At 70.0% G+C, this 57,000-nt stretch carries 48 protein-coding genes and 1 other RNA gene (1 of these 49 only partly in view); 17 read left to right on the plus strand and 32 right to left on the minus strand.

The window, feature by feature from the left end:
• Positions 1–115 precede the first annotated feature (115 nt).
• The 16 genes from murC to V6M57_RS17205 all read right to left on the minus strand — a co-directional run bounded on the left by murC (position 116) and on the right by V6M57_RS17205 (position 19,370).
• Positions 116–1,528, minus strand: coding sequence for a UDP-N-acetylmuramate--L-alanine ligase (murC, locus tag V6M57_RS17130; RefSeq protein WP_332816212.1), 1,413 nt, complete (start codon positions 1,526–1,528; stop codon positions 116–118).
• On the minus strand, positions 1,525–2,682 hold the full coding sequence (gene murG / locus V6M57_RS17135) for an undecaprenyldiphospho-muramoylpentapeptide beta-N-acetylglucosaminyltransferase (protein WP_442968842.1): 1,158 nt from the start codon (positions 2,680–2,682) through the stop codon (positions 1,525–1,527). Before murG ends, murC begins: the two co-directional genes overlap by 4 nt.
• On the minus strand, positions 2,679–3,902 hold the full coding sequence (ftsW, locus tag V6M57_RS17140) for a putative lipid II flippase FtsW (protein ID WP_332816214.1): 1,224 nt from the start codon (positions 3,900–3,902) through the stop codon (positions 2,679–2,681). Before ftsW ends, murG begins: the two co-directional genes overlap by 4 nt.
• Positions 3,899–5,422: a UDP-N-acetylmuramoyl-L-alanine--D-glutamate ligase gene (murD, locus tag V6M57_RS17145; protein WP_332816215.1), complete on the minus strand. Its 1,524-nt coding sequence runs from the start codon at positions 5,420–5,422 to the stop codon at positions 3,899–3,901. The genes ftsW and murD overlap by 4 nt, the downstream gene beginning before the upstream one ends.
• Positions 5,419–6,597, minus strand: coding sequence for a phospho-N-acetylmuramoyl-pentapeptide-transferase (gene mraY, locus V6M57_RS17150; RefSeq protein WP_332816263.1), 1,179 nt, complete (start codon positions 6,595–6,597; stop codon positions 5,419–5,421). The genes murD and mraY overlap by 4 nt, the downstream gene beginning before the upstream one ends.
• The gene (locus tag V6M57_RS17155; protein ID WP_332816264.1) at positions 6,587–7,957 is read right to left on the minus strand and encodes a UDP-N-acetylmuramoyl-tripeptide--D-alanyl-D-alanine ligase; all 1,371 of its coding nucleotides are present in this window, start codon (positions 7,955–7,957) and stop codon (positions 6,587–6,589) included. Before V6M57_RS17155 ends, mraY begins: the two co-directional genes overlap by 11 nt.
• A 5-nt stretch (positions 7,958–7,962) precedes the next feature.
• The gene (locus V6M57_RS17160; RefSeq protein ID WP_332816216.1) at positions 7,963–9,456 is read right to left on the minus strand and encodes a UDP-N-acetylmuramoyl-L-alanyl-D-glutamate--2,6-diaminopimelate ligase; all 1,494 of its coding nucleotides are present in this window, start codon (positions 9,454–9,456) and stop codon (positions 7,963–7,965) included.
• Positions 9,456–11,189 (minus strand): peptidoglycan D,D-transpeptidase FtsI family protein, encoded by a 1,734-nt coding sequence (locus V6M57_RS17165; protein ID WP_332816217.1) that lies wholly within the window; start codon positions 11,187–11,189, stop codon positions 9,456–9,458. The genes V6M57_RS17160 and V6M57_RS17165 overlap by 1 nt, the downstream gene beginning before the upstream one ends.
• On the minus strand, positions 11,186–11,467 hold the full coding sequence (gene ftsL, locus V6M57_RS17170; RefSeq protein WP_332816218.1) for a cell division protein FtsL: 282 nt from the start codon (positions 11,465–11,467) through the stop codon (positions 11,186–11,188). Before ftsL ends, V6M57_RS17165 begins: the two co-directional genes overlap by 4 nt.
• Positions 11,464–12,375: a 16S rRNA (cytosine(1402)-N(4))-methyltransferase RsmH gene (rsmH, locus tag V6M57_RS17175; RefSeq protein ID WP_332816219.1), complete on the minus strand. Its 912-nt coding sequence runs from the start codon at positions 12,373–12,375 to the stop codon at positions 11,464–11,466. The genes ftsL and rsmH overlap by 4 nt, the downstream gene beginning before the upstream one ends.
• A 10-nt stretch (positions 12,376–12,385) precedes the next feature.
• A complete protein-coding gene (gene mraZ, locus V6M57_RS17180) occupies positions 12,386–12,814 on the minus strand; it encodes a division/cell wall cluster transcriptional repressor MraZ (protein ID WP_332816220.1) in 429 nt (142 codons plus the stop codon).
• Positions 12,815–13,050: 236 nt separating this feature from the next.
• A complete protein-coding gene (gene hslU, locus V6M57_RS17185; RefSeq protein WP_332816221.1) occupies positions 13,051–14,352 on the minus strand; it encodes an ATP-dependent protease ATPase subunit HslU in 1,302 nt (433 codons plus the stop codon).
• Positions 14,352–14,903, minus strand: a complete 552-nt coding sequence (gene hslV / locus V6M57_RS17190) for an ATP-dependent protease subunit HslV (RefSeq protein ID WP_332816222.1) — start codon at positions 14,901–14,903, stop codon at positions 14,352–14,354. Before hslV ends, hslU begins: the two co-directional genes overlap by 1 nt.
• 184 nt (positions 14,904–15,087) lie before the next feature.
• Positions 15,088–16,974 (minus strand): STAS domain-containing protein, encoded by a 1,887-nt coding sequence (locus V6M57_RS17195; protein WP_332816223.1) that lies wholly within the window; start codon positions 16,972–16,974, stop codon positions 15,088–15,090.
• Positions 16,975–17,011: 37 nt separating this feature from the next.
• Positions 17,012–18,064, minus strand: coding sequence for an RNA polymerase-binding protein DksA (gene dksA / locus V6M57_RS17200; protein ID WP_442968843.1), 1,053 nt, complete (start codon positions 18,062–18,064; stop codon positions 17,012–17,014).
• A 250-nt stretch (positions 18,065–18,314) separates the two neighbouring features.
• Positions 18,315–19,370: a CobW family GTP-binding protein gene (locus V6M57_RS17205; protein WP_332816224.1), complete on the minus strand. Its 1,056-nt coding sequence runs from the start codon at positions 19,368–19,370 to the stop codon at positions 18,315–18,317.
• Between the two features lie 123 nt (positions 19,371–19,493).
• Between V6M57_RS17205 and V6M57_RS17210 the strand changes: the two genes are divergently transcribed.
• Positions 19,494–21,206, plus strand: a complete 1,713-nt coding sequence (locus V6M57_RS17210) for a sensor domain-containing diguanylate cyclase (RefSeq protein WP_332816225.1) — start codon at positions 19,494–19,496, stop codon at positions 21,204–21,206.
• Between the two features lie 7 nt (positions 21,207–21,213).
• Here the strand turns inward: V6M57_RS17210 and V6M57_RS17215 are convergent, their stop codons facing one another.
• Positions 21,214–22,353 (minus strand): hypothetical protein, encoded by a 1,140-nt coding sequence (locus V6M57_RS17215; protein ID WP_332816226.1) that lies wholly within the window; start codon positions 22,351–22,353, stop codon positions 21,214–21,216.
• A 438-nt stretch (positions 22,354–22,791) separates the two neighbouring features.
• On the opposite strand from V6M57_RS17215, the gene V6M57_RS17220 reads away from it, so the two are divergent.
• The 11 genes from V6M57_RS17220 to gmd all read left to right on the plus strand — a co-directional run bounded on the left by V6M57_RS17220 (position 22,792) and on the right by gmd (position 36,890).
• The gene (locus V6M57_RS17220) at positions 22,792–24,111 is read left to right on the plus strand and encodes an undecaprenyl-phosphate glucose phosphotransferase (RefSeq protein ID WP_332816227.1); all 1,320 of its coding nucleotides are present in this window, start codon (positions 22,792–22,794) and stop codon (positions 24,109–24,111) included.
• A gap of 58 nt (positions 24,112–24,169) precedes the next feature.
• Positions 24,170–26,296, plus strand: coding sequence for a polysaccharide biosynthesis tyrosine autokinase (locus V6M57_RS17225; RefSeq protein ID WP_332816228.1), 2,127 nt, complete (start codon positions 24,170–24,172; stop codon positions 26,294–26,296).
• Positions 26,286–27,521 (plus strand): hypothetical protein, encoded by a 1,236-nt coding sequence (locus V6M57_RS17230; protein ID WP_332816229.1) that lies wholly within the window; start codon positions 26,286–26,288, stop codon positions 27,519–27,521. Before V6M57_RS17225 ends, V6M57_RS17230 begins: the two co-directional genes overlap by 11 nt.
• Positions 27,522–27,524: 3 nt before the next feature.
• Positions 27,525–28,340, plus strand: coding sequence for a family 16 glycosylhydrolase (locus V6M57_RS17235; RefSeq protein WP_332816230.1), 816 nt, complete (start codon positions 27,525–27,527; stop codon positions 28,338–28,340).
• On the plus strand, positions 28,337–29,584 hold the full coding sequence (locus V6M57_RS17240) for an O-antigen ligase family protein (protein WP_332816231.1): 1,248 nt from the start codon (positions 28,337–28,339) through the stop codon (positions 29,582–29,584). The genes V6M57_RS17235 and V6M57_RS17240 overlap by 4 nt, the downstream gene beginning before the upstream one ends.
• Positions 29,581–31,026, plus strand: a complete 1,446-nt coding sequence (locus tag V6M57_RS17245) for a mannose-1-phosphate guanylyltransferase/mannose-6-phosphate isomerase (RefSeq protein ID WP_332816232.1) — start codon at positions 29,581–29,583, stop codon at positions 31,024–31,026. Before V6M57_RS17240 ends, V6M57_RS17245 begins: the two co-directional genes overlap by 4 nt.
• 76 nt (positions 31,027–31,102) lie before the next feature.
• Positions 31,103–32,374: a glycosyltransferase gene (locus V6M57_RS17250; RefSeq protein ID WP_332816233.1), complete on the plus strand. Its 1,272-nt coding sequence runs from the start codon at positions 31,103–31,105 to the stop codon at positions 32,372–32,374.
• Entirely contained in the window at positions 32,371–33,132 is a 762-nt protein-coding gene (locus V6M57_RS17255; protein WP_332816234.1) for an FkbM family methyltransferase, read from the plus strand. The genes V6M57_RS17250 and V6M57_RS17255 overlap by 4 nt, the downstream gene beginning before the upstream one ends.
• A gap of 59 nt (positions 33,133–33,191) precedes the next feature.
• Positions 33,192–34,823, plus strand: a complete 1,632-nt coding sequence (locus tag V6M57_RS17260; protein ID WP_332816235.1) for a hypothetical protein — start codon at positions 33,192–33,194, stop codon at positions 34,821–34,823.
• Positions 34,810–35,769 carry a GDP-L-fucose synthase family protein gene (locus V6M57_RS17265; RefSeq protein ID WP_332816236.1) on the plus strand — a complete coding sequence of 320 codons (960 nt, stop codon included), beginning with the start codon at positions 34,810–34,812 and terminating at the stop codon, positions 35,767–35,769. Before V6M57_RS17260 ends, V6M57_RS17265 begins: the two co-directional genes overlap by 14 nt.
• Positions 35,766–36,890 (plus strand): GDP-mannose 4,6-dehydratase, encoded by a 1,125-nt coding sequence (gene gmd, locus V6M57_RS17270; RefSeq protein ID WP_332816237.1) that lies wholly within the window; start codon positions 35,766–35,768, stop codon positions 36,888–36,890. Before V6M57_RS17265 ends, gmd begins: the two co-directional genes overlap by 4 nt.
• 86 nt (positions 36,891–36,976) lie before the next feature.
• Here the strand turns inward: gmd and V6M57_RS17275 are convergent, their stop codons facing one another.
• From V6M57_RS17275 to dapF, 6 genes are all read right to left on the minus strand, one after another.
• Positions 36,977–38,152, minus strand: coding sequence for a glycosyltransferase family 4 protein (locus V6M57_RS17275; protein WP_332816238.1), 1,176 nt, complete (start codon positions 38,150–38,152; stop codon positions 36,977–36,979).
• Between the two features lie 235 nt (positions 38,153–38,387).
• Positions 38,388–39,425: a glycoside hydrolase family 16 protein gene (locus tag V6M57_RS17280; protein WP_332816239.1), complete on the minus strand. Its 1,038-nt coding sequence runs from the start codon at positions 39,423–39,425 to the stop codon at positions 38,388–38,390.
• Positions 39,426–39,872: 447 nt separating this feature from the next.
• Entirely contained in the window at positions 39,873–40,532 is a 660-nt protein-coding gene (locus V6M57_RS17285) for a helix-turn-helix transcriptional regulator (RefSeq protein WP_332816240.1), read from the minus strand.
• Positions 40,533–40,744: 212 nt separating this feature from the next.
• Entirely contained in the window at positions 40,745–41,680 is a 936-nt protein-coding gene (locus V6M57_RS17290) for a tyrosine recombinase XerC (RefSeq protein ID WP_332816241.1), read from the minus strand.
• A gap of 2 nt (positions 41,681–41,682) precedes the next feature.
• The gene (locus tag V6M57_RS17295) at positions 41,683–42,381 is read right to left on the minus strand and encodes a DUF484 family protein (protein WP_332816242.1); all 699 of its coding nucleotides are present in this window, start codon (positions 42,379–42,381) and stop codon (positions 41,683–41,685) included.
• Positions 42,378–43,247 (minus strand): diaminopimelate epimerase, encoded by an 870-nt coding sequence (dapF, locus tag V6M57_RS17300; RefSeq protein ID WP_332816243.1) that lies wholly within the window; start codon positions 43,245–43,247, stop codon positions 42,378–42,380. The genes V6M57_RS17295 and dapF overlap by 4 nt, the downstream gene beginning before the upstream one ends.
• A gap of 59 nt (positions 43,248–43,306) precedes the next feature.
• On the opposite strand from dapF, the gene V6M57_RS17305 reads away from it, so the two are divergent.
• The gene (locus tag V6M57_RS17305; RefSeq protein ID WP_332816244.1) at positions 43,307–44,941 is read left to right on the plus strand and encodes an MBL fold metallo-hydrolase; all 1,635 of its coding nucleotides are present in this window, start codon (positions 43,307–43,309) and stop codon (positions 44,939–44,941) included.
• Between the two features lie 179 nt (positions 44,942–45,120).
• Here V6M57_RS17305 and rnpB read toward each other — a convergent pair.
• Positions 45,121–45,453, minus strand: an RNA gene (gene rnpB / locus V6M57_RS17310) — RNase P RNA component class A.
• Positions 45,454–45,516: 63 nt separating this feature from the next.
• Here rnpB and V6M57_RS17315 point away from each other — a divergent pair.
• The 4 genes from V6M57_RS17315 (at position 45,517) to V6M57_RS17330 (ending at position 49,370) form a co-directional block, all read left to right on the plus strand.
• On the plus strand, positions 45,517–47,172 hold the full coding sequence (locus tag V6M57_RS17315) for an NAD(P)/FAD-dependent oxidoreductase (RefSeq protein ID WP_332816245.1): 1,656 nt from the start codon (positions 45,517–45,519) through the stop codon (positions 47,170–47,172).
• Positions 47,169–47,858 (plus strand): ProQ/FINO family protein, encoded by a 690-nt coding sequence (locus tag V6M57_RS17320; RefSeq protein WP_332816246.1) that lies wholly within the window; start codon positions 47,169–47,171, stop codon positions 47,856–47,858. The genes V6M57_RS17315 and V6M57_RS17320 overlap by 4 nt, the downstream gene beginning before the upstream one ends.
• Before the next feature lie 349 nt (positions 47,859–48,207).
• A complete protein-coding gene (locus V6M57_RS17325) occupies positions 48,208–49,032 on the plus strand; it encodes an IS4 family transposase (RefSeq protein ID WP_332816247.1) in 825 nt (274 codons plus the stop codon).
• Positions 48,996–49,370, plus strand: a complete 375-nt coding sequence (locus V6M57_RS17330) for a transposase (RefSeq protein WP_332816248.1) — start codon at positions 48,996–48,998, stop codon at positions 49,368–49,370. The genes V6M57_RS17325 and V6M57_RS17330 overlap by 37 nt, the downstream gene beginning before the upstream one ends.
• Positions 49,371–49,441: 71 nt before the next feature.
• Here the strand turns inward: V6M57_RS17330 and htpX are convergent, their stop codons facing one another.
• The 8 genes from htpX to V6M57_RS17370 all read right to left on the minus strand — a co-directional run.
• On the minus strand, positions 49,442–50,314 hold the full coding sequence (htpX, locus tag V6M57_RS17335; protein WP_332816249.1) for a protease HtpX: 873 nt from the start codon (positions 50,312–50,314) through the stop codon (positions 49,442–49,444).
• Between the two features lie 99 nt (positions 50,315–50,413).
• Positions 50,414–51,154, minus strand: a complete 741-nt coding sequence (locus tag V6M57_RS17340) for a DUF3025 domain-containing protein (protein WP_332816250.1) — start codon at positions 51,152–51,154, stop codon at positions 50,414–50,416.
• Positions 51,139–52,170, minus strand: a complete 1,032-nt coding sequence (gene pyrC / locus V6M57_RS17345) for a dihydroorotase (RefSeq protein WP_332816251.1) — start codon at positions 52,168–52,170, stop codon at positions 51,139–51,141. Before pyrC ends, V6M57_RS17340 begins: the two co-directional genes overlap by 16 nt.
• A 122-nt stretch (positions 52,171–52,292) precedes the next feature.
• Positions 52,293–53,030, minus strand: a complete 738-nt coding sequence (locus V6M57_RS17350) for an amino acid ABC transporter ATP-binding protein (RefSeq protein WP_332816266.1) — start codon at positions 53,028–53,030, stop codon at positions 52,293–52,295.
• A gap of 29 nt (positions 53,031–53,059) precedes the next feature.
• A complete protein-coding gene (locus V6M57_RS17355) occupies positions 53,060–53,731 on the minus strand; it encodes an amino acid ABC transporter permease (RefSeq protein ID WP_332816252.1) in 672 nt (223 codons plus the stop codon).
• The gene (locus tag V6M57_RS17360; RefSeq protein WP_332816253.1) at positions 53,732–54,490 is read right to left on the minus strand and encodes an amino acid ABC transporter permease; all 759 of its coding nucleotides are present in this window, start codon (positions 54,488–54,490) and stop codon (positions 53,732–53,734) included.
• A 112-nt stretch (positions 54,491–54,602) separates the two neighbouring features.
• Positions 54,603–55,514, minus strand: coding sequence for an amino acid ABC transporter substrate-binding protein (locus tag V6M57_RS17365; RefSeq protein WP_332816254.1), 912 nt, complete (start codon positions 55,512–55,514; stop codon positions 54,603–54,605).
• 180 nt (positions 55,515–55,694) lie between these two features.
• Positions 55,695–57,000 carry the 3' portion of an aspartate ammonia-lyase gene (locus tag V6M57_RS17370; protein ID WP_332816255.1) on the minus strand. 125 nt of this gene lie beyond the right edge of the window, so the window shows 1,306 of its 1,431 coding nt (coding positions 126–1,431); the start codon falls outside the window, past its right edge — the gene reads right to left on this strand; its stop codon occupies positions 55,695–55,697.

The following is a 57,000-nucleotide window of genomic DNA, read 5'->3' on the forward strand; positions in this document are numbered from 1 at the left end:
GAGCATGGCTGCGCGTGATCTGGCGCGCCTGGCAGGACCACAAACCCTACGATCCGGCACGCCACGGCGGGGCCAAACTGCTGCTTCAAACAGCGGGGGGTTGACACAGGGTGTCTCATGCCGCACCTCCGGTCTCCACCAGCCTGCCCGGCACGGCGCCGATCGAGCCGGCGCCCATGCACATGACGACGTCGCCGTCGCGGACGATGTCGAGGATGGCCTGCGGCATGGCCGCGATCTCGTCGACGAACACCGGCTCCACCTTGCCGGCCACGCGCAGGGCGCGCGCCAGCGAGCGGCCGTCGGCCGCCACGATGGGCGGCTCGCCGGCGGCATAGACCTCGGACAGCAGCACCGCATCGGCCCGCCCCAGCACCTTGACGAAGTCCTCGAAGCAGTCGCGCGTGCGCGTGTAGCGATGCGGCTGGAAGGCCAGCACCAGCCGCCGGCCCGGGAACGCGCCGCGCGCCGCGCTGAGCGTGGCGGCGATCTCCACCGGGTGGTGGCCGTAGTCCTCGATCACGCTGAAGCGGCCGCCGCCATTGGCCGCCGGCACCCGCACCTCGCCGTAGCGCTGGAAGCGCCGGCCGACGCCGTGGAATTCGGCCAGCGCTTTCTGCACCGCCGCATCCGGCACCCCCAGCTCCGTCGCCACCGCGATGGCCGACAGCGCGTTGAGCACGTTGTGGTGCCCGGCCAGGTTCAGCGTGACGGGCAGGTCGGGCAGCGTGACGCCGTTGCGCCGCTGCGCGGTGAAGTGCATCTGGGCGCCGACGGCGCGGATGTCGATGGCGCGCACCTGCGCGTCCTCGGAGGCGCCGTAGGTGGTGACCGGGCACTGCACCTCGGCCACGACCTGCCGCACCGCGGGGTCGTCCACGCACAGGATGGCCGTGCCGTAGAAGGGCATGCGGTGCAGGAAGTCGACGAACGCGCCCTTGAGCCGGCCGAAGTCGTGGCCGTAGGTCTCCATGTGGTCGGCGTCGATGTTGGTCACCACCGCCATCACCGGCATCAGGTTCAGGAAGGAGGCGTCGGATTCGTCGGCCTCCACCACGATGTAGTCGCCGGCGCCCAGCTTGGCGTTGGCCCCGGCACTGTTCAGGCGGCCGCCGATCACGAAGGTCGGGTCCAGCCCGCCCTCGGCCAGCACGCTGGCCACCAGGCTGGTGGTGGTGGTCTTGCCGTGGGTGCCGGCGATCGCGATGCCCTGCTTCAGGCGCATCAGCTCGGCCAGCATCATGGCGCGCGGCACCACCGGGATCTTGCGCTGGCGCGCAGCCAGCACTTCGGGGTTGTCGGGCTGCACGGCGGTGGAGGTGACCACCGCGTCGGCGCCGGCGATGTGGCTCGCGGCGTGGCCCACGCAGGTGCGGATGCCCAGGTCCTGCAGCCGGCGCAGCGTGGCGCTGTCGGACAGGTCGGAGCCGGAGATCGTGTACCCGAGGTTGAACAGGATCTCGGCGATGCCCGACATGCCGGCGCCGCCCACGCCGACGAAATGGATGTGCTTGATGGCGTGTTTCATGCTTTGGCTAGTTCCTCGCAGGCGGCGACCACCTCGGCGGTGGCTTCGGTCCTGGCCACGGCGTGAGCCGCGGTCGCCTTCTGCATCAGTTCGGTGCGCGTCACCTGCTGCAGCAGCGCCGCCAGCCACTCGGGCGTGAGCGCCGCCTGCGGCTGCAGCCAGCCGCCGCCGGCATCGACGATGAAGCGCGCGTTGGTGGTCTGGTGGTCGTCCACGGCGTGCGGAAAGGGCACGTACACCGCCGCAGCGCCGACGGCGGCGATTTCGGTGACCGTGCTGGCGCCGGCGCGGCAGACCACCAGGTCGGCCTCGGCGAACGCCGTCGCCGTGTCGTCGATGAAAGGGGTGAGCTCGGCCTGCACGCCGGCGGCCTGGTAGTTGGCGCGCAGCTCGTCGATCTGCTTCGCGCCGCTCTGGTGCAGCACCTGCGGGCGGCGCCCGGCCGGGACCAGCGCCAGTGCCCGGGGCACGGCCTCGTTGAGCGCCCGCGCACCCAGGCTGCCGCCGACCACCAGCACCTTCAGTGGTCCGCTGCGGCCCGCGAACCGTTCGGCCGGCGACGCCTGCTGCAGGAAGGGGGCGCGCAGCGGGTTGCCCACCCAGCGGCCCTTTCCCAGCACGCCGGGGAAGGCCGTGAACACCCGGTCGGCCACGCCCGCCAGCACCTTGTTGGCCATGCCGGCGACCGAGTTCTGCTCGTGCAGCACCAGCGGCTTGCCCAGCAGCACGCCCATCATGGCGCCCGGGAAGGTGATGTAGCCGCCCAGCCCGACTACGACGTCGGGCCGCACCCGCCGCACCACGCGCAGGCTTTGCCAGAACGCGCGCAGCAGGCGCAGCGGCAGCAGGGCCAGCGTGAGCGGGCCCTTGCCGCGCACGCCGCCGAAGTCGATGGCTTCGAAGGCGAAGCCGCGCGGGGGCACGAGCCGGCTCTCCATGCTGCCGGGTGCTCCCAGCCAGTGCACGCGCCAGGAACGCTCGCGCAGCGCCTCGGCGACCGCCAGGCCCGGGAAGATGTGGCCGCCGGTGCCGCCCGCCATGACGAGGGCAGTCGCCTTCGGCGCTGCCCTCCGGGCCGAACTGGACTCGCCCCCTCCCCCACCCTCCCCCGTCCGGGGGAGGGCTTCCATGCTGAACATGAGCTGAGCGGTCATGCCCGCCCTCCCTGCATCAGCACGCGGTTCTCGTAGTCGATGCGCAGCACCACCGCGATCGCCACGATGTTCATCAGGACGGCCGAGCCGCCATAGCTCATGAGGGGCAGCGTCAGGCCCTTGGTGGGCAGCGCGCCCAGGTTCACGCCCATGTTGATGAAGGCCTGGAAGCCGATCCACAGGCCCACGCCCTGCGCCACCAGGCCGGCGAACACGCGGTCCAGCGCCACCGCCTGGCGGCCGATGTGCACGATGCGGCGCGTCAGCCACAGGAACGCGCCGATCACCGCCAGCAGGCCGACCAGCCCGAACTCCTCGCCGATCACGGCCAGCAGGAAGTCGGTGTGCGCCTCGGGCAGCCAGTGCAGCTTCTCCACGCTGCCGCCCAGGCCCACGCCGAAGATCTCGCCGCGCCCGATCGCGATCAGCGAGTGCGACAGCTGGTAGCCCTTGCCCAGCGCGTGCTTCTCGCTCCAGGGGTCGAGGTAGGCGAAGATGCGCTCGCGCCGCCAGTCGGAGAACGCGATCATCAGCGCGAAGGCCACCACGATCACGGTGGCGATCAGGAAGAACATGCGCGCGTTCACCCCGCCCAGGAACAGGATGCCCATGGCGATCACGGCGATCACCATGAAGGCGCCCATGTCCGGTTCGGCCAGCAGCAGCGAGCCGACGATGGCGACGGCGGCGGCCATCGGCAGCACGGCGCGGAAGAAGCGCTCCTTCACGCCCATCCGGCGCACCATGTAGTTGGACGCGTACAGCAGCACCGCGAACTTGGCCAGCTCCGACGGCTGGAAGCTCAGCGCCCCCAGTCCGATCCAGCGGCGCGCGCCGTTGACGCCCTTGCCGATCGGCGGGATCAGCACCACCACCAGCAGCACCAGCGAGGCCACGAACAGCCAGGGCGCGGCCTTCTCCCAGCTGGCGACCGGCACCTGGAACGCGAGCAGGGCCATGACGAAGCCCAGCGCCAGCGACAGGAAGTGCCGCAGCAGGAAGTGCGTATGGGCGTAGCGCGCGAACTTGGGGTTGTCGGGCAGCGCGATCGACGCCGAATACACCATCACCAGCCCGAAGGCCAGCAGCGCCACCGCCACCCACAGCAGCGGCTGGTCGAAGCCCTGGATGCGGGCCGGCGCCGCAGCCGCGGAGTAGCCGCGCCGCGCCGGCCGGCCACCGCCGAACCAGCCGCCGATGCGCTCCGCCAGCGCGTTCATGCGCTGCCCTCCAGGCCGGTGCCGGCCTCGTCGGCCAGCCCCTGCACGGCCGCGCGGAACACCTCGGCGCGGTGCGCGTAGTTGCGGAACATGTCGAGGCTGGCACAGGCCGGCGACATCAGCACGGCGTCGCCGGCCTGGGCGTGCTGCGCCGCACTGCGCACCGCTTCCTCCATCGATGCCGCATCCTGCAGCGGCACGCCGGCGCCTTGCAGCGCCGCCCGGATCTGCGGCGCATCGCGGCCGATCAGCACCACGGCGCGCACGTAGCGCGCCACCGGATCGGCCAGCGGCGCGAAATCCTGCCCCTTGCCGTCGCCGCCCAGGATCACGACCAGCTTGCGCTCGGCGCCCAGCCCGGCCAGCGCCGCCACCGTGGCGCCCACGTTGGTGCCCTTGCTGTCGTCGAAGTACTCGACCTCCTCGACGATGCCGACCGGCTCGACCCGGTGCGGCTCGCCGCGGTACTCGCGCAGGCCGTACAGCATCGGGGCCAGCTGCGCGCCGCAGGCGCTGGCCAGTGCCAGCGCCGCCAGCGCGTTGGCGGCGTTGTGGCGGCCGCGGATGCGCAGCGCCTCGGACGGCATCAGGCGCTGGATGTGCAGTTCCTGGTCTTCATCCCTGCGCCTTTTCTGCGTCTCGTCGGCCTCGAACGCGCGCACCAGCCAGGCCATGCCGTTCACCACCTCGATGCCGAAGTCGCCCGGCCGCTGCGGCAGGTCGGTGCCGAAGGTGAGGTGCTCGCGCTGCTCCATGCGGCCGCCGCGCGCCTTCACCGGCGGCGGCAGCATCTTCATCACCAGCGGGTCCTCGCGGTTCAGGACCATCAGCGTGCGCGCGCCGAAGATGCGGGCCTTGGCGGCCCCGTAGGCGTCCATGCTGCCGTGCCAGTCGAGGTGGTCCTGGGTGAGGTTCAGCACCGCTGCCGCCGTCGGCTCGAAGCCGCGGCAGGCATCGAGCTGGAAGCTGGACAGCTCCAGCACCCAGGCTTGCGGCAGGGCTTGCGCTTCGACCCGGGCCGCCAGCGTGTCCAGCAGCGTGGGGCCGATGTTGCCGGCGACCGCCACCGTGCGGCCGCTGCGCTCGACCAGCTGGCCGGTCAGCGCCGTCACCGTGGTCTTGCCGTTGGTGCCGGTGACCGCCAGCAGTGCCGGCGCGTAGCCCTGCTGCTCGCGCAGCCGGGCCAGGCCCTGCATGAACAGGTCCAGTTCGCCGCCTACGGGAATGCCGCGCCCGGCCGCAGCCTGCAGCACGGGCGCGGCCTGCGCGGGCGACAGCCCCGGACTGCGGAAGACCTCGTCCACGCCCTCCAGCAGGCCGACGCCGAATTCACCCGCCACGAAGCGCACCTGCGGCAATTCCTCGCGCAGCGCCGCCAGCCGCGGCGGCTGCTGGCGCGTATCGGCCACCGTCACCGCGTTGCCGGCGCGCGCGCACCAGCGCGCCATCGCCAGCCCGGACTCGCCGAGGCCGAGGATCAGGACGCTGCGCGGGGCCGGGTGGTCGTGCACGGAATTCACCTCAGCTTCAGCGTCGACAGGCCCACCAGGCACAGCAGCATGGTGACGATCCAGAAGCGCACCACGACCTGGGTCTCGGTCCAGCCGCTCTTCTCGTAGTGGTGGTGCAGCGGCGCCATCTTGAGAATGCGGCGGCCCTCGCCGTAGCGCCTGCGCGTGTACTTGAAGTAGGTCACCTGCGCCATCACCGAGATCGCCTCGGCCACGAAGACGCCGCCCATGATGGCCAGCACGATCTCCTGGCGCACGATCACGGCGATGGTGCCGAGCGCGCCGCCCAGCGCCAGCGCGCCCACGTCGCCCATGAACACCTGGGCCGGATGGGTGTTGAACCACAGGAAGGCCAGGCCGGCACCCGCCATCGCGGCGCAGAAGATCAGCAGCTCGCCCGAGCCCGGGATGTGCGGGAAGAACAGGTAGCGCGAATAGACGGCGCTGCCGGTGACGTAGGCGAACACGCCGAGCGCCGAGCCCACCATCACCACCGGCATGATCGCCAGCCCGTCCAGGCCGTCGGTGAGGTTCACCGCATTGCTGGAGCCGACGATCACCACGTAGGTCAGGATCACGAAGCCGAACACGCCCAGCGGGTAGCTCACTTCCTTGAAGAAGGGCACCAGCAGGCCGGCCTTGGGCGGCAGGTCGACGTCGAAGCCGGACTGCACCCAGGCGAAGAACAGCTCCACCACCCGGGCGTTGCTGCTCTCGGAGATGCTGAACACCAGGTACAGCGCCGCGATCAGCCCGATCACCGACTGCCAGAAGTACTTCTCGCGCGAGCGCATGCCTTCCGGGTCCTTGTTCACGACCTTGCGCCAGTCGTCGGCCCAGCCGATCATCCCGAAGCCGAGCGTGACCACCAGCACGATCCAGACGAAGCGGTTGGACAGGTCGAACCACAGCAGCGTGGCCAGCGCGATCGACAGCAGCACCAGCACGCCGCCCATGGTGGGCGTGCCGCGCTTGGACAGGTGCGTCTGCATCGCGTAGTCGCGCACCGGCTGGCCGATCTTCAGCTCGGTGAGGCGGCGGATCACCCAGGGGCCGGCGATCAGGCCGATCAGCAGCGCCGTCAAGGCCGCCATCACGGCGCGGAAGGTGATGTACTGGAACACGCGCAGGAAGCCGAACTCCGGCCCCAGGGTCTGCAGCCACACGGCCAGGCTAAGCAGCATCGCCATCCTTTCGTTCTTGTCCTTGTTCGATGGCCTGGACCACGCGCTCCATCTTCATGAAGCGCGACCCCTTGACCAGGAGGCTGGCGGCGGCGGGCAGCTGCGCCATCACGGCGGCATTGAGCGCGTCGATGCCGGCGAAGTGCTCGCCGCCCATGGCGCGCGCCTGCTCGCCCAGCGTGAACAGGCGCTCGATGCCGCGCTCGCGTGCGTACCGCCCCACCTCCGCATGGAATTGCGGCCCCTGGTCGCCGACCTCGCCCATGTCGCCCAGCACCAGCAGGCGCGGGCCGGGCAGGTCGGCCAGCACGTCGATGGCGGCGCGCACCGAATCCGGGTTGGCGTTGTAGCTGTCGTCGATCAGCGTCAGCTCGCGGCCCGCGATCCGGACCGACAGCGCACGCGAGCGGCCCTTCACCGGCTCGAAGGCCTGCAGCCCCTGCACGATCGCGGCCAGCGGCGCGCCGGCGGCCAGCGCGCAGGCGGCCGCCGCCAGCGCGTTGCGCACGTTGTGGCGACCCGCCACGGCCAGCGTGAAGTCCAGGGCGCCGGCCGGCGTGGCGGCCTGCACGGCCCAGCGGCCCTGCTGCCAGCGGGCGTCGGCCAGCGTGAGGTCGGCGCCGCTGCCGGCGTCGCCGAAGGTCAGGCAGGCCCGGCCCTGCGCCAGTTCCTGCCAGAGCGGCGTGAACGCATCGTCGGCCGGGAACACGGCCACGCCGCTGCGCTCCAGCGCCCCGAACACCGCGCCGTTCTCGCGCGCGACCGCTTCCACCGTGGCCATGAACTCCTGGTGTTCGCGCTGCGCGTTGTTGACCAGCGCCACGGTGGGCCGCGCGATGTCGGCCAGGTAGCCGATCTCGCCCGGGTGGTTCATGCCCAGTTCCACCACGGCCACGCGCTGGCCGGGCCGCAGGCGCAGCAGCGTGAGCGGCAAGCCGATGTCGTTGTTCAGGTTGCCCTGGGTGGCGAGATGGTGGTCCGGCTGCCAGCCGCGCAGGATGGACGCGATCATCTGCGTCACCGTGGTCTTGCCGTTGCTGCCGGTGACCGCGACCAGCGGCAGCTGGTGCTGCAGCCGCCAGCCCCGCGCCAGCCGGCCGAGCGCGAGGCGGGTGTCGTCGACCTCGATGCCCGGCATGCCGGGCGGCAGGCGACCCCGGTGCGCGAGGGCCGCGACGGCGCCGCCCGCCGCCGCGTCGGCCAGGAAGTCGTTGGCATCGAAGCGCTCGCCGCGCAGGGCCACGAACAGGTCGCCAGGCTGCAGGGTGCGCGTGTCCGAATGCACGCGGGCGAAGGCCAGCGCGCCGTCGCCGATCACGCGGCCGCCGCTCCAGCCGGCGGCCTGCTGCAGGGTCGCCATCGGGCTCATGCGGCCACCCCCCGGCCGGCGCGGCGGGCCAGCGCGGCCCGCGCGTGCTCGCGGTCGTCGAACGGATGCCTCACGCCCGCGACTTCCTGGTAGTCCTCGTGGCCCTTGCCGGCCAGCAGGATCACGTCGGCCGGTGCGGCCGCGGCAACGGCCTGCGCGATCGCCAGCGCGCGGTCGGCCTGCACTTCCACGCTGTCGTGGTGCGACAGCCCCAGCAGGATCTGGCTGATGATGGTTTCCGGCTTCTCGCCGCGCGGGTTGTCGCTGGTGACCACCACACGGTCGGCGTTCTTCTCGGCGACCGCGGCCATCAGCGGCCGCTTGCCGGGATCGCGGCCGCCGCCGCAGCCGAACACGCACCAGAGCCGGCCGCCGCGCTGCATCGCCAGCGGTCGCAGGGCCAGCAGCGCCTTGTCCAGCGCGTCGGGCGTGTGCGCATAGTCCACGGCCACCAGCGGCTGGCCGGGCTGCTGCAGGCGCTCCATGCGGCCGGGCACCGGGGCGAGCCCGTCGCACGCGCGCACCGCATCGGCCAGCGGCACCCCGAGGGCGCGCATGGCGGCGATCACGCCCAGCAGGTTGGTCACGTTGTACTGGCCGACCAGCGCAGTCGCGAGACTGTGCCGCTCGCCGGCTTCGAGCACGGCGAACTGCAGGCCCTCGGCGTCATGGCGGATGTCGACCGCCTGCAGCCGCGCGGTGCGCTCGGCGGAAACCGTCCACAGCTCCAGCCGGCTGCCCTGCAGTTCGCCGGCCAGCGCGGCACCCTTGCCGTCGTCGACGTTGATGACCGCCGCGCGCAGGCCGCGCCAGCGGAACAGCTGCTCCTTGGCGGCCCAGTAGGCCTCCATGCTGCCGTGGTAGTCGAGGTGGTCCTGGGTGAAGTTGGTGAACAGCGCCACCGCCACCTGCGTGCCGTCGAGCCGGCGTTCCTGCAGCCCGATCGAGGACGCCTCGATCGCGCAGGCCTTGAGGCCCTGGTCGGCGAAACGGCGGAATTGCGCCTGCAGCAGCACCGCGTCGGGCGTGGTCAGCCCGCTCGATTCCAGCTGCGGCGGCCGGCCGCTGCCCAGCGTGCCGATCACGGCGCAGGGCCAGGGATCGCCGGGCAGCCGCGACAACGCCTGCGCCAGCCACCACGCGCTGGACGTCTTGCCGTTGGTCCCGGTCACCGCCAGCACCTGCAGCTGCGCGCTCGGGTGGTCGTAGTACTCGGCCGCGATCGGGCCGGTGGCCGCCTTCAGCTGCGCGTAGCCGGCGATCGCCTCGTCGCGGAAGGCGAACGGCTCGGCGCCTTCGCGCTCGACCAGGCAAGCGGCCGCGCCCTGCGCCAGCGCCGCCGGCACGTGCTGCCGGCCATCGGCGGCGGCGCCCGGCCAGGCGATGAAGCCGTCGCCCGGCCGCACCCGCCGGCTGTCGCACTGCAGCTGGCCGCGCACGCGGCCGCGCAGCCAGCGCGCCGCTTCGGCGGGGGTGCGCAGCTGCCGCATCAGAACGACTCCTCCACCGCTTCGACCACCACCATCGGCTTGACGCTCATGTCCGGCTGCACCCCCAGCATGCGCAGGGTCTGCTGCACGGTGGCGCTGAACACCGGGGCGGCGACGTCGCCGCCGAAGTACTTGCCGTCGCCGGGCTCGTCGATCATCACGGCGACCACGATGCGCGGCTGCTCGATGGGCGCCATGCCGACGAAGAAGCCGCGGTACTTCCTGTCCGAGTAGCCGCGGCCTTCCTGCTTGTGCGCGGTGCCGGTCTTGCCGCCCACCGAGTAGCCGACGGTCTGCGCCTTGGGCGCCGTGCCGCCCGGGCCGGCCGCCATCTGCATCATGTGGCGCACGGCGCGTGCATGCCGCGCTTCGATCACGCGCACGCCCGGCGCCGGCTCGTCGGCCTTGAGCAGCGTCACGGGGACCAGCTCGCCGTCGCGCGCGAACACCGTGTAGGCGCGGGCCAGCTGGAACAGGCTGGCCGACAGGCCGTAGCCGTAGCTCATGGTGGCCTGCTCGATCGGCCGCCAGGTCTTGGGCGGGCGCAGCCGGCCGCTCACCGCGCCCGGGAACGGCACCTGCGGCTTCTGGCCGAAGCCGGCCTCGGTGTAGATCTCCCACATGTCGCGCGGCGACATCTGCATGGCCAGCTTCACCGTGCCGACGTTGCTGGACTTCTGGATCACCTGCTCCACCGTCAGCGGCCCGTGCGGGTGGGCGTCGCGGATGGTGGAGCCGCCGATGGCCATGCGCCCGGGCGCCGTCTGGATCACGGTGTCGGGCCGCACCAGGCCCTTCTCCAGCGCCAGCGCGGCGATGAAGGGCTTCATCGTCGAACCCGGCTCGAAGGTGTCGGTCAGCGCGCGGTTGCGCAGCTGCGCGCCGCTGAGGTTCTCGCGCCGGGCCGGCGAGTAGCTGGGGTAGTTGGCCAGCGCCAGCACCTCGCCCGTCTGCACGTCCAGCACCACCACGCTGCCGGCCTTGGCCTTGTGCCCGGTCACGGCGTCGCGCAGCTTCTGGTAGGCGAAGAACTGCACCTTGCTGTCGATCGACAGCTGCAGGTCGCGCCCGTCCACCGGAGGCACCTGCTGGCCGACGTCCTCGATGATGCGGCCCAGCCGGTCCTTGATCACGCGGCGCGAGCCGGGCCGCCCGGCCAGCTCCCGGTCGAAGGCCAGCTCGATGCCCTCCTGGCCCTTGTCCTCCACGTTGGTGAAGCCCACCACGTGCGCGGCCGCTTCGCCTTCCGGGTAGCGGCGCTTGTATTCCATGCGCTGGTAGATGCCCTTGAGGCCCAGCTCGGCGATCTTCTGGGCCACCGGCTCGTCGACCTGTCGCTTGAGCCAGACGAAGGTCTTGTCCTCGTCCTGCAGCTTGCGGCCCAGCTCGGCCGGCGTCATCTCGAGCAGGCGCGCCAGTTGCGCCAGCTTGGCCCGGTCGGCGTCCACGTCCTCCGGGATCGCCCAGATGCTGGGCGAAGGCACGCTGGTGGCCAGCAGCAGGCCGTTGCGGTCCAGGATGCGGCCGCGGTTGGCCGGCAGCTCCAGCGTGCGGGCGAAGCGCACCTCGCCCTGGCGCCGGAAGAAGTCGTTGCCGATCACCTGCACCCAGGCGGCGCGGCCGGCCAGCGTGGCGAAGCCCAGCGCCAGGCCGGCGACGATGAGCTTGCTGCGCCAGACCGGCGTCTTGCTGGCCAGCAGCGGGCTGGAGGTGTAGAGCACGCTGCGGCTCATGGCTGGGGCTTCCCGGCCGCGGCCGCGACGTATTGCGTGATCCCGGGGCTGGCCGGGCGCATCTGCAACTGCTCCTTGGCCAGCTTCTCCACCCGCAGCGGCGTGGCCTGGGCGCGCTTGTCGACCTGCAGGCGCTCGTGCTCGACCTCGATCCTGCGCGCCTGCGCCTGCGCCTTCTCGATTTCGGCGTAGAGGCGGCGCGACTCGTACTGCACCTGCACCAGGTGCATCGCGCTGAGCAGCACGGCCAGCAACAAGACGAGGTTGAGGCGCATCATGCGGCCGTCCTCTCCGCCACCCGCATGATGGCGCTGCGGGCGCGGGGGTTGGCGGCGACTTCGGCTTCGCCCGGCCTGACGCGCGCCAGCGCGCGCAGTTTCATGGGCTGCGGCGCGGCGAAGGGCGCGCGGCGGTCGACCACCTCGCGCGAGTGGCGCGCGATGAACTGCTTGGCGATCCGGTCTTCCAGCGAATGGAAGCTGATCACCACGAGCCGGCCACCGGGTTGAAGGACGTCCAAGGCCGCCCCTAGCGCTTCCTGCAGCTCTTCAAGCTCGGCGTTGATGAAAATCCGAAGAGCCTGAAATGTGCGCGTTGCAGGGTCCTGGCCCGGCTCGCGGGTTTTGACCGCGCGAGCCACGAGCTCGGCCAGTTCGGCGGTGGTTGCAACAGGGCCCCGTTCCTGTCGGCGAGCCGCAATCGCCTTTGCAATCGGAACAGCAAACCGTTCTTCGCCGTAGTCACGAATCACCTCCGCGATGCGGCCGGTCTCGGCCGTTGCAAGCCACTGCGCGACGCTCTGGCCGCGCGTGGTGTCCATGCGCATGTCCAGCGGGCCGTCGGCACGAAAGGAAAAACCGCGCCCGGGGTCGTCGATCTGGGGCGAACTCACCCCCAGGTCCAGCAGCACGCCGGCCACGCTGGCCGGGCCCAGTTCGCCGAGCGAGCGGAAGCCCTGGTGGCGGATCGAAAAGCGCGGGTCGGCGATCTGCGCCGCGGCCGCGATCGCCTCCGGGTCCTTGTCGAAGGCGACCAGCCGCCCCCGGGGGTCCAGCCGCTGCAGGATGGCGCGCGAGTGCCCGCCGCGGCCGAAGGTCGCGTCGACATAGGTCGCATCCGGCCTGGTGAGGAGCGCTTGGACCGCTTCGTTCAACAGGACGGTGGTGTGTTGCCATCGGGTGTCCACCGCCGCGCCGCTAGAAAGAGAAGTCCTTGAACACGTCGGGCATCTGGCCGCGCATCGCCTCGGCCTCCTTGGCCTCGTAGGTGGCCCGGTCCCAGAGCTCGAAGTGGTTGCCCATGCCCAGCAGCATGGTTTCACGCGTGATGCCGGCCGCTGCGCGCAGTTCCGGCGAGACGAGGACGCGCCCGGTTCCGTCGAGCTCCACGTCCATCGCGTTGCCCAGGAAGATTCTCTTCCACCACTGCGCCTCCATCGGTAACGCAGCGATACGGTCCCGAAATTTTTCCCATTCGGGGCGGGGAAAGATCATCAGGCAGCCGTGCGGGTGCCGCGTGATCGTGAGAAGGTTGGCAGCGGTCGCGGCCAGCACGTCGCGGTGCCGGGTCGGCACCGAAAGCCGACCCTTGGCATCGAGACTGACGGACGAAGCGCCCTGGAACACCGCTGAGCCTGCCTGCTGGAGTGCCGGAGTGGGGTGCGAAGGCACCTTTCACCACTTAATTGCACATTTTTGCACTGTAGCAGGAAAAGCTCCACCCGCAAGCGCCCAAGGCGCGATTTCGCTTGTAAATCAACAACTTAGCGCCGACTTTGCAAGCTCAACCGGGAGCAAAATCGTTCTAAATGAATGACTTAGCCGAGCCTCTGCAAGTGGAACATGAAGCTCGGCGGGATTTGTCAAAGGATGTACCGCGAAAGATCCTCGTTACGGCTCAGCTCGGCCAGCCGCGCATCGACGTAGGCCGCGTCGATGGTGACGGTCTGCCCGTCCAGGCGTGTCGCCTCGAAGCTGACCTCGTCCAGCAGGCGCTCCATGACCGTCGACAGCCGGCGCGCGCCGATGTTTTCGGTGCGCTCGTTGACGTCGTACGCGATATGCGCCAGCCGGGTGATGCCCTCGGGCGTGAACTCGAGCTTCACGCCTTCGGTGGCCAGCAGGGCCTGGTACTGCTTGACCAGCGAGGCGTGCGTGCTGGTCAGGATGGCCTCGAAGTCCTGCACCGAGAGCGACTGCAGTTCCACCCGGATCGGCAGCCGGCCCTGCAGCTCGGGGATCAGGTCGCTGGGCTTGGCCAGGTGGAAGGCGCCGCTGGCGATGAACAGGACGTGGTCGGTGCGCACCGGCCCGTACTTGGTGGACACGGTGGTGCCCTCCACCAGCGGCAGCAGGTCGCGCTGCACGCCCTGGCGCGAGACGTCGGCGCCGGAAGCGTCGCTGCGCGAGGCGACCTTGTCGATCTCGTCGATGAAGACGATGCCGTTCTGCTCGGCGTTGTGGATGGCCTGGGCCCTGATCTCGTCCTCGTTGACCAGCTTGACGGCCTCTTCCTCGACCAGCAGCTTCATCGCCTCGGCGATCTTCAGCTTGCGCGTCTTGCGCCGCTGCCCGCCGAACTGGCTGAACATGCCGCGCAACTGCTCGGTCATCTCCTCCATGCCGGCCGGACCCATGATCTCCAGTTGCGGCCGCGCCTCGGCGACGTCGATCTCGATGTCCTTGTCGTCCAGCTGCCCTTCGCGCAGCTTCTTGCGGAACGACTGGCGCGCGGCGCTGTCGGCGGCCACGCCGGGCACCAGCACGTCGAGCACGCGCTCCTCGGCGGCGTCCTCGGCGCGCGTGCGCACCTTGCGCGTCTCGGCCACCCGGGTCTGCTTGATGGCGATCTCGGCCAGGTCGCGCACGATCGAATCCACGTCCTTGCCGACGTAGCCGACCTCGGTGAACTTGGTGGCCTCGACCTTGATGAAGGGCGCATCGGCCAGCCGGGCCAGGCGGCGCGCGATCTCGGTCTTGCCCACGCCGGTCGGGCCGATCATCAGGATGTTCTTGGGCGTGATCTCCGGGCGCAGCTTCTCGTCGACCTGCTGGCGGCGCCAGCGGTTGCGCAGCGCGATGGCGACGGCACGCTTGGCGTCGGCCTGCCCGACGATGTGCCGGTCGAGTTCGGAGACGATCTCCTGCGGGGTCATGGAGGACATCAGTCCAGCACCTCGATCGTGTGGTTCATGTTGGTGTAGATGCACAGCTCGCCGGCGATCTCGAGCGACTTCCTGACGATGTCGCGTGCGCCCACCTCGGTGTTCTCCAGCAGGGCGCGGGCCGCGGCCTGCGCATAGGCGCCGCCGGAGCCGATGGCGATGATCCCGTGCTCGGGCTCCAGCACGTCGCCGTTGCCGGTGATGATCAGCGAGGCTTCGCGGTCGGCCACCGCCAGCATCGCTTCCAGCCGGCGCAGCACGCGGTCGGTGCGCCAGTCCTTGGTCAGCTCGATGGCCGAGCGCACCAGGTGGCCCTGGTGCTTCTCCAGCTTGGCTTCGAAGCGCTCGAACAGCGTGAACGCATCGGCCGTGGCGCCGGCAAAGCCGGCCAGTACCCGGTCGTGGTGGATCTTGCGCACCTTGCGCGCCGAACCCTTGACGACCACGTTGCCCAGGGTGACCTGGCCGTCGCCGCCGAGAGCCACTTGCCAGCGGCCGTCGGGCGTCTTGCGGCGCACGCTGACGATGGTGGTGCCGTGAAATGGTTCCATGTTTGTCCAGGGCTAGGGGCTAGGGGCTAGGGGCTAGGGGCTAGGGGCTAGGGGCTAGGGGCGCAAGACCGGGAGCGAACCCTGAAGTTCCGCCCGAAACCCGCTCGCCTGCAGAGCCTCATATGGGGCCGGTTGGCTGTTTCCCCAGACCCCAGCCCCTGGCCTCGGCGAGCCTGTGGCTCGCCTAGTCTTTCCGCGCGCTCACCCGCGCGTGCTCGCCGATGCCGATGACGTTGAAGAACGCCGCCACCAGCCGGTTGACGTCGATGAACTGCACCTGCCGGCCTTCGCCCTGGCGCGCACTCACCCAGTTGAGCAGGGTGCCGGCGGCGGTGAAGTCGATGCGGATCAGCTGGGCGCAGGAGATCACCATGAAGTCGGCGCCCGCCAGCTTGCCGTCGAGCAGGGCGATCGCCTCCTTGGCCTCACCCAGGACCTGGCCGGCCAGCTCGACGGTGGCGACGCTGGCCATCTGCGAACTGGGCGCGCCCAGCGTCTCGCCGAAGCCGGTGAAGCCCGACGTGATCGAATCGCGGAAGGCCTCGCCGACGATGGTGTTGCTCGCCATCGCCGAGCCGTCGGCCTGCAGCGGCGTGTAGTCGCAGCGCGCGCTTTCCCACGACGGCGGCGACACCTCGTAGGTCACGCAGTAGTCCAGCGCCACCAGTTCGAATTCGTCCGGCCGGTGCATCACGCGCAGCACTTCCATGCGCAGCTTCCACCAGCCCGGGTCCACGCCCTTGTCGCCCGAGGGAGTGGCATTGCGCAGGATGCGCTCGAGGTTGTCGGCGCCGATGAAGCGAAGCTGCACCGGCTGCCCAGCCCACTGGGTGAACAGCTGCGCCAGGCCCTCGGTCGCGGCTTCCTCGATGCTGGCCAGCTTGGCCCAGGACAGCCGCCAGGGCTGCGCGGAGCGGCCCAGCGCGGCCTTGAGCGCGGCCAGCGTCTGCGTGCCCAGGGTGGACGGGCAGGTCCAGTCGGCCGCGCCGCCCGAGGCCGGGGCGGCCGGTCCCGGCCCCATCCGGCCCACCGCTTCGGGCAGCGAGATCCATTGCGGCGCCGAGCGGCCGAAGCGGCCGGCAAAGTCGATGGCCGCCGTCTCGAAGCGGTCCTGCTGGCCGGTGGCGCGGTACAGGTCGAACAGGGTGAGCCAGGTCTCGTCGTGGTCGATGCGCGAGCCGCCCGGGGCCAGGACCTCCATCAAGCCCGCCTCGGCGCCGGCATCGTCGCCGTTGGCGAAGCGGATCGAGGCCTCTTCCAGCTCGGGGTCGTGCGCGAATTCCTCGACGTCGATGGCGAACACCTTGGACGCCGAGAACCCGCTGGCGCCGCCCGACTCGGAGCCCGCGTAGACCGGATGGCGCGGGCCGCCGCCGAGCGAGGGCGGGCCCGCCTTGGCCTGCGGCGAAACGGACTTGCGCCAGCCGGCCGGCTCGATCGAATCCAGCATCGGCGCCGGAGCCAGCGCGGGTGCCGGTTCGGCCGCAGGCACCAGCGGCTGCGGTTCGGTGCGCACGTACGCGCCGGCGCCGGCCTTCGCCGGCCGGCCCGCCGACAAGGGCGCCGGCGGCTGGGGCGGCTGCGCGGGCGCGGCCCCGGCCGGCGCCAGCGCGCCCTGCACCGTGCCGGCCGGCAGCGGCCGCGGGGAGGCATCGGGCGGGGCGCTGGAGGTGGTGGGGAACTGCGTGCTGTTGGCGCTGCGCGTGGGGTCGGAGCCATGCTTGGTCTTCCACCACTGCATGGACATCTGCGCCTCGATCTCGTCGATCTTCTTGAGCGTGCTGGCGCGGTCGTCCGGCCTGGACGGCATGGAACTCTGGAAGAACGAGGGGCGCGCCGCCGGATCCTGGCCGGCCATCACCTCGCTGCGGCGCATCTTGCGCAGCATGTCGAACTCGCGCTTGCGCACGAAGTCGTTGCGCCGCTTGCGCTCGATCATCTCCTTGAGCATCTGCCTGGAGTAGGCGCTCTCGTGCTCGCTGTCGGGGCCGCCGTCGGCCCAGGTCGCGCCCGGGTTGCGGACGAACTTCACCACCTTGGAGAAAAGGCCGGTGCTCTCGTCCTTCGACATGTCCGGGTACTGCTGCAGATGATCGGGTCGCGCGGCCTCAGTCGCCGAACATCTTCTGCTTGAGCTCGCGGCGCTGCTGCGCCTCCAGCGACAGCGTGGCGGTGGGCCGCGCCAGCAGGCGGCCGACGCCGATCGGCTCGCCGGTCTCGTCGCAGTAGCCGTAGTCGCCCGCGTCGATGCGGGCGATGGACTGCTCGATCTTCTTGAGCAGCTTGCGCTCGCGATCGCGCGTGCGCAGTTCCAGCGCGTGCTCCTCCTCGATGGTGGCGCGGTCGGCCGGGTCGGGGACGATCACGGTGTCCTCGCGCAGGTGCTCGGTGGTCTCGCCCGCGTTGTTCAGGATGTCCTGCTTCAGGCGCACCAGCTTGCAGCGGAAGAACGCCATCTGCTTGTCGTTCATGTACTCCGAGTCGGGCATCGCCAGCACTTCCGCGTCGGACAGGTCCTCGGCGGATTTGGACTTCCAGTTGTTGGCGAGCTTCGGGTCTTTCTTGACGTTGACGAGGGGCGGTGGAGTCAGCACGGATGGACTGGGGGTCTGGGTGTAGCTGGCCTTGGCGGCGGTGGACGCGACCGACTGCGCCATCGAGGGCACGGTGATCTGCGCCAGCCGGGCCGACGGCCGGGCCGCGCGCGGGGGCACGCCCTGAATGTCGGCCCGGGTCGGCTGTGGAGGCATTGCGGGCGCCTGCGTCGGGGCTACGGGGGTTGGTCGGGCACTCGCCCGCGCCGGCGCGGCGGCCGGGGTGCGGGCGGTGGCGGTCGTTTTCTTCGTGGGCGCCTTCGCCGGCGCGGCCGCCTTGCGGGCTGCCGGCACCTTGGCGGGCGCCTTGCGCACGGTCGGCGCCCTGGTCACCTTGGCCGGCGCCTTCGCGGGCGCTTTGGCCTTGCCTGCCGTCCTGGCCGTCGCCTTGGCCACGGTCTTCGCCGGAGCCTTGGGCGGTGCGGCCCTGGGGGTGGAAGCCTTCTTCACGGGGGGCGCCTTCTTGGCGGGCGCCTTCTTCGCCGCCGCCTTCGCAGCAGCCTTGGCCGGGGTCTTGGTGGCAGCCGACTTGGCGGCTTTGGCCGGGGCCTTGGGTTGGGGCTTCACGTCCTGTCTCCTCGCAGCGCCGGCTCTGGGAGGCATGCTCCCGGCCTGCTTCTTGTCGTTGGGGTCGCCTTCATCGGAGCGAGTTATACCCTGATTGTCGGGCACGACGACGTGGGTATCCGGGTTTTGACTACGCGCCGGCGGCGCCCCCTCCCCGGGGGACGGAGGCAGCCCAAGGGGAAACCCCATCATTTGCAGCCAGGACATCAGCAAGGGGGGCTCCGGGAAGCTCGGCAAGACGGGCGGGCGCTCAGGCGAGGCACTGCTCCAGGCCCTGCAGGAAGATGTCGCGCGGCAGCTCGATGCCGATGAACACCATCTTGCTGGTGCGCGGCTCGCCGTCGGCCCAGGCCGGGCCCAGGTCGCTGCCCATGAGCTGGTGCACGCCCTGGAAGATCACCTTGCGGTCGGTGCCCTTCATGTTCAGCACGCCCTTGTAGCGCAGCATGCGCGGCCCGTAGATGTTCACCACCGCGCCCAGGAAGTCCTCCAGCTTCGCCGGGTCGAACGGCCGGTCCGACCGGAACACGAAGCTCTTGACGTCGTCGTCATGGTGGTGGTGGCCGTGCCCTTCGTGCGCGTGCGAGGGGTGGTCGCAGTGCTCGCCATGCTCGTGGTCATGGTCGTGGTGGTCGTGCGCGTGCTCTTCTTCCTTCAGGAAATCCGGGTCGATGTCCAGCCGGGCGTTCAGGTTGAAGCCGCGCAGGTCGAACACCTCCTGCACCGGCACCTCGCCGAAGTGCACCGGCTTCAGCGGCGCGCGCGGGTTCATGTGCTTGAGGCGGTGCATCAGCGCCTCGGTCTCGTCGCGGGCGACCAGGTCGGTCTTGCTGATGAAGATCTGGTCGGCGAAGCCCACCTGGCGGCGCGCCTCCTGGCGGTCGTTCAGCTGCTGGGCGGCGTGCTTGGCGTCGACCAGCGTCAGGATCGAGTCGAGCAGGTAGGTCTCGGCGATCTCGTCGTCCATGAAGAAGGTCTGCGCCACCGGGCCGGGGTCGGCCAGGCCGGTGGTCTCGATCACCACCCGGTCGAAGTCCAGCAGGCCCTTGCGCTTCTTGGCGGCCAGCAGCTGCAGGGTGGCGCGCAGGTCCTCGCGGATGGTGCAGCAGATGCAGCCGTTGCTCATCTGCACGATCTGCTCCTTCGACTCGGTCACCAGGATGTCGCTGTCGATGTTCTCCTGCCCGAACTCGTTCTCGATCACGGCGATCTTCTGCCCGTGCGCCTCGCTCAGCACGCGCTTGAGCAGCGTGGTCTTCCCCGAGCCGAGGAAGCCGGTGAGGATGGTGGCGGGAATGAGGCTCATGGTCGGGTTGCGCCGTAATCGGAAGGTCGACGAGTGTAGCGGTCCCTCGTCTCCCGAAGGCCCGTGGGGTCGGGTAGCCCGTCGGCAGGAGAAAATGCACCCGATAGCGGGGAATAAGGACAAATGGGGACCTGGTGGAGGGAGCTGGCCGCGCGCGTGGCGGCCGGGCTGGGAATGGTGCTGCTGCTGGCCATGGCGCCGGCGGCGCATGCGGATCGCGTGATCGCGCTGGATCCGGCCGAAGGCCTGGCTGCACTGGGCGACGCCGGCGCCAGCTGGCTGGATGCCGGCGGGCAGGCCCAGCTGGCCGACGTCGTCCAGGACAAGGTGCCCTGGCGAGCCACCGCGCCGGGCACCGTACATCCGCTGCGCGAGGGCGCGGCACTCTGGTTCCGGTTCACGCTGGTCGAAACCAGCGACAGCGAGCGCTGGTTCCTCGAAGTGCCCTATCCGGCCGTCGACCGGGTCACGCTGTACGCCGCCGACCGGCAGGGGCAGGGGACCGCGCAGTCGGCCGGCGACGCGCTGCCGGTGGCGCAGTGGCCGCTGCCGCACCGGCATCCGCTGCTGCCGCTGCAGCTGGTGGCGGGCGAGCCGCAGCAGTTCTACGTGCGCGTGGAGAACCCGCACAGCTTCGGCGCCCCGCTGCTGTTCACGAGCGAGCGCCAGCTGGTGCAGCAGGAGCAGCGCACCGGCTTCGTCCTGGGCATCTATTTCGGGCTGGCCGGCCTGTCGGTGCTGCTGGCGCTGCTGGGCGCGGCGGCGCTGCGCGACCGCGCATTCGGCTGGTACGCCGTCACGGTGCTGCTGATGGGCCTGGCGCAGGCGGCCCTGACCGGCGTCGCCGGCCTGCACCTGTGGCCCACGCTGGCCTGGTGGAACGGCATCGCCGTGCTGATGCTGCCGCTGGTCGCCTCCGCCACCCTGCTGTGGTTCTTCTCGGCGGTGATCTCGCTGCCGCAGCGGTCGCGCCCGCTGCAGCGCCTGCTGGTGGCGGTGGCCCTGCTGTGCCTGCTGGCGGCCGCCGCGCTCCCGCTGGTGCCCCCGGGCTGGCGCGTGCGCCTGATGGTGCCCACCCTCGTGCTGAACATCACGGTGGGCTTCCTGGTCATCATCTGGGCCGCGCGGCGCGGCGACCGCAATGCCGGCTGGCTGTTCGTCGGCATGGTGCCGGTGCTGCTGGGGGCCACCTTCCCGCTGGCACGCACCTGGGGGCTGATCCCGATCGGCTTCTGGAGCACCTACGGCATGCAGATCGGGATCGCCATCGAGATGCCGGTGCTGCTGGCCATGCTGGCCCGGCGCAGCCAGGACCGGCGCGAGAATTTCCGCCGCATCCAGGGACTGGAGCGCACCGATCCGGCCACCGGCCTGATCAGGGGCGAGGTGTTCGCCGAGCGCCTGACACGGCTGATCGCGCGCAGCGAGCGGCTCAAGCTGCAGAGCGTCGCGCTGCTGGTCGACATCGCCAACGTCGAACAGATCCGGCGCGACTTCGACCGGCGCGAAGCGGAGGAAATGCCGCTGCTGGTGGCCGGCCGGCTGCTGTCGGCGGCGCGCGACATCGACAGCGTGGCACGGCTGTCGGAACACCGCTTCGGCATGATCGTGGAGGGCCCGGTCACGCCCGAAGAGGCCGCCGGCACCGGTGCCAGGGTGGTGGCCCGCTGCCTGATGCCGTTCAAGGGCAAGCCCATGGGCTGGGTGGCGCAGGTTCGCGTGGCGCAGACCGTGGTGCCGAACGGCAGCGACGCGCACAAGGTGATCGAGCGCCTGGGCGCCGTGCTGGCCACGGTGCCGCCGGACAGCAAGCGGGCGGTGTTCACGATCCGCTAGACCTGCATCAGCTATCGCATCGATTGCTGGCTTCGCGCAGCCATATGACTCGTTGGTGAGGGATGGACGCAGCCGCTTGCGGCGGGCAAGCCGGCGCCATGGCAGGGCCGGCGCCGCGGCCGCGCTCCACCGGCGTCAGCCAGACCGGCCGCCAGTAGGGAAAGATAGCGCGCGGACAGAACATGCGACTGTCGCTGTGCGCGCCCTGGCAGAACACGTTCTCAAGAATGATGGACGGTGACTTGAAGCGGATCATGTAGCCACTCTTCTCATCGATGATCTGCTGGACAAGCGACCGTACGGCGAACTCCTTGTTGCAGTACGGCACGTGCTCCGCATCGAACAACAGCCCGCGGGTCTTGTTGTTGCCGTCGAGCGTTGCCAGGATTTCGGCATAAGGCTTCACTCGCACCCAGCTGCCGGGGGCCAGCTGGCCTAGGGCGAGATTGGGTGTCGGATGGCCAACCGGAATGCTGCCTTTGCGGCGCGGAAACGGTACGCCGTCGGGTAGCAGCTTCTGCAGCCCGTCGTAGCAGGCCATCAGCGGGCGCGCGAGCGCATCCCCCAGCCCGAGCCGCTGTCCCAGGCGCTCGCTGCGTCGAACGATAAAGTTGCTCACGCGGTACACAGCGCCGTGCAACAGCGTCGCAAGATCGATGTTGCCCGAACGAACATCTTCGATGTACGGGCGCGGATCGTAAGCCGACAGAGGACGGGTCGCGCTCAGGAATTCCGTCGCCTGGCAGGCATAGCACGGACCCTTTTCGGGATCGAAGCCTCGCCGGGTCGCTGCTATCAGCTTCTCCACGCTGCACGGCCCCACTCGCCGCGGCGCCTGCTCAGCGTGCGAGGAGACCATAGGTTCGGCTGGCGCGGCCGGTTCGAGCCAGGCTTCGTTCCAGAACAGCGAGCAGGCTGCCTCGCAGCCACCATGTGCGCTCCCGTCGCAGCGGGTCTGCAGCAGGACCGTGTGCTCGATCTTCCGGATGCCGCTGTAGTTGATCGTGTCGCACGCCTTGTGGGCACGCTTGAAGACCTGAAACGTCTGTCCGCAATAGCCCAGCATCTCGGGCATGAAGGGCATGCCATCGAGGCGGCCGTCCTCGTCAAGCGTGGCAAGGATTTCCTCGCGAGATCGGACCTTCACCAGGGTCCCGGCTCGCAGTGGGGAGCGCGAGCGCAAGTGCATGCGAGGACTCGTTGGCAGCCACGAAGCGGCAGGTTTGCGGAGGCCTGCAACTTACGACTTTTCAGTATCGTTGCTGCGCCATTTTTTGTAACTGGCAATCACGCGGTGTTCCGGTTGTTCGCTGGCGCTCGCACGCTGGCCGCGCGCGCAGTGATGTTCTTTCGGGACATATCTCCTATGTACGCTGACGGGCCGTCAATATTGAATGGGCCGAACGTCGAACATGCCCATGATCGCGCCGCTTCCGAGCCCCCTTCCCCACCCCGACGTTGGCCATCGTGCACGGCGCGGCCCGTTCAAGAGGGCTGCCGCGTGAGGATTTACGCTGACTGCCCTTGGCACGCGATGCCCCGCGCTGGAGGCCAGCGGTCCCGGCTCGGGGGGTTGATCGATCCCATGGCAGCCGTGCTCACCTACCTGGGCGCGCTGCTGGCCTTTGGCGCGAAGTGGGAGGAAGGCGACGCGATTCTCCTCATCGGAACGTTCCTGCTGCTGTACCCCGGGAAGGTGCCCTTCGCACGGTTCTCGGTGGCGGCGCTGGCCAATCTCCTGGCGTCCTGCTGCGCGGTCCTGGCCCTGTTTGCCCTTGTCCGATGGGGGCAGGGGCGGCCCGTCCAGCTCACCCAGCTCCAGTTCGATGCAGGCACAACCTGGGCCATGGCGCTGCCATTCGTGCTGGTCGGTCTGCACGTCGTCTCTCCCCGGTTGGCGCCGCACCTCCGGCGGCTTTACACCGATACGCAGGTCGTCATCGTGGGGGTCAGCAGCGCCTCCAACAGGTTCGCCGAAGCCCTGCGCAACGGGGAAGCCGAAGGCCAGCGCCTGGTCGCCTGCTTCGAGGACCGCAGCGCGCAGCGCACGCAGGCACCCGCTTGGCTTCCCATCACCGGCGGCCTGGCGGAGGTCGCCGACTACGTCAAGCGCCAAAGGGTCGAGATCATCTACATCTCGCTCCCGATGGCCTCGCAGCCGCGGGTGATGGGATTGCTCGACGCCCTCAAGGACACCACCGCGTCGGTGTGCTTCATTCCGGACATCTTCGTCGCCGACCTGATCCAGGGAAGCATCGACACGGTGGCCGGCTTGCCTGTCGTATCGGTGTGCGACACGCCGTTTCGTGGCACCGAGGGCGCCATCAAACGCGCCATCGACATCGGGATCACGCTGGCCACACTGCCCCTCGCGCTCCCATTGATGGCGGGCATCGCCGTCGCCATCCGCGCCACCTCTCCCGGGCCGGCGATCTTCAAGCAGCGCCGCTACGGCCTGGACGGCAAGGAGATCGTGGTCTGGAAGTTCCGCACGATGCGGACCATGGAGGATGGCGAGAGCCAATACCGACAGGTCACGCGTGACGATGACCGGGTGACCCCCCTCGGCAGGCTGCTTCGCCGCACGTCGCTGGACGAACTGCCACAACTGCTCAACGTGCTGGCTGGCTCGATGAGCCTTGTGGGCCCACGGCCGCACGCGCTGGCGGTCAACGAGCAGTACCGAAAGATCATCCCCGGTTACATGATCCGGCACAAGGTGCGCCCAGGCATCACCGGCTGGGCCCAAGTGAACGGTTACCGGGGAGGCAACGACCTCGACTCGATGCGCAAGCGCACCGAATACGACCTCGCCTATCTCCGGTCCTGGAGCTTGATGCTGGACCTGGTGATCCTGGCGCGCACCGCGCGCGTGCTGCTCGGGGGCGACCCCAAGGCGTTCTGAGTATGACGCCATCGCACACCTGCCTCCTTTCCCCACCAGCCATCCGGAGTGCCACCTGATGGACCTGCAGCACCTCTTCCTCGTCTTTCGTTCGCGCCTGGCTTACATCGTCGCGTTTGCCGTCGTCTTTTCCGCGCTGGGCCTGGCCGCGGGCCTGCTGCTACACCGGCACACCGCCACCGCCACGCTGCTGGTCAGCAGCCCCATCATGCAGACGGACGACTCGCGGCGCACCGGGCCGCCCCCCAGCCCTGCCGCTACCGCGGTGGAGGTGCTCGCTAGCCCGCGCGTGGTCCAGAGCGTGATCGAAGCCGTGCACCTGACGCCGGACCATCCGCATGCGAAGGCGTGGGGCGCGATGCGCGAGACCGACAACGAGCGCGAGTGGATTGCGGCGCACTTGCGCAAGGACATGCGGTTTAACGCCCCGGCCGAAAGCAACCTTGTGACTATCACCGCCGCGTCCGACGATCGCGAGTTCGCCAAGGTTCTGGCCAACGCCTTCGCCAATGCCTACCAGCAGCTCAGCCGCGATGTGCAGGCGGAATCGGCGCGCATGCGCGCCTCACAGCTGGAGCAGGGCCTGCCCATGATCGATGCGGAGCTGCGCGACGCCCGCGGCCGGATGGCCGAGTTCCGCAAGCTGCACCCGGGCTTCAACCCGGACGACCGGCACGACGCCTCGACCGGTGCCCTGGCGACGCTGGCGATCCAGCTCGCACAGGTCGAATCGGAACTCGCCTCGCCCGCCGCGCCGGACCGGCAGGACCCGGCCCTGCAGATGCTGCAGGCCGAGGTGCGGCGATCGCTCGCGCGCTGGCAGGAGGCGTCCGCCAGGTACGGCGAAGCCCACCCCGCTTACACCGATGCCGCCGCCGACCTGAAGCAGGCCCAGGCCGCGCTCGCGGCCGCGACCGCCGCGGCAGCGCAGACCAACAGCCGCAAGGCCGGCAGCCTGCGCGCGGCCCTGCGCCAGCAGAAGCTGGAGGCCGTGGGCCAGGCCGCGCTGCACGAGGAGTATTCGTCCTTCCAGCGCTCGCTGGCGGCCGCCGAGACGAGCGCCAACTCGACGCGCAACGCGCTGCGCCAGGCGCGCCTGGAGAGCAGGTTCGCACCCGGCACGGCGTACGTATTCGCCTCGGCCGTCCCGCAGCCGCCGGGCGCCACCGATCCGCTGCGCCGCGCGATGCCCCTGGGCGGCGCGTTGGGGCTGCTGCTGGGATGCGTGTTCGCACTGCTGCTGGAAGAGTGGTCCCCGCGCGTGCGCCAGTCGCGCGCGACCATGGCCACCATGGGCGCGCGCCTGCTGGCGCGGGTGCCCACGGCGCGGGACCGGCCCGGCCACGGACCGAGCATGCTGCAGCGCGGCGCGCTGGCCCCGGCCGGCGCCACCGCCCTGCGTGCCTCCGATCCGGACCCGGAACGCGACGAAGCCCTCGGCCGCATCCTCGGGCCGGATGGCCTGGTCGAGACATCCACCACGGAGCGCACGCCCCGGGTGCGCCTGCCGCAGTCGGGGCGCCGGATCGAGCCCCGGCTCGATCGCGTCCAGGCCGGTGTACCGCCGTCGCCGACGTTTGTTGTGGACCTCCACCCAGCGCATCCGGTCGCCGAAGCGATCCGCGAGCTACGCACCCACGTGCTGCTCGAATGGCGCCGCAGCGGCGACCGCCGCCCGGTCTGCCTGCAGAGCCTGCAGCACGGCGACGGCCGCACCTTCGTCGCCTGCAACCTGGCGATCGCCTTCGCCCAGGCCAACTTGCGCACGCTGCTGGTCGACCTGGACCTGCGCTCGCCGAGCCTGAGCGAGCTGTTCGGATTCGAGCCCGGCGCCGGTGTGACCGGCCTGCTCATGGGAAAGCAGGCCACCCCGCGCACGGTGGACAGCCGCGGCCTGCTCGACGTGCTGGCCGCCGGCCCGCGCGTGCCCAACCCGCAGGAGCTGATCTCGGGGGGCGCGATCGCCAACCTGCTCGGCCAGCTGAACGAGCGCTACGAGGCCGTCATCGTGGACGGCCCGGCGTGGGGCTGCGGGGCGGACGCGCAACTGCTCGCGTCGGCCGGCGCCGACGTCGTGCTCGTGGCGCACAGCGACCACACGCCCCTGCGCGAACTGCAGGGCATGCGGTCCCGCCTGGCCGAGCTGCAGGTGCGCGTCCTGGGGGTGGTGACCAATGAGCATTGAAGCGGTCCCCCAGGCTCCCGCCGGCGCGGCGTCCTCCCCGCGCGACGGCGACTCGCGCCGGCGCGTGGCGGTGTTCGCGCCGCACCTGGTCACGCCGATCCGCAACGGCGGCGACCTGTACATCTGGCGCAAGTGGGGCGCGCTCGACCCCGCCCGCCATGCCGTACAGCTGTTCGCCGGCGACGGCGTGTACGAGTCGGCAAGCGGCGCGTGGCTCCGCACCGACGGCCCGGGCGGCGCGCCGACCCTGCGCAGCAAGGCGCGCGCCGCCGCGCACGCGCTGCGCAGCGGCAGCGACTACCTGTCGTCGCGCTTCATCACGCCGGCGTACCTGGCACGCGTGCGTCGCCACCTCGCGGCGCCGCCGGAGCTGGCCGTGTACAGCTTCGCCTGCACCTGGCTGCAGGTCGCGCCGCTCGTCGACGACGCCCGCGCATCGCTGCTCGAGACCCACAACTTCGAGCCCAAGTTCTACCTGGACCGCGCCCGCGAGGCGCAGGGGCCCGCGCGGCTGGCCGCCAGCGTCGCCGCGGCGCGCGCGCACGCGCTGCTGGCTCGCCTGCCGCGCGAGCTGCCGCTGGTCGCGCTGGGGCAGTCCGATGCGGAGATGTTCCGCGCCCACGGCCACGCGACGGTGCTGCTGTCGGCCCTAGGCTACGACCCCGAGCCGCCGCGCACGAGGTTCGCGCCGCAGGGCCCGATCCGCATCGCCTTCGTCGGCTCGCTGTCGATCTGGATGAACGTGGCGGCGATCCGCGAATTCGCCGCGGGTGCGCTGCCCGCACTGCGTCAGGCGCTGGGCGCGCCGCTGCAGGTGCTGGTGGCCGGCAGCCGCCCTGCCCCCGCGCTGGTCGCCACCCTGCGGGGCCACGGCATCGAGGTGCATGCCGATCCCGGCGATGCGGAACTGGGCGAATTGCTCGACGGCTGCCACGCCACCATCCAACCCTTCGACTCCAGCAACGGCCTGAAGCTGAAGTTCGCGACCTCGGCGGCGCGCGGCGTCCCGATCCTCGGCTACATCGCGCCGCCGCCCGAACTTGCCGGCGCCACCAGCATCCTCACCAGCCGCGACATGCGCGAATGGGCGGCGTTCCTGCGGCGGCTTGCCGCGCAGGACGCGCAGGCGCGCGCGGCGCGCGAGCTGCAGGGCATCGTGCGCGGGCGCACCTGGCGGGCGTGCGCCGAGGCCAACCTGAAGGCCCTGGACGCCGCCCGTGCCTGACCCATGCTTCGCACGACCCCGTCCTCGAACCTCTCGCGCCGCCAAAGCCTGACCGGGCTGCTGTGGCTGGCCGGCTGCGGACGGGCTGCGCCCCCGGCCCCGCTGGGCCCGGGCAACCTGCCGCCGCAGTGGCAATTCGACGTCGATCTGTCCGACGAGTTCGAAGGCGGCCAGCTGGAGGCGCAGCGCTGGTTCGACCACGACCCGCTGTGGGAAGGCCGGCCGCCGTCGCGCTTCGATCGGCGCAACGTGAGCCACCGGCGCGGGCTGCTGCGCCTGCTCTCCACGGCGCAGCCGGAAGGCTCGCCCAGCCGCTATCACACCGCGGCCATCAAGGCGCGCCAGCCCATGCGCTACGGCTACCTGGAGACTCGGGCGCGGGCCGGCGCCTCCGCCATCTCCAGCGCCTTCTGGCTGTACGCCAAGGACGAGGATCGCTGGACCGAGATCGACGTCTTCGAGCTCTCCGGCGCGCCCGCCCAGAGGACCACTCTGCACACGGCGGCGCACGTCTTCTACGACCACCCGCGGGGCCTGCGGGACCCGCTGCACCTTCAGCGGCCCATCGCGCTGGACTTTCCCGTGCACGAGGACTTCCACGTGTACGGCCTGGCCTGGTCGCCCGAGCGACTCGAGTGGTGGGTCGACGGCCGGGTGGTGCGCGCGCTGCCGAACGAGCACTGGCACCAGCCGCTGCACCTGATGTTCGATTCCGAGGTCTTCGAGGACTGGTTCGGCCTGCCCGACGCGGCCGCCCTGCCCGCCCGCTACGACATCGACTACCTGCGGGTGTGGCGCGCGCCCGGAGGCCACGCATGAGGCGCCGCCTCGCCGCCTGGCTGGGCCGGCCCGAACTGCTGCTGGGTGCGTGGCTCAACAGCTTCATGGCCGCGATGATCGTCGGCCACAGCAAGCAGCCCGGCCTGCTGTTCGCGGCGCTCGTCCTCGGCTCGCTGCTGGGGGTGGTGTTGGCCTGGGGCCGACCGGCGCGGTACCGCATCGGCCCGATTGCCACCCTGGGCTGGATGGTGATGCTGGCGGCCATCCTCGCCGGCTACGCCGCCAACCTGGGGCTGTACCAGGCCCAGTTCATCGTCGCCAACGTCACCAGCATGCTGCTGGCGCTGGCCACCGCGTACCTGCTGGCCACCCGGTGCGACCTGGACTGGCGGCTGCTGCTCGCCTGCCACTCGCTGGTGGCGCTGACACTGATCCCGATTCCCATTCTCGAGGGCGCACTGGTGTGGGGGCGCCTGACCGGCAGCGACCTGCACCCGAACTACCTCGGGATGATCTCGATGCTCACCTTCATCGGCGCGCTGGGCATCCGCTCGCGGCTGCTGCGCTGGCCGATCCTGATGATCGCGGCCTGGGTAATGGTGGCCGTGTCCTCGCGCGCGTCGATGCTGGCCGCGGGCGTGGCGGTGTTCACCCTCTTCCTGTGCCGCCTCGCCGGGACCGGCGCGAACACGCCGCAGCCGGTGTCGCGCACGATCCAGGTGAGCCTGGCGCTGCTGTCCGGCTGCTCGGTGCTGATGGCGCTGTGGCTGCTCGACGTGCCCTGGTTGATGCGCATCGCCGACGAGCTGTTCAAGCTGAACGACCCCTACCGCGGCATCACCACCGGCGCCTCCGGCCGCACTGAGCTGTGGAGCGCCGCGCTCGCGCTGTGGAACGCGCAACCGTTGCTGGGCGTGGGCTTCAAGGGGCACGCTTTCCTGATGCCGCAGTCGATGCCGGCGCACAGCGCCTACATCGGCATGCTGGCCGAGACGGGCGTGGCCGGCACGGCCGGCTACCTGATGCTGTGCGCCGCCTGCGTGGCGGGCCTGTGGCGACGCAGGCGCGACCGCACGCGCCAGACCAGCATCGCGCTGGTGGCCAGCTACCTCGTCTACGGACTGGTGGAGTCGCGCGCGGTCGGCTTCGGCAACCCCTACTCGATCCTGTTCCTGTGGATCGCCTTCGACGCCGCGCGCCGGCCGCTGGCCGAGTTTGCGCCCGCCACGGATCCCCACGCCTCCTCGCCCTTGCCCCTGCGCTCGCCGGGGACGACGCCATGACCTGCACCACTATCCTGCCCGTCGTGCTCGCCGGCGGCAGCGGCACGCGCCTGTGGCCGCTCAGCCGCCAGTTGCATCCCAAGCAGTTCCTCGCGCTGGCGGGGCCGCACACCTTGTTCCAGGACGCGGTGCTGCGGCTCGGTACGCTAGCGGGCGACGGCCTCAAGCTGCTGCCGGCCTGCGCCGTGGGCAACGAGGGGCACCGTTTCTTCATCCGGGACCAGCTGCACGAAATCGGGCAGGACGGCGCCTGCGTGCTGCTGGAGCCTTCGGGCCGCAACACGGCGCCGGCGGTCACCCTGGCCGCCCTGCACGCGGCCAGCGGGGGCGGCGACCCGATGCTGGTCATCACGCCTTCGGACCACGCCTTCGCCGACGCCGCCGCCTTCAGCGCCGCGCTGCGCCGGGCCGTGGAGGCGGCTCAGGACGGCGGCATCGCGCTGGTGGGCATCCGGCCCGACCGGCCCGAGACCGGCTTCGGCTACGTCCGCTGCGCAGGCGACGGGCCGGTGCGCCGCGTCAGCGGCTTCGTCGAGAAGCCCGACGAGGCCACGGCGCGCGCCTACCTCGAGGCGGGCGGCTACTTCTGGAACGGCGGCATATTCGTGCTGCGCGCCTCCACCTGGCTACACGCCATCGAGACCTTCCGTCCCGAGATCGCGCAAGCCGCGACACGTGCCTGGGCGCAGCGGCGCACGGCCGACGGCTTCACGCGCCCCGACAAGGCGGCCTTCGAGCAGATCCCGCCCGATTCGGTCGACTACGCGGTGATGGAGCACTGCACCTCTGCGCAAGCGGACTTCCCGGTCAGCATGGCCGTGCTCGAGTCGGGCTGGTCCGACCTCGGCGCCTGGGACGCCGTGTGGCAAGCCGGCGGAAAGGACGAACAGGGCAACGTGGCGCGCGGCGACGTCGCCCTGCACGACAGCCGCAATTCGCTGGTCTACGCCACCAGCCGCCTGGTCAGCACGGTGGGGCTGGACCACATCGTCGTGATCGAGACGCCCGACGCCGTGCTGGTGCTGGACCGCTCGCACAGCCAGGACGTGCGCAAGATCGTGCAGCAGCTCGAGAAGACGGGCCGCGGCGAGGGAACGCAGCCGCGGATGGTGCGCCGGCCCTGGGGCTGGTACGACTGCCTCACCGCCGGCCCTCGCTTCCAGGTCAAGCGCATCCTGGTGGCGCCCAAGGCCAGCCTGAGCCTGCAGATGCACCACCACCGCTCGGAGCACTGGGTGGTGGTGTCCGGCACGGCGCAGGTCACCTGCGGCGACCGCACCTGCCTGCTCACCGAGAACGAGAGCACCTACATCCCGCTCGGCCAGCTGCACCGGCTGTCCAACCCGGGCTCGATCCCGCTGGAAATCATCGAGGTGCAGTCGGGCAGCTACCTCGGCGAGGACGACATCGTGCGGGTCGAGGACACGTACGGGCGCTGCTGACGTGAAAGACCCACTCGCCGCCCTAAAGGGCCGCAACTTTTTCGACCCGGGCTCGCACGGACTCCGGCCCCCTTCCATGCTGCTGCGCGACATCGCGGGCGAGCGGGAACGTGACCGCGCGGGCGGCCTGGCGGATGCGGACGCGCACGGCCGCGAGGCGCCCAGGCGGCGCAGGATCCTGATGCTGTCGCCGTTCTTCCATCCCGAGCCGATCTCCACCGGCCGCTACAACGCACACTTGGCCGAGCACCTGCGCGACGCCGGCGCCGAGGTTTCGGTCGCGTGTTCGCACCCCCTCTATCCCGAATGGGTGGTGCGCGAGACGACCGAGGACCTGCCGGATGTCCGCACCCATCGCGGCGGCCGCTTCGTCCGGTACCCGCGCCATTCGATGCTGCGGCGCCTGGTGCTGGAGGCCTGGTTCGCCCTGCACACGCTGCGCGTCGTCGCCTCGCTGCGGTCGCGGATCGACTGCGCCGTGGCCGTCTTCCCGCCCAGCCTGTTCTGGCTGGCCGTCGTCCACCTCCTGCCCGCGCGCGTCCGCACCACCGGCATCGTCCACGACCTGCAGGGCGCCTACGCGGGCCGGCTGCAGTCACCGGCCGCGCGCTGGGTCCGCGCCGCCGTGCTCCGGGTGGAGCGACGCGCCTTCGCCCGCTGCGACAGACTGGTGTTCCTCTCGGCGGCTATGCGCGACCAGGCGGTGGCCGACTACGGGCTGCCCGCGGCCAGGTGCATCGTCGCCTACCCGCCGGCCACGCTGGCCGACTCGGCGGCGGCGAACGTGCCTGGCCCGCTGGCCGCGACCGACGTGCAGCACGTCGTGTACTCGGGCGCGCTCGGGCTCAAGCAGGATCCGGACGGGCTGCTTCGCCTGCTGGAGCAGCTGGCGCGCACGGACCTGCGGGTGCGCTGCCACGTGTTTTCCCGCGGCCCGGTGTTCGAACGCCTGCGGGCCAGGGCTTGCGCCGGGCTGGTGCAGTTCCACGACCTCGTGGAGGAAGACCAGCTGGCCGGCCTGTACGAACGCTCGGCGGTGCAGGTCGTCAGCGAGATGCCCGGGGCCTCGCTCGGCTCGCTGCCGTCCAAGCTGGCCAACATCCTGTGGATGGGCGTGCCGGTCTTCTGCGTCACGGATGCCGGCAGCGAGCTGGCTGCGCTGGTGGAGGACTCCGGCATCGGCGTGGTGGACAGCAGCTTCCGCCCAGAGCAGCAACTGCGCTCGCTGGCGGCCCTGCTGGACCGCTCGCGCTCGTGGGATCGCGCCGCCAGCAAGGCCGCGGTGCGGGCTCGGCTGGGTGCCCGCTTTTCCTTCACACCGGTCCTCGACGCCCTGGAGACCTCATGAACCTCGCTGGCCCCGCTACCCGGATGAGACACGCGGCCCATGCCCTGGTCATGGCCAAGCGCCACCTCACGGGATCCCTCGACGTGCCGGAGCTGGCGCTGCTCAGGCGGTTCATCGCCCACGACAGCACCTGCCTGGACATCGGCGCGCATGCGGGGTCGTGGTCGCGACCCCTGTCGCGACTGGCTCCCGAGGGGATCGTCTACAGCTTCGAGGCTCTGCCCTACTACGCGGACGTGCTGCGCATCCTGTTTCGGCTGCTGCATCTGAGTAATGCGCGTGTCGTCAACGTCGCGGTGAGCGACCGACAGGGCGTCCTGAAGATTGCCTGGAAGGACGAACAAGGCAGGCGGCTGACCGGCACCACCCATGTCCTGGGAAGCCATGAAGCCGCCGTCTCGGTGGTGGAGGTGCCGTCGGTCTCGCTCGACCACTTCGTCGCCCGGGAGCGGATCGCCCGCGTCGACTTCATCAAGGTCGACGTCGAAGGCGCCGAGATGTTCGTCTATGCGGGCGCCCGGGGCCTGCTACACAGGTGCCGGCCGGTGGTGTTCTGCGAGCTCGACGAACGCTGGACCGCCCGCTATGACTACGACACGGACAAGGTCTTCGACCTGTTCGAGTCGCTCGGCTACGGCGCCTACACGATCACCGGCGCCGCCAAGGCCCTCCGCACCGACCGGCACACCTACAGCCGGCGCGGCGACGTGCTCTTCGTGCCGGACGGGAAGCGGCACCTGCTCGGGGTCGAGGGATGACCGCTTCCCACTCGCCGCCCGTCGACACGCCGCGCCACGCGGCGCGGGAAGGCTGAGGGATGCCGCGGCTGGCCGCCATCTGGATGCTGTTCACGCAGGGCGCCCTGATGGGTACCCAGCTGCTGCTGCTACCAATCCAGGTCCGGCTGTGGGGCATGGAGGGCACCGCCCAGTGGAACGCCGCCCTGGCCCTGGCCACGCTGCTGCACGCCGCCGACCTCGGCCTCAAGGCCTTCGGCCATTCCAGCATCGGTCCGCGCGCGGCCGCCGGCGCCGGCCACGAGGCGGAGTCCTTCCCCTCGGTCTGGGCGGTGCTGCGCCTGCTGGTCGCCGGCTTCGCCATGCTGGCGCTCGCCGCCACTTGGGTCTTCCATCGCGAAGGCAGCGTCCCGGCCTGGCTGTGCTGGCTGGTAGTAGCCTGCTCGGCCGAGTGCCTGCTCAATTCACGGGTCACGTACATGGACTCGTTGGGCCTGATGGCCCTCGCCGAAGGCTGCTATGCCCTGATCCTCTGCTCCCGCCTGGCCGCCGCCACGGTCGGCCTGCTGGCGTTCCGCGCATCGCCCGAAGCGCTGGCCATCATCTACGCGGCCAGCGCGGTGGGCGGGCTTGCCGTGCAGAGCCTGGCCTTGCGTTCCCATCCCGAGCTGGGCCTGGCGGCAGGCGGGTTCCGGGCCATCGAGCCGCGGACGTTCGCGCTGCTGAAGTACGCGGTGGGCTACCCGATCGCGGCCTGGTGCCGGTTGAGCCTGCCGGTGCTGGTGCTCAGCGCTGCCGCACCGGCCGCGATGGTCAATGCGTACGTCGCCCTGCGGGCGGTGTTCGGGTTCGCCCGCGTGGCGGTGCAGCAGGCGTCGCGCCACGCCTCGGTGCAGTACGCCCGGGCGTCGGCGCTGCCGGACGGCCGCGCCGGGCCGCAGCTGCAGTTCTGGTGCATCGTCTGCGTGATCCTGGGCACGGCGTTCGCGCTGGGCGTGGTGCTCGATGGCGGCGTCCTGCTGTCGAAGTGGGTGCCCGGCACGTCTTCGAAGGGTTACGGCTGGGTGGCGCTCACCTTCGCGCTGGCCGCGCCCTTCTTCGCCAACCAGCTGATGCTCATGGTGGCCATGCGCACCGGCCGCGAAGCGCGGGCGGCGGGCCTGCAGGTGCTCTACGCCGGCCTCGCCGTCGCAGCGGCCGCTGTCGGGCTGCTGTCGGCCTCGATGCCGGTGTACCTGTCTTCCTGGCTGCTGTGCGAACTGGCCTTCTCCGGGATGGTCCTGGCCGCCACCCGCGAGCAGGGCCTGGCGCGGACCTACGTCGGCTGGACCGCAGTCGGCGTCCTGGCGGTGCTGGGCTGCTTTCTCGCGCTGCGCTGGGTGCCCGGGTTTCGAGGAGCGCAGCTGCACGACCTGGCCGTCCGGGCTGCGGTCTACCTGCTGCTGCTGGCGCTGATGTCCATCGCACTGGGCCGGTCCTTGCGCCTGCCCGCCTGGAAGTGGGCCGCGCGGACGGGGCACTCGCGCGGCCGGCGCGGAAGTATCCGGCATCGGCTCGGTCGTGCTCCCGACGGCGAACGAGGGCCCGCAGCGCCCGTTTTGGCTGGTGCGCCAGCCGGTGGGGCGGCCGCAGGTCCCGCCGAGGTGCAGTCCGGCCGCTACCTCGACGAGGACGGCATCGTGGTGATCGGGGTTCCCCGTGGCCGCCCCTGAGGCCGGTTCGCTGCGCGAGCGCCCGGTCTTCGTCGCGGGCCACCGCGGCATGGTCGGCTCGGCGCTCATGCGCCGGCTTCGCGCCGGCGGCTACGGCGAGGTCGTGACGCGCACGCGGGACGAGCTGGACCTCACGGACGCCAGGGCCGTGGCGGACTTCCTGCAGACAGCCAGGCCGGCCTACGTGTTCATCGCGGCGGCCAGGGTGGGCGGCATCCTGGCCAACAGCAGCCTGCCGGCCGACTTCCTGCTGCAGAACCTGCTGATCGAAACCAGCCTGATCCACGGCGCCCACCGGGCCGGGGTGCAGCGGCTGATGTTCCTGGGCTCCAGCTGCATCTATCCGCGCGACTGCCCGCAGCCGATCCGGGAGGAATACCTCCTCACCGGCCCGCTGGAGCCCACCAACGAGGCCTACGCAATCGCCAAAATCGCCGGCATCAAACTGTGCGAGAGCTACAACCGGCAGCACGGGCGGCAGTACGTCAGCGTGATGCCCACCAACCTCTACGGGCCGAACGACAACTACGACCTGCAGACCGCACACGTGCTGCCGGCCCTGCTGCGCAAGGCCCATGAAGCGCGCCTGCGCGGCGACCCGGAGTTCGTGGTGTGGGGCTCCGGCCGCCCGCGCCGCGAGTTCCTGCACGTGGACGACCTCGCCGATGCGTGCGTGCACCTGATGGAGGCCGGCTACGACGGCCCCCTGGTGAACATCGGGACGGGGCAGGACCTGAGCATCGCGGAGCTGGCGGCCCTGGTCCTGCGCACCACCGGCTGCCACAGCCGGATCGTGTTCGACGCCAGCCGGCCCGACGGCACCCCGCGCAAGCTGCTCGACGTGAGCCGCATGAACGCCCTGAACTGGCGCGCGCGCATCTCCCTGCCCGAAGGCCTGCAAGCCACCTACGCCGCTCCTCCCTTCCACCCCGAGGCACGCCCATGACCAGCAGGAAAGTCGCGCTCATCACCGGCATCACCGGACAGGACGGGGCCTACCTGGCCGAATTCCTGTTGAAGAAGGGCTACGAGGTGCACGGCATCAAGCGCCGCTCGTCGCTGTTCAATACCGACCGCATCGATCACCTGTATCAGGATCCGCATCAGCCCGACCGCCGGTTTATCCTGCACCACGGCGACCTGACGGATGCCACGAGCCTGATCCGCGTGCTGCAGAAGGTGCAGCCCGACGAGGTCTACAACCTCGGCGCCCAGAGCCACGTGGGGGTCAGCTTCGACCAGCCGGAATACACCGCCAACACCGACGGGCTCGGCGCGCTGAGGCTGCTCGAGGCGATCCGCATCCTGGGGCTGGAGAAGAAGTCGCGCTTCTACCAGGCCAGCACATCCGAACTCTACGGGCTGGTGCAGGCCACGCCACAGACGGAGACCACGCCGTTTTATCCGCGCAGCCCCTACGCGGTGGCCAAGCTGTACGCGTACTGGATCACGGTCAACTACCGCGAGGCCTACGGCATGTATGCCTGCAACGGCATCCTGTTCAACCACGAGAGCCCGAACCGCGGCGAGACCTTCGTCACCCGCAAGATCACGCGGGCCGTCTCCAGGATCGCGCTGGGCCTGCAGGACTGCCTTTACCTGGGCAACCTGTCGGCGCTGCGCGACTGGGGGCACGCCCGCGACTACGTGGAGATGCAGTGGCTGATGCTGCAGCAGGAACGGCCGGACGACTTCGTCATCGCCACCGGGCGGCAGCACAGCGTGCGGCAGTTCCTCGAGCTCGCCGCGGGCGAGCTGGGGATCACGCTGGAGTTCCGCGGCAACGGAGCGGACGAGGTCGGCGTGGTGGCGGCGACACGCGGATCGCGGGCCCGATGCAAGGTGGGCGACACCATCGTGCGGGTCGATCCGAGCTACTTCCGGCCGGCCGAGGTCGATAGCCTGCTGGGCGACCCGAGCAAGGCGCACGAGCAGCTGCGCTGGTCCCCGCGAATCAGCATCGGCGAGCTCGTCCAGGAGATGGTCGAGAACGACTACGCCGCCGCGCGGCGCGACGCCATCGTGAAGCTCGCGGGCTTCAGCACCTGCGACCACCTCCATGACTGAAAGCGAGGCGGCCGCACCGGGTCATGGCCGCGGCCCGGCGGCCGACAGCAGGCCGCAATCACGGCGGCGACGCAAGGGTGCCGTCCTCAGGGGGATGCCGCGGCCGCGCGGCATTCGACGAAGTGTTCGATCTGCGCGAGGAATTCGCGGTGGAACGTGTCCACGCCGAAGCACCCGCCGCGCTGCGCCAGCTGGCGCCGTAGCGACGCCTGCAGTTGCGGGTCGCGCAACACCCGGTCGATGCGTCGCACGGCCTCGTCGATGGTGGACCAGCACAGCTCGGGCAGGCCGACGATCTCGGCCGGACCGCCGCAGGCCGGCACGAACGGGATGCAGCCCGCCTTGACGAGCTCCGCGACCCCGATGCCGAAGGCCTCGCCCGGGCGCGCATGGATCGCATAGCGGTGGCGCACCAGGATGCGCTCCTTCTCGACGCCGACCCGGCGGCCTTCGGGCACCACCCAGCCGGCGAGCGCGCGCACCTGCGCGGTGATCTTCGCGCCGTAGGGCGTGCTCTCGTCGATCGCGCCGACGATGTGCAGGCGCACGTCATGGCCGAGTTCGCGCACGCGCCCGATGATCTCGATTGCCTGCTCGATCCGCTTCTCGTGGTCGACGCGGCCCAGGATGACGAAACCGTCGTCGCGTTGCGAATGCGGCAGTGGCTGGCTGTTGAAGACGACCGGCGGGTAGACCACACGCTGCCACGTCAGCCCGAAGCGGCGCTCGAACACGTTGGCCAGCCACTGGGAGTTGGTCAGAAAGAGATCCCGGCCTTCGAGCAGGTTGCGGCCCGAAGGCTTGCTCAGCCACGCGGCCAGGCGCAGATACGCGGTGCGCAGCCGGCCGGGTCGGTGGATCCGGCGCGAGCCTTCCCGCGGGGCGGGATCGAGCTCCTCGCGCAGTTCCTCGTTCCAGGCGAAATCCTGCATAAGGTGCACGGCGGGCCGGCCGAAGTCGCAAGGGTTGTAGCCGCTGATGAGCAGGTCGAACTGTCCCGCCACACGGCGGCAGAAGCGCTGGAACAGGCCGGCGCGCAGGGCGGCGCCGCGCAGCAGCGGAAAAAGCGCCGGCCCGTAAGGGGGCCGGCACACCTGAATATCGCTCGGGCGCAGCGAGGTGCCGCACCACCGGTTCAAGGTCGCGAGATCGACGTCGCCCAGCGTCAGGAGCGTCACGTCGTATCCCGCCTTCACGAGGGCATCGATGCCCCAGACGGCGTAGATCTCTGCGCCGCCCCAGCCCAGGTTGACGAACGCCATCGCAACCTTCCCGCGGCGCGGCAAGGCGCCCGCGTCTGCCAGGCATTGGCCGCTGGCTGGACCGAGGGCTTGGGTGAGCATCAACCAGCATTGGAACGGGGGTGTCGCGCGGCGTGAATAGGACGTTTGTCCCCCTGTGGGGCCCTGACCGGGGCGGCGCCGCACCGCGCGTGCGGCGCAGCGCCCGGGGCGGGGTCTGCTCACCCCATCCGTACCCCGGGCGCTCCAGTGCGCGTTAGGCGGCGCGAACCCGGATGTAGTCGATGTCCATCGTCGCGGGGAACCGCGTGCTGCTGTCGGGCGAACCCGGCCAGCCGCCGCCGATCGCGAGGTTGAAGCACAGGTACATCGGGCCGCACAGGTCGCGGTAGCGCGCCACCATGCCGGCGCTCGCCTTGTGGGTTTCCACGCCGTCCACGTACCAGGCGATCTCGGTCGGGGTCCACAGCAGCCCGTAGGTGTGGAAGTCGGCCGAGTAGTCGAACGGCGCGACGTAGCCCTTGGTCTCGTACGGATGGCTCGACGCCCACCAGTCGTGCGCCGTCTGGTGGATCTTGCCGTCACCCACGCACTCGAAGATGTCGAGTTCGCCCATCTTGCCGTTGCTGGTGGACGTGATCCCGCCCGTCAGCCAGAACGCAGGCCAGAGGCCCTTGTCCTTTGGAATGCGCACCCGCGCCTCCCAGTAGCCGTACTTCTGCTCGAAGCCGCCGCGGGCGTCCCGCACCGACTGGCTGTCCCACCAGGCGCCCTTGGACGTGTCCAGCGAGCCCGACAGGTACGGCTTGGGCGAGCTCGAGTAGGTCGAGCGGATGCCGCTGATCGACACGCAGCCGTTGGCGACCTTGAAGGGGTTGTAGGGCGCGGGCGTGTACCGGCTGGTGGTGTACACCTGCAGCTCGTCGTTCCACCACCGGTAGCCGTTGGGGCCGTCTGGCTGGGCGTCGCCGCCGAAGTACTGGAAGTACGGGTCGAACGGCCCGCCGTCTGCGCGCAGCAGCGGCGCCAATGGATTCTCGAATTCCTGCTGGAAGGTGTAGATCTCCGAGGGAGCGGGAGCGGGAGCGGGAGTGGGGTCGGGCGCGGGAGCCGGTGCCGGCGTGGCCTTCTCATGTCCCGGGATCCTCCACTTGTTGGGGTTAGCCCGCGCCTCGGCATCGAGCAGCGACTCCGTCAGGGCCCCTTCGGACCCTTCTCCACCGCCGCCGCAAGCCGATAGCGCGGCCGCCGCCACGGCAGCCGAGCCACTCCGAATGAACAGTCGTCTTTGCATCCAATTTCCTCCTAGATGCGGTGCACCGCGGGATCGGCGCACCACTTGGTTGTCGTAGCCCGTGGCCGGAACTGCATGGCGCTTCTAGCTCGACAGGCGGGCGGACTCTAGGTGGAAAAGACGGTGCAGCTGGACGGTGGCCCTTCCGTAACGTAACGAGAATCTGGCGTTCTGTTTCATCCCTCACAGGCATTGGCAAGCCCGAGTGAAGGGATTTCACGTGCCGAAGGTGCCTGGAACGCGCGATTCATGCGCGAGTTGGGGCCGGAGCAGATTTCTGCTCCGGTACGAGCCGCTCAGCCGTTGCGGCGCCTGCCAGCCGGCAAAGAAGGCTGGCTCAGGAATTGTTACGTTTGCTCAACCGTTAGGCAGCGGCGCAGGGCCGAGCGCCCAGCGTGCTTGACGAAGTCCTGCAACGGGGCCTTGCTGCACTCCGGTCCCTTGGTCTCAACCACGGGATACGAATTTCGCGTCCTCGTCGAGGTGATGACGCAGCGCGAACTCGTGCAGGCTGAGGCGGTTCTGCACGCCCAGCTTGCCGTAGATGGAGGTGAGATGGTTGCGCAGGGTGTGCTCACTGATGCAAAGGCGGCTTGCCAGGACCTTGCCCGGCATCGTGCTGTAGCAGATCACTGCGAACACCAACTGCCGCTCCCGGAACGTGAGCGAGGCGATCCGGTCATGTTCGGCTTCCGCGTCCCTCTCTTGCGGCACATGGATCATGGCGAGATTGCACCTGCCCGATACGCCTGCACCGCAGGCGGTGCCGACGGCACGCAGCAGCTTCGCCGGGGAAGCGCCCCGCGGCAGCACGGCATGGGCGCCCGCCTGCCGCCAGTGCGACGCGTTGCCCAGCTCGCGCTCGGGAACTAGAAGCACGATGGGATAGTCACGGCTCACGCCGCGCAGTGTCTCGGCGTGCATCGGCTCATCGGCGTCGACGACCACCACGTCCGCCCGCACTTGCGTCAGGCTGACGGCCGCGTCTGCCAGCCGTGGCGTGCTGCCGACGATGCGCAACCCGGAGGGCGTCGTTCGCACCAGGTTTTCGAATCCCCAGCAAAGCAGCACAGGTGCGACCACAAAAACCCCGATTGAACTATGCATGAATGGTCTTCCCTTATTGCTCTGGGCCGTCATGCTAGGTGGCGCCAAACCACGGCACAGTCGCGCTTGCAGTCGGTTTCCTGCATTGCAGCTGAAAGCAACGCTGATCCGCTCAAGACCCTTGTACACGGGACCTGGAAGGCGATGCTGGTGCGTGAACACACGCCTGTTAGACGTTGAGCCAGCCAAGATCAGCGCACTAAGGGCAGCCCCTAGTCGCTTGCTCTCTTCGTCTTCGCCCGCGGGTGCGCCGCGTCGTACGCGGCAGCCAGGTGCTGGAAATCGAGGCGCGTGTAGACCTGCGTGGTGGCGATGTTGGCGTGGCCCAGCAGCTCCTGCACGGCGCGCAGGTCGCCGCTGGACTGCAGCACGTGGCTGGCGAAGGAGTGCCGCAGCATGTGCGGGTGGACCGGCGTGGCCAGGCCCGCGCGCAGGCTGCGCTGGCGCAGGCGCAGCCAGATCGCCTGCGCCGACAGACGCTTGCCGCCGCGGCCCGTGAACAGCGCCGGCGCTTCGCCGGCCAGCTGCGGCCGCAGCGCCAGCCAGCGCTGGAGGGCCTGCGCCGCCTTGCGGCCGATCGGCACCGTGCGCCGCTTGCTGCCCTTGCCCAGCACGTGGGCCTCCGCCGCCTGCAGGTCGACCCAGCCGCGCGCCGCCGCGCTGGCGGTGACATCGAGCCCCACCAGTTCGCCGACCCGCAGTCCGCAGCCGTACAGCAGCTCGACGATGGCGGCATCGCGCGCTTCCAGCGCGGGGTCGGCCTGCGCGTCCTGGTGTTCGGCCAGCTGCATGGCGTCGTCGACGCCCAGCGCCTTGGGCAGCGGCCGCGGCGACCGGGGCGCGCGCACGTCCTGCACCGGGTTGCTGGCCACCCTGCCATTGCGGCCCAGCCACGCATAGAAGCCGCGCCAGCCGGACAGGATCAATGCAATGCCGCGCCCGCTGCGCCCGGCGCCGTGCATCTGCGCCACCCAGCGCCGCACGTGCGCGTTCTGCACACGCGCCAGGCCGACGCCGGCTTCGGCGGCGTGCTGCTGGAGCTTGTGCAGGTCCAGCGCATAGAGTTCGACGGTGCGCTGCGCCAGGCGCTTGCCGACGCGCACGTGCTCCAGGTACTGCTCGACCAGGGCCGCGTCGTCGGTCTGCATCGCTATTCGTCGCGCAGGCGCGAGAGCGCCGCGGCCGCCAGGTCGGCCATGCGCTCCAGGAAGTCGGTGCCCATGCCGGCAGCGAAGCGCTGCGGGTCGGGCGAGGCCAGCACCAGCATGCCGAACGCGCGCGCCGCGCTGGGCAGCCCGTCCGCGCGCAGCGGCAGCATCGCCACCGACATGGCCATGGCCTTGTCCTGCAGCCAGTTCACCGCTTCGAAGCCGGAATTGACGCCGCAATACGGCTGGGTGAGCGACGAAGCGAAGCTCTTGGCGTCCTCCGTCACGCCGGTGGCGAAATCCTCGGCCGCGAAGGGCGCCGCCACGTCCCAGACCTTGATCGCGACCTGCGGCACCATGAACTGGGTCATGATCTCCGAGGCGATGGTGGCCGGCAGCGCGTGCCTGGATCTCACCAGCATGATGTTGCGCGTCCAGCGGTGCAACCGGTCGGCGATCACCACGTTCTCGTTGCCGTGCCGCACCATGTCCATGATGCGGTGCTCGAGCGCCTTGATCTTCTCGCGCAGCATCTCGGCCTGCCGCTCCTGCAGGCTGACGGCGCGGTTGCCGTGCGGGCTGGTCAGCTGCACGCTGGCCAGCAGCTGCGCGTGGCGCTCGAAGAAGTCGGGCGAGTTGGCCAGGTAGTCGGCGATGTCGTCTTCGGTGATGGGGGGCACGCTGGGGATGGGATGGGTCATTCGGGTACCTCGATCTCGCCTTCGAACACGGTCGCGGCCGGGCCGGTCATGAACACGGACGCATCGCCGCCGGCCCACTCGATGGTGAGCCGGCCGCCGCGCGTCTCCACGTCCACGCGCGGGTCCAGCCGGCCCAGGCGGATGCCGGCCACCACGGCCGCGCACGCGCCGGTGCCGCAGGCCAGCGTCTCGCCGGCCCCGCGCTCCCACACCCGCAGGCGGATGCGGCCGCGGTCGACGTATTCCATGAAGCCGGCATTGACGCGGCGCGGAAAGCGCGCGTGCGTCTCGATCAGCGGGCCCTGGCCGGCCACGGGCGCGGCCTCCACGTCCGCGACCTCCTGCACTGCATGCGGGTTGCCCATGGACAGCACGGCCACGGCGACCGGCGAGCCGGCGGCGCCCTCGCCCAGCACCAGCGGCCACTTCTGCCAGTCGCCGGCGGCCTGCGGCTGCAGGCCCTCGGCATCGAAGGGGATGGCCGCCAGCTCGAACACCGGCGGGCCCATGTCCACCGTGACGCGGCCGTCCGGGTTGAGGCGCGGCTCGATCACGCCCGACAGCGTCTGCACGCGCAGCGTGTCGCGCGCCGCCAGGCCCTTGTCGCGCACGTAGCGCACGAAGCAGCGCGCGCCGTTGCCGCACTGCTCGACCTCGCCGCCGTCGGCATTGTGGATCACGTACTCGAAGTCGATGCCGGGCCCGGGCGAAGGCCGCACCGAGAGGATCTGGTCGGCGCCGACGCCGAAATGGCGGTCGGCCAGGAAGCGGTACTGCGCCGGCGTCAGCTGCAGCCGGCGGCGGGTCTCGTCGAGCACGACGAAATCGTTGCCCGCGCCCTGCATCTTGGTGAACCGGATCCGCATGGGCCGGATTATCGCGGCAGCGGCGGCAATGGCACGGGCTTGTCTGCTGTAATGGCCCAATGGTCAGAGCCACCCAACTGCTGCATCCGCAGCGCGAACCCGTTCCCACCCGCGCCGCGGCCACCGTGCTGCTGATGCGGGACACGAACCGGGGGCCGGAACTGCTGATGACGCGCCGCTCGGCTTCGGCCAGTTTCGCGCCCGGCGCCTACGTGTTCCCCGGCGGCGGCATCGACCCGGCGGACGCCGCCGCGCATGCGATCGCGGCGCGCCGGCCGACCCAGAGCGACCTGCACCTGACCCAGGCCATCGCCGCCATCCGCGAGAGCTTCGAGGAGCTGGGCGTGCTGCTGGCCCGCCACGCCGACGGCCGCTTTGCCGGCCACGCCGACGTCGCCGCGCTGGACCGGCGGGGCCCCTTCGCCGAGCAATGCCGTGCCCGCGGCCTGACCCTCGCCGCCGAGCAGGTGTTCGTGCTGGCGCACTGGGTCACCGACCGCGACCTGCCGCGCCGCTTCGACGTGCCCTTCCTGGTGGCGCGCATGCCCGAAGGGCAGGAGCCCCGGGCCGACGAGGCCGAGCAGTTCGAGCCGGTGTGGGTGCGCCCGGCCGACGCGCTGGCCCGGCACGAGGCCGGCAGCTTCTTCATGATCTTCCCGACCATCCGCACGCTGGAGCGGCTGCGCCGCTTCGACAGCGTCGACGCGGTGCTGGCCGCCTGCACGAACGAGGAGCCGCTCTGGCGCAGCTGCCCGCGCGCCGGCTGGCTGGGCGGGCAGGAAGCCCGCTTCATGGAGCAGGACACGCCCTATGGCGAGCTGCAGCTGGTCTCGCCCGACGGCCAGATCGTCCACCACCTCGACTGGCAGAGCGACAGGCCCGTGGCGCTGCTGAAGAACGTGCAGCGCCTGACGGCGCCCAATCCGGGCTTCATGACGGGGCCGGGCACCAACAGCTACCTGGTCGGCGACGCCGCCACCGGCCACGTCGCCATCGACCCGGGCCCGGACGACCCGGAGCACCTGCGCAAGCTGTGGCAGGCCGCCGGCGGCGACATCCGGATGATCGTGTGCACCCATTCGCACCCGGACCACTCGCCGGGCGCGAAGCCCCTGCAGGCGATGTGCGAAGGCCAGCCGCCCGTCCTGGGCCTGCCCTCGCAGCCCACCGCCCGGCCGGGCAGCAGCTTCACGCCCGACCGGGCGCTGGACGACGGCGAGGTGCTGGCGCTCGAGGGGCCCGAAGGCAACGTGCACCACCTGCAGGTGATCCACACGCCCGGTCACGCCGCCAACCACCTGTGCCTGGTGCTGCTGGAGGACGGCCTGCTGTTCTCCGGCGACCACGTCCTCAACGGCAGCACCACGGTGGTCGATCCGCCCGACGGCGAAATGACCGCCTACCTCGATTCGCTGGACCGCCTGGATGCCGCCTGCGTGCAGCACGGCATCGAATTCATCCTGCCGGCCCACGGCCACGTGCTGGGATCGGCCCGCGGCGCCATCGCCCGGCTCAAGGCCCACCGGCTGCAGCGCGAAGCCAAGGTCATCGCCGCCATGCGCGCCCGCCCCGGCGGCTCGCTCGAAGACTGGGTCCCGCTCGCCTACGACGACGTCCCGCCGCGCGTGTGGCCGCTGGCGCAGCGCTCGCTGCTGGCCCACGTACAGCGCATCCAGGCGCTGGGACTGGCCTGAAGACGCCGCCGGAAATTCGTATCCGACCCCGATTTCTCCGACCGCAGGTCGAACCGTTCGCGCGGAATAGCATGCAGCGCGAACACCCTTTGGGCATGGATCCGGCTTTGCCGGTCCATGCCCAACCGATCAGAAACCCACATCAAAAAGCCGGGGCCCGCCAGGGCTCCGGCTTTTTGATGTGAAGCACCCCTATAGGCCGGATTCTGTGCGGCGCGGTTGCCCGCGCCGTGGCCGCCATTCCTCTGGGCCGGGGGTCGCCCCACCGGCTCGGTGCTACCTACCCGCCGACTCCCCGGGACCAGGTCGACGTCGGCCTACTTGGTATTGCTGCGCGTAGAGATTGCCCGTTTCACCCGGCGCGCCCCTGGGGGATGCGCCGACTCGTCTCTGTTGCTCTGATCCTCACCTCGCGGTGGACAGGTGTTGCCTGCTACGCTGCCCTGTGCAGTCCGGACCTTCCTCCAGTGCCGCGTTTCCGCGATCGCACCAGCGGCGGCCTGGCGTGCTTCACGCCGCGTATTATCCCGGACCCGCCGGCATCCTGCAGGCGGACTGCTTGATGAACACAAGCCGTGATCCGCATCTCCGAACTCAAGCTGCCCCTGTCGCAGGCCGAACACCCTGAACCGGCGCTGCGCGCCGCCGCGGCCATCCTGCTGGGCCTGGCGCCGGACGCCATCGCGCGGCTGGAGGTGTTCAAGCGCAGCTTCGACGCGCGCAAGGCCGAGCTGCAGGCGGTCTACATCGTGGACCTGGCCCTCGCCGACGCAGCGGCCGAAACCGCCGCGCTGCAGCGCCTGGCCTCGCACCCGCATGTCGCCGCCACGCCCGACATGGCCTGGCGGCCGCCCGTCCTCGCTGCGCAGGCACCGCCGCTGCGGCCGGTGGTCATCGGCTTCGGCCCGTGCGGCATCTTTGCCGCGCTGGTGCTGGCGCAGATGGGCCTGAAACCGATCGTGCTGGAGCGCGGCAAGCCGGTCCGGCAGCGCACCCGCGACACCTGGGGCCTGTGGCGCAGGCGCGAGCTGCAGCCCGAGAGCAACGTGCAGTTCGGCGAGGGCGGCGCCGGCACCTTCTCCGACGGCAAGCTGTACAGCCAGATCAGGGACCCGCGCTTCCTGGGCCGCAAGGTGATGCGCGAGTTCGTCCAGGCCGGCGCGCCCGAGGAGATCCTGTCCGTCGCGCACCCGCACATCGGCACCTTCAAGCTGGTGAAGGTGGTGGAGAACCTGCGTGAGCAGATCATCGCGCTGGGCGGCGAGGTGCGTTTCCAGCAGCGCGTCACCGACTTCCGGATCGAGGACGGCGCGCTGCGCGGCCTGGCGGTGCTGCACCAGGACACCGGCGCCACTTCCGAGCTGCGCGCCGACCACGCGGTGCTGGCCCTGGGGCACAGTTCGCGCGACACCTTCGAGGCCTTGCACGCGCGCGGCGTGCGGCTGGAAGCCAAGCCGTTCTCGATCGGCTTTCGCATCGAGCACCCGCAGGGAATGATCGACCGCGCCCGCTGGGGCCGGCACGCCGGCCACCCGTTGCTGGGCGCCGCCGACTACAAGCTGGTGCACCACGCCGCCAACGGCCGCGCCGTCTACAGCTTCTGCATGTGCCCGGGCGGCACCGTGGTGGCCGCGACCTCGGAGCCGGGGCGCGTGGTCACCAACGGCATGAGCCAGTACTCGCGCAACGAGCGCAACGCCAACGCCGGCCTCGTGGTGGCGATCGAGCCCGGCGACTATCCCGGCGGGCCGCTCGCCGGCGTGGCGCTGCAGCGCGAGCTGGAGTCGCGTGCCTTCGAGCTGGGCGGCGGCAACTACGACGCGCCCGGCCAGCTGGTGGGCGACTTCGTCGCCAGCCGGCCGTCCTCGCAATTCGGCGACGTGCTGCCCTCGTACCAGCCGGGGGTGAAGCTCGGCGACCTGCACCCTGCCCTGCCGCCCTATGCGATCGAGGCGCTGCGCGAGGCGCTGCCGGCTTTCGGGCGCAGGATCGCGGGCTTCGACCGGCCGGATGCCGTGCTGACCGGCGTCGAGACGCGCACTTCGTCGCCGGTGCGCATCCCGCGCGGCGAGGATTTCCAGAGCCTGAACCTGCGCGGCCTGTATCCGGCCGGCGAAGGCGCCGGCTACGCCGGTGGCATCCTGTCGGCCGGCGTGGACGGCATCCGGGTCGGCGAGGCGGTGGCATGCCGCATCGCGGGCCGCTCCGGCATCGAAGAAGCGAAGACATGAACGAAACCGACGACAAGACTCCGCCGGCACCGCCCGCCCCCACTCCGGCCGCGCAGGCGCCGGCCGCGGCAGCACCCGGCCCGGCCGCCGGCAAGGCGCGGCGCCAGAAGCCTGCGCGCAGCATCCACCCCCTGCTGCACACGCTGTTCGAGCTCTACCCGGGGCTGTTCGGGGTGCGCTTCCTGCCGCTCAAGCTGGGGGTGTTCGAGGACCTGGTCGCGGCCCATCCGGACCGTTTGCCGGCCGACGGGCTGAAGGTGGCGCTGGGCCTGCACACCCGCTCCAACCGCTACCTCGAAGCGGTGGCGTCCGGCTTGCCGCGGCACGACCTGCAAGGACGGCCGCTGGAGCCGATCGCGCCGGAGCACGTGCACCACGCGATCGTCGAGCTGTACCGGCGCAAGAGTTCCACGCCCCAGGAGCCGGCGGCACGCCAGCGTGCAGTTGCGCAGCTGGTACAGGCCATCGACCGGTCCGGGCTGGGGCGCGACGGCTACCGGGAGCGCTTCGGCGCTGCGCCGGAACCGGCCCGCGGCCTGCTGGAGGAGGCGCTGATGGCGCTCGGACAGAAGAGCGCCCGCGCGGAAGCCCTGCGCCGCGCCTTCACGGCCAGCGGCAAGACGGCGCAGGAGTTTGCCGAGATGTACGGGTTGGGCGCGGCGGAAGTCAAGCAGCTGGAGGGCTAGACGCGCTCCGGAACGCGTTTCAAGCATGTCATTGCGGCCTTGAGCCGCAATCCACCTCCCGCGGTGTAGTTCAGCGGCAGGAGGTGGATCCCGGCTTTCGCCCACTGCTGTCCGGAAACGCCGCTCTGTGGAGCGGCGTTTTCATTGGTGAAAACGCCACAGGTGCGTGGGGGCGACTTTATCCAGTACTGGATGAGCTTTAGGCCGCGCCAGTGCTGGATCACAGGGGCATACAGCTGGATGGAATTTGGCGCGCGCGTGAAGCGGCGCAGGTGAAAGGTGTTGCGGCTCCTGGCTGATGGGGGTTAGACCCCGAGTGCGACCTCAACAAGCAACCAGGAGACGCAACATGTTCAGCTTAAGCCGAGTGCATCAAGTGGTGCAACTGATTCCTTGGGCAACTTTCGATGCGGCTGTGAGCGCGCACAAGGCCGACCGCTATTGCAAGGGGTTCACCAGTCGTCACCATCTGCTGGCCATGACGTGCGCGCAGCTCAGTGGGGCAGACAGTCTGCGCACGCTGGAGGCCAGCTTCAACCCGCACCTGCGCGTGCATTACCACTTGCATGCGCAGCCGATCCGGCGCTCGACGCTGGCCGATGCAAACGCCAAGCGCAGCCCGTTGCCCTTTGCCGCCACGGCTGCCGCGCTCATGAAGCAGGCCGGCCGGTCCATTCGCGGCCAACGCGACCTGATGCTGTACTTGCTGGACTCCACCACCATCCGGCTGACCGGGCGCGGCTTCGACTGGACCCGTGCCAGTGCCACCCGGGATCGCGGCTTGAAGCTGCACGTGCTGTTTGCCGCCAAGACAGGCAGCCCGGTGCACCAGAGCGTCACCCCAGTGAACATCAACGACCTGGACGAAGGCAGGAAGCTGCCGATCGAGCCGGGAGCCACCTACGTCTTTGACAAAGCCTACTGCGACTACAACTGGTGGCACCGAATCGAGCGCAAGGGTGCGCGCTTCGTCACCCGTGCCAAGACCAACATTGGGTTGGTCCAGGTACGCCAACTCCCCATAGAGCCGGCCCACCGGGGCGTGATCCTCGGTGATGCCTTGGAGCGCTTCAAGTACAAGGCCAACAGGGCAGGACACCGCAACTCATACGCCGGTCTCGTGCGCCGCACATTCAGGTGGCCCGGGAGGACGACGCGCCGATATGGCTGCTGACCAATGACATCCACAGCCCAGCCAGCCAGATCGCCCAGCTGTACAAGGATCGCTGGAAGATCGAGTTACTGTTCAAGTGGATCAAGCAGCACCTGCAGGTCAAGCGCTATCTCGGTCGCAGCCACAACGCGGTGCACATCCAACTGCTGGTGGCGCTGATCGTGTACCTGCTGGTCCTGCTGTACCGCAACCGGCACCGACCTCAAACGTCCCTGTGGCAAGTGCTGGCCGAGCTCAGGCACTGTTTGATGCTGCCGGTCCAAGAGCAGCAATCAGCCTGGCTACGACGAAGACAGCAACAGGCTTACATCAGGCAGATCCAGCCTTTGCTGCTCTGAAAAATGGATCCCGGACAGCAGTGGGCTTTCGCCGGGATGACATCAAAGGGCGGGCGCCAGGGGCCCTCTCTTCAGCCCTGCGCCTGCTGCAGCGCCGCGATGCGTTCCTCGATCGGCGGATGGGTGGAGAACAGCTTGCCCACGCCGGAGGTGATGCCGGCGGTCTGCAGGCTCTTGGGCAGTTCGCCGGGCACCATGCCGCCCAGGCGCGCCAGGGCGTTGATCATGGGCTGGCGCCGGCCCATCAGGTCGGCCGAGCCGCGGTCGGCGCGGAATTCGCGCTGGCGCGAGAACCAGGCCACGATGATGGCGGCCAGGAAGCCCAGCAGGATGTCCAGCACGATGGTGGTGACGAAGTAGCCGATGCCGGGGCCCGAGCGCTGCTCGCCGCGGCTGAGCCAGCCATCGACGATGTAGCCGATCACGCGCGACAGGAACACCACGAAGGTGTTCATCACGCCCTGGATCAGCGTCATGGTCACCATGTCGCCGTTGGCGATGTGGGCCACCTCGTGGCCGATCACCGCCTCCACCTCGTCCCGGGTCATGCCCTGCAGCAGGCCGGTGGACACGGCGACCAGCGCACTGTTCTTGAAGGCGCCGGTGGCGAAGGCGTTGGGCTCGCCGGGGAAGATGCCGACTTCGGGCATGCCGATGCCGGCCTTGTCGGCGAAGCGGCGCACCGTCTCGACGATCCAGGCCTCGTCGGCCGAGCCGGTGCCGTCGATGACCTGCACGCCCGAGCTCCACTTGGCGATCGGCTTGGACAGCAGCAGCGAGATGAAGGCGCCGCCGAAGCCCATGACGAAGGCGAAGCCCAGCAGCGCGCCCAGGTTCAGCCCGTTGGCCGTCAGGTAGCGGTTCACGCCCAGCAGGCTGGCGACGATCCCCAGCACCACCACGACGGCGAGGTTGGTGGCCAGGAACAGGACGATGCGTTTCATAAGGCTCCGTTGACGAGGGTTTGCCGCGCGAAGATGAGGTGGCCGGCGGCCGAAATCAAGAGGCTGGGCCAGTGCACGAGGCCGGAATTCTGCCCTGTTTCAGCGCCGCCGCGGCCGGAAGACCGTCGAGTCGGCGTACCAGGAAAAGTTCTGGTTCTCCGGCCACCAGCCGGGAATGCCCAGCACCGGCAGCGGGGTGAACGGCTTGTCCGCCAGCCGCTGGGGCGTGCAGCGCAAGGACAGCCACGCATCGGCCTCCTCCGGCGTTGCCAGGGGGCACGGTTCGGCCCAGACATGGGCGGTCAGGTCCTTGCGCGGCCGGGCCAGTTTCTCCAGCAGCGCATGGCCGAACACCCGCACGCGCGCCTGCGCCCAGAGCGGGCGCAGGCCGATGAACAAGGCTTGCCAGTCGCGCGCCAGCAGTGCGTCCCACAGCGGCGGCGGTGCATCCAGCAGGGCGCCGTTCTCGTCGAAGACGGTGATCGCATCGCGCACCGGTCCGCGGCGGCCACCGATGCCGTCGCGATCGATCTGCTGCGCCTGCAGCGCGTTCAGCCGGCGCTTGGCCCGCGGCATGCGCAGCCAGCACAGGCCGTTGTAGAAGTCGTGCAGGTTGTCGCGGGTGGGGCAGGCTGCGCATTCGAAGACGAAACGCTCGTAGGGCTCGCCCTCCGGGAGCCGCGATTGGGCGACGAAGCGCACCGGCGACCCCGGCTCGGCGTTCAGGGCCTGCGCGACCGAAGATCCCCGGGCGACCCGGGCGGCCACCCGCTCGCCCGGCTCCTGCCAGCCGGCCAGCCAGGGCGAGCGCCAGTCCAGCGCCGCTAGATCGCCTTCCACCGCAGCGTCTCGCCGGCCCGCAGTGGCTTGAGCTGCGCATCGCCGAAGGCGTAGGCGTCGGGCACCGTCCACTCGGTGCGCTGCAGCGTCAGCGTGCCGGTGTTGCGCGGCAGTCCGTAGAAATCGGCGCCGTGGAAGCTGGCGAAGCCCTCCAGCCTGTCGAGCGCGCCGGCGGCTTCGAAGGCCTCGGCGTACAGCTCCATCGCCGCATGCGCGGTGTAGCAGCCGGCGCAGCCGCCGGCGTGCTCCTTCAGGTGCGCCGGGTGCGGCGCGCTGTCGGTGCCGAGGAAGAACTTCGGGTTGCCCGAGACCGCGGCTTCGACCAGTGCCAGCCGGTGCGTCTCGCGCTTGAGCACCGGCAGGCAGTAGTAGTGCGGGCGGATGCCGCCGGTGAAGATCGCGTTGCGGTTGTACAGCAGGTGGTGCGCGGTGATGGTCGCCGCCGTGAGCGCATCCGAGTCGCGCACGTACTGGGCGGCCTCCCGCGTGGTGATGTGCTCCATCACGATCTTCAGCCCGGGGAAGTCGCGCCGCAGCGGGATGAGCTGCTGCTCGATGAACACCGCCTCCCGGTCGAACAGGTCCACCTCGGGGGAGGTCACTTCGCCGTGCACCAGCAGCGGCAGGCCTTCGCGCTGCATCGCCTCCAGCGCGGGATGCGCCTTGCGGATGTCGGTGACGCCGGCGTCGCTGTGGGTGGTGGCGCCGGCCGGGTAGAGCTTGACGGCCACCACCCCGGCCTCGCGCGCGCGCCGGATCTCGTCCGGCGGCAGCCTGTCGGTGAGGTACAGCGTCATCAGTGGCTCGAAGTCGATGCCCTTGGGGACGGCCTCGAGGATGCGGGCCCGGTAGGCGGCGGCCTGGGCGGCGGTGGTCACCGGCGGCTTCAGGTTGGGCATGACGATCGCCCGCCCGAACTGGGCTGCCGAATGCGGCACCACCGTGGCCATGGCCGCGCCATCGCGCACGTGCAGGTGCCAGTCGTCGGGGCGCGTGATGGTGAAACTGTCGGACATGGGAACCGATTGTCCCAGACGACGGATGCGAGGCGTGGCCGCCGCCGCCGCGGGGCCGTCCGGAAAACTCCCGCTGGCTGAGCCTGTCGGCGCCCCCGACGAGGTTCAGGCAGGCGGCAACGCTAGTGCGCCAGGATCTTGTTCAGGAATTCCTTGGTCCGCGCCTGCCGGGCGTCGGGGTTGTCGAAGAAGTCGTCCTTGCTGCAGTCTTCCAGGATGCGGCCGCCGATGTCGATGAAGATCACGCGGTTGGCCACCTTGCGGGCGAAGCCCATCTCGTGGGTGACCACCATCATGGTCATGCCCTCCCGGGCCAGGTTGACCATCACGTCCAGCACCTCGCCGACCATCTCGGGGTCGAGCGCCGAAGTGGGCTCGTCGAACAGCATGACGATCGGGTCCATCGACAGCGCGCGGGCGATGGCCACGCGCTGCTGCTGGCCGCCGGACAGCTGGCCGGGGAACTTGTCCTTGTGCGCCATCAGGCCGACGCGGTCGAGCATCTTCAGCCCGCGCGCCTTCGCTTCGTCGGCGCTGCGGCCCAGCACCTTGATCTGCGCCAGCGTCAGGTTCTCGGTCACCGACAGGTGCGGGAACAGCTCGAAGTGCTGGAACACCATGCCGACGCGGCTGCGCAGCTTGGGCAGGTCGGTCCTGGGGTCGTTGACGGCGATGCCGTCGACGGTGATGGTGCCCTTCTGGATCGGCTCCAGCGCATTCACCGCCTTGATCAGGGTGGACTTGCCGGAGCCGGACGGCCCGCACACGACCACCACGTCGCCCTTGTCGATGCGCACCGAGCAGTTCTCCAGCACCTGCACCGGGCCGTACCACTTGGAGACGTTGTTGATTTCGATCATGGGTCTGTCGCTCATGGAACGGGCCTCGCTCAACGGATGATCTGTACCTTCAGCTGCACGCGGCGCACCAGCCACGACAGGCCCAGGCACATCAGGAAATACAGGATGGCGGCCAGCAGGTAGGCCTCCACGGGGCGGCCCAGGTTCTTGCCGGCGGTCTCGAAGCCCTTGAGCATGTCGTAGGCACCGATGGCATAGACCAGGGAGGTGTCCTGGAACAGGATGATGGTCTGCGTCAGGAACACCGGCAGCATGTTGCGGAAGGCCTGCGGCAGGATGATCAGCCGCATGTTCTGGCCGTAGGTCATGCCCATCGCATAGCCGGCATTGACCTGCCCGCGCGGGATGGACTGGATGCCGGCGCGCACGATCTCGGAGAAGTACGCCGCCTCGAAGGCAACGAAGGTGATCACCGCCGACATCTCGGCGCCGATGTGCCGGCCGATCAGGAACGGGATCAGCAGGAAGAACCACAGCAGCACCATCACCAGCGGAATCGAGCGCATGGTGTTGACGTACGCTGCGGCCGGCAGTTCGAAGGCCTTCATGCCGGACAGCCGCATCAGCGCCAGCACGGTGCCGAACGCGATGCCGCCGATGGTGGCCACCACCGTCAGCCAGAGGCTGAAGACGAAGCCCTTGTAGACGAACGGCGCCAGCAGTTGCCAGCTGAAGAAGGACAGGTCGAGGTTGCCGAGCATCTAGTGGCCCCCCGCCATGCCGCCCGCAGCGACGAAGCCCGGCACCCGCGACCGGGCCTCGATGAAGGCCATGATGCGGTTGATGACCAGCGCCGAGAACGCGTACAGCACCGTCACGGCCAGGTACATCTCGACCGGCGCCGCGGTCTCCTCGCCCGACTGCATGGCGAAGAAGGTCAGCTCGGTGATCGACACCGCGAACGCGACCGAGGAGTTCTTCATGATGTTCATGGACTCGCTGGTCATCGGCGGAATGATGATGCGCAGCGCCATGGGCAGCAGCACGTACCGGTAGGTCTGCAGGGTGCTCAGCCCGAGTGCCAGGCCGGCGTAGCGCTGCCCGCGCGGCAGCGCCTGGATGCCGGCGCGCACCTGCTCGGCGATGCGGGCCGAGGTGAACAGGCCCAGCGCCATGACCACCAGCACGATGGAGGGCACGTCCTTCATCACCGGAAAGATGCCGGGGATGACGAAGTACCACAGGAAGATCTGCACCAGCAGCGGGATGTTGCGGAACAGCTCGACCCAGGCATTGCCCAGGCGCACCAGCCAGGGTTTGTCGGGCAGGGTGCGGACGGTGCCGATCACCAGCCCGGTGAGCAGCGCCACCAGCAGCGCGAGCAGCGAGACGGTGAGCGTCCAGCCCCAGGCCGAGACGATCCAGTTCAGGTAGGTCTCGTCGCCGCCGCGGCCGAAGCAGCCCGTGACGGTCTCTCCGGTGGTGGTCTCCTTGCAGAAGACCTGCCAGTTCCAGGCCATGCGCTCCTCCTCTTCGTCTTCTTGACGCCCCGCCGCATCCGCCGCCGGGCGCCCCTCAAAAACAAGACCCCTGCCGAAGGCATCGGTCAGGGGTCCTGGGCGCCAGCTCGGCTTACTTCTTGGCGTAGTCTTCCATCGGCTTGTCGTTGGGGTTGGCCCAGGCGTCCTTGGTGCTCTCCGACAGGGCCAGGCCGACCTTCACGTTCTTGGGCGGGATCGGCTGCAGGAACCACTTGTCCCATAGCTTGTTCATCTCGCCGCTCTTGACCAGGCCGGCGATCACGTCGTTGCCCAGCTTCTTCAGGCCGGCGTCGTCCTTGCGGATCATGATGGCGATGGGCTCGACGTTGAGCACCTCGCCGACGATCTTGAAGTCGGCCGGGTTCTTGGCGTTGGCAATGTTGCCGGCCAGGATGGAGCCGTCCATCACGAAGGCGTCGGCGCGGCCCGATTCCATCAGCAGGAAGCTGTCGGCGTGGTCCTTGCCGAACACCTCCTTGAAGTCGACGCCGTTGGCGCGCTCGTGCTTGCGCAGGTGCTGCACGGACGTGGTGCCGGTGGTGGTGGCGATCGTCTTGCCCTTCAGGTCGGCGATGCCCTTGATGCCCGAGTTGGCCTTGACGGCGATGCGCACTTCCTCGACGTAGGTGGTGTTCAGGAAGCCGACGTCCTTGGCACGGGCGGCATTGTTGGTGGTGGAGCCGCACTCGATGTCCACCGTGCCGTTCTGCACCAGCGGGATGCGGTTCTGCGAGGTGACCGGCTGGTACCTGACCTCCAGCTTCTTGCCGGCCTGCTTTTCCAGTTCGGCCAGGATGCGCTGGCAGATCTCCACGTGGAAGCCGGCGTACTTGCCGTCGCCCAGCGTGTACGACAGGGCGCCCGACGACTCGCGTACGCCCATGGTGACCGAGCCGGTGGACTTGGCCTTGGCGATGGTGTCGGTGGCCTGCGCGAACGCGGTGCCGGTGGTGGCGGTGGCGGTGGCGGCGGCCAGGGTGGCGGCCAGCAGAACCTTCTTCATGGGGACCTCCTCAGGGAACTCGGTTTGGGGTGAACTGAAAACGAAATTCTAGGCATTCGGCGTTGCGGGAATACCCGAATCCGGCCGCCCCCGTTCATCCGCACGCGCAGCGGCGGGGATCCGGTGCCCTGCGGGAGTCCGCGAACGCAGACGCACACCCTCGCCGGGTCGCAGCGATGTTCAGCCGACCTTTTCGTCGCCGCCTTCCAGCCGCATCGGCTGGGTCAGCCTTTCGGGGACCAGCAGGGCTTCCATCTGCTCGCGCGTCAGGATGCCCAGCGATTCGGCGACTTCGTCGATGGGGGCGCCGGTGGCGATGGCGGTCTTGGCGATCATCGCCGCCTTTTCGTAGCCGATGATCGGGTTGAGCGCGGTCACCAGCGTCACCGACTCGCGCACCCGGCGCGCGAGCAGCTCGTGGTTGGCCTCGATGCCGGACACGCAATGCGCCTGCAGGGTGAGGCAGGCGTTGGACAGGTGCTGGATGCTCTTGTACAGGCTCCAGCCCATGATCGGCTCGAAGGCGTTGAGCTGCAGTTGCCCGGCCTCCGAGGCCATGGTCACGGTCATGTCGTTACCGATCACCTCGTAGGCGACCTGGTTCATCACTTCCGGAATCACCGGGTTGACCTTGCCCGGCATGATGGACGAGCCGGCCTGGCGCGGCGGCAGCCGGATGTCGCCGAAGCCGGCCTGCGGCCCGCTGGACAGCAGGCGCAGGTCGTTGCAGGTCTTGGACAGCTTGGTGGCCACCCGCTTGAGCACGCCCGACAGCTGCACGAAGGCTCCGGTGTCCTGGGTGGCCTCGACCAGGTTGGGCGACTTGATCACCGGGATGCCGCTGATGTCGGCCAGGTGGCGGCAGGCCAGCTCGGCGTAGCCGGCGGGCGAGTTGATGCCGGTGCCGATGGCGGTGGCGCCCAGGTTGACCTCCTGGATCAGGGCGCGCGCCTCGCGCAGCCGCGCCTCGTCCTCCTCCATCATCACCGCGTAGGTGGAGAACTCCTGGCCCAGCGTCATCGGTACCGCGTCCTGCAACTGGGTGCGGCCGATCTTGAGGATGTCCTTGAACTCGGCGGCCTTGGCCTCGAAGCCGGTCCGCAGGACGTCCATCGAATCGATCAGGCGGTCGATGCCGAACCACAGCGCCACCCGCACCGCCGTCGGGTACACGTCATTGGTGCTCTGGGAGGCGTTGACGTGGTCGTTGGGGTGCAGCACGTCGTAGCGGCCCTTTTCGAAGCCCATGTGCTGCAGCGCCAGGTTGGCGATCACCTCGTTGGCGTTCATGTTGGTCGAGGTGCCGGCGCCGCCCTGGATCACGTCGACCACGAACTGGTCGTGGTACTGGCCCGCGATCAGTTCCTCGCACGCCGCCATGATGGCGTAGGCGCGGGCCTCGTCGAGCACCCCCAGTTCCAGGTTGGTGCGGGCGGCGGCCTTCTTGACGAAGCCGAAGGCGCGCACCAGTTCCGGCATGGCCGAA

It is taken from the genome of Ramlibacter sp., from assembly GCF_036676645.1.
GTDB lineage: Bacteria > Pseudomonadota > Gammaproteobacteria > Burkholderiales > Burkholderiaceae_C > Ramlibacter.

Excerpts from the sequence above, each read along its gene's own strand:
- V6M57_RS17240 (WP_332816231.1), top strand. The coding sequence starts at position 28,337 with ATGAGGCGCCGCCTCGCCGCCTGGCTGGGCCGGCCCGAACTGCTGCTG.
- V6M57_RS17245 (WP_332816232.1), top strand. The coding sequence starts at position 29,581 with ATGACCTGCACCACTATCCTGCCCGTCGTGCTCGCCGGCGGCAGCGGC.
- V6M57_RS17195 (WP_332816223.1), bottom strand. The coding sequence starts at position 16,974 with ATGTCGAAGGACGAGAGCACCGGCCTTTTCTCCAAGGTGGTGAAGTTC.
- V6M57_RS17350 (WP_332816266.1), bottom strand. The coding sequence starts at position 53,030 with ATGATCGAAATCAACAACGTCTCCAAGTGGTACGGCCCGGTGCAGGTG.
- V6M57_RS17155 (WP_332816264.1), bottom strand. The coding sequence starts at position 7,957 with ATGGCGACCCTGCAGCAGGCCGCCGGCTGGAGCGGCGGCCGCGTGATC.
- murG (WP_442968842.1), bottom strand. The coding sequence starts at position 2,682 with ATGACCGCTCAGCTCATGTTCAGCATGGAAGCCCTCCCCCGGACGGGG.
- V6M57_RS17280 (WP_332816239.1), bottom strand. The coding sequence starts at position 39,425 with ATGCAAAGACGACTGTTCATTCGGAGTGGCTCGGCTGCCGTGGCGGCG.
- V6M57_RS17165 (WP_332816217.1), bottom strand. The coding sequence starts at position 11,189 with ATGAGCCGCAGCGTGCTCTACACCTCCAGCCCGCTGCTGGCCAGCAAG.
- murC (WP_332816212.1), bottom strand. The coding sequence starts at position 1,528 with ATGAAACACGCCATCAAGCACATCCATTTCGTCGGCGTGGGCGGCGCC.
- V6M57_RS17205 (WP_332816224.1), bottom strand. The coding sequence starts at position 19,370 with ATGAGCCTCATTCCCGCCACCATCCTCACCGGCTTCCTCGGCTCGGGG.
- V6M57_RS17295 (WP_332816242.1), bottom strand. The coding sequence starts at position 42,381 with ATGACCCATCCCATCCCCAGCGTGCCCCCCATCACCGAAGACGACATC.
- htpX (WP_332816249.1), bottom strand. The coding sequence starts at position 50,314 with ATGAAACGCATCGTCCTGTTCCTGGCCACCAACCTCGCCGTCGTGGTG.
- V6M57_RS17355 (WP_332816252.1), bottom strand. The coding sequence starts at position 53,731 with ATGCTCGGCAACCTCGACCTGTCCTTCTTCAGCTGGCAACTGCTGGCG.
- V6M57_RS17225 (WP_332816228.1), top strand. The coding sequence starts at position 24,170 with ATGGACCTGCAGCACCTCTTCCTCGTCTTTCGTTCGCGCCTGGCTTAC.
- V6M57_RS17230 (WP_332816229.1), top strand. The coding sequence starts at position 26,286 with ATGAGCATTGAAGCGGTCCCCCAGGCTCCCGCCGGCGCGGCGTCCTCC.
- V6M57_RS17210 (WP_332816225.1), top strand. The coding sequence starts at position 19,494 with ATGGGGACCTGGTGGAGGGAGCTGGCCGCGCGCGTGGCGGCCGGGCTG.
- V6M57_RS17235 (WP_332816230.1), top strand. The coding sequence starts at position 27,525 with ATGCTTCGCACGACCCCGTCCTCGAACCTCTCGCGCCGCCAAAGCCTG.
- hslU (WP_332816221.1), bottom strand. The coding sequence starts at position 14,352 with ATGTCCTCCATGACCCCGCAGGAGATCGTCTCCGAACTCGACCGGCAC.
- V6M57_RS17255 (WP_332816234.1), top strand. The coding sequence starts at position 32,371 with ATGAACCTCGCTGGCCCCGCTACCCGGATGAGACACGCGGCCCATGCC.
- V6M57_RS17250 (WP_332816233.1), top strand. The coding sequence starts at position 31,103 with ATGCTGCTGCGCGACATCGCGGGCGAGCGGGAACGTGACCGCGCGGGC.
- V6M57_RS17275 (WP_332816238.1), bottom strand. The coding sequence starts at position 38,152 with ATGGCGTTCGTCAACCTGGGCTGGGGCGGCGCAGAGATCTACGCCGTC.
- mraY (WP_332816263.1), bottom strand. The coding sequence starts at position 6,597 with ATGCTGCTTAGCCTGGCCGTGTGGCTGCAGACCCTGGGGCCGGAGTTC.
- V6M57_RS17160 (WP_332816216.1), bottom strand. The coding sequence starts at position 9,456 with ATGCGGCAGCTGCGCACCCCCGCCGAAGCGGCGCGCTGGCTGCGCGGC.
- V6M57_RS17360 (WP_332816253.1), bottom strand. The coding sequence starts at position 54,490 with ATGGCCTGGAACTGGCAGGTCTTCTGCAAGGAGACCACCACCGGAGAG.
- V6M57_RS17320 (WP_332816246.1), top strand. The coding sequence starts at position 47,169 with ATGAACGAAACCGACGACAAGACTCCGCCGGCACCGCCCGCCCCCACT.
- ftsL (WP_332816218.1), bottom strand. The coding sequence starts at position 11,467 with ATGATGCGCCTCAACCTCGTCTTGTTGCTGGCCGTGCTGCTCAGCGCG.
- dapF (WP_332816243.1), bottom strand. The coding sequence starts at position 43,247 with ATGCGGATCCGGTTCACCAAGATGCAGGGCGCGGGCAACGATTTCGTC.
- gmd (WP_332816237.1), top strand. The coding sequence starts at position 35,766 with ATGACCAGCAGGAAAGTCGCGCTCATCACCGGCATCACCGGACAGGAC.
- V6M57_RS17290 (WP_332816241.1), bottom strand. The coding sequence starts at position 41,680 with ATGCAGACCGACGACGCGGCCCTGGTCGAGCAGTACCTGGAGCACGTG.
- V6M57_RS17220 (WP_332816227.1), top strand. The coding sequence starts at position 22,792 with ATGGCAGCCGTGCTCACCTACCTGGGCGCGCTGCTGGCCTTTGGCGCG.
- ftsW (WP_332816214.1), bottom strand. The coding sequence starts at position 3,902 with ATGAACGCGCTGGCGGAGCGCATCGGCGGCTGGTTCGGCGGTGGCCGG.
- hslV (WP_332816222.1), bottom strand. The coding sequence starts at position 14,903 with ATGGAACCATTTCACGGCACCACCATCGTCAGCGTGCGCCGCAAGACG.
- V6M57_RS17260 (WP_332816235.1), top strand. The coding sequence starts at position 33,192 with ATGCCGCGGCTGGCCGCCATCTGGATGCTGTTCACGCAGGGCGCCCTG.
- pyrC (WP_332816251.1), bottom strand. The coding sequence starts at position 52,170 with ATGTCCGACAGTTTCACCATCACGCGCCCCGACGACTGGCACCTGCAC.
- V6M57_RS17305 (WP_332816244.1), top strand. The coding sequence starts at position 43,307 with ATGGTCAGAGCCACCCAACTGCTGCATCCGCAGCGCGAACCCGTTCCC.
- V6M57_RS17285 (WP_332816240.1), bottom strand. The coding sequence starts at position 40,532 with ATGCATAGTTCAATCGGGGTTTTTGTGGTCGCACCTGTGCTGCTTTGC.
- V6M57_RS17325 (WP_332816247.1), top strand. The coding sequence starts at position 48,208 with ATGTTCAGCTTAAGCCGAGTGCATCAAGTGGTGCAACTGATTCCTTGG.
- V6M57_RS17365 (WP_332816254.1), bottom strand. The coding sequence starts at position 55,514 with ATGAAGAAGGTTCTGCTGGCCGCCACCCTGGCCGCCGCCACCGCCACC.